The organism is Rhizobium mayense (assembly GCF_030272705.1).
GTDB lineage: Bacteria > Pseudomonadota > Alphaproteobacteria > Rhizobiales > Rhizobiaceae > Rhizobium > Rhizobium mayense.
On record NZ_JARFYM010000011.1, the window covers coordinates 114240 to 163795 of the forward strand.

A 49556-nucleotide genomic window follows, 5' to 3' on the forward strand; every position below is an offset into this window, starting at 1 on the left:
CCAGAAGTTATATATGAAGCATCATTCAGGTTTTGGATTCGCTTATGGGAAACGGCCTCCGACCACCGCTAAACCCTCGGAAATCCCCGCGTCAGGGCCGGTCCATCGCAACCGTGGACGCTATTTTCGAGGCGACTATTCAGGTTTTGTCCAACGATGGGCTGATCCGTCTGACCACCACGCGCGTAGCGAATCGTGCAGGCGTTTCGGTAGGAACGCTGTACCAATATTTCCCGAACAAGCAGGCTTTGCTTTTCGCAGTGATGGAGCAAAACCTCGCAATGGTGGCCAGCGCCGTAGAGAAGGCGTGTGACGAGAACCTCCATGCTGGGATGGAGACGATCGCCGAGGCCGTGGTGAAAGCCTATCTGCAGGCGAAGATGGCGCAAGCCGAGATCTCTCCCGCCCTCTACCGCATCGCCTTGGAACTCGACGCGCGCGAGTTGATCGAGTTGGCAGCCCGGCGGAGTGCGGCGGCGATCGAAGAAGCGCTGTCCACCGCCAGCAATGGCCGCTTCGCCGATCCGAGCGTGATCGCCCAAACCCTGACCGCAGCGCTTTACGGAACGGTGCCGCCCTTCTGCCATCGGGTCATGCTCCCCACCGATGGTATCGAGGCCGAACGGCAGCTCACGGTCATGTTTCGCTCTTATCTCGTCGCACAGCAGAGCTAAGCGTCAATCCCGGTATGTGGAGGGGATTAAGGTGCGTGGTTCCCGCCGCACTGCTTTGATCAGCGGTCCATGATATACTGTCCATCTGATTGCATCTTTGGGGGATCATTATGTCAACCCTGCAGACGGACACCTATCACCTCTTTGGCAATCTTTTTCGCTTCCATGCGCACAGCCCCGATACGGGTGGGGCTTATTGCCTTATCGAGACGCTGACGGCACCTGGGGCGGGCGCGCCGCCGAACAGGCATCCTGATGACGATGAGGCGTTTTATGTTCTGGAAGGCCTGTTCGAATTCATGGTCGACGGTGAAACGGTCCAGGCGCAAGCGGGCAGCTTCGTGAAGATACCGACGGGGGCCATTCATGCATTCCGCAATATCGGTCCGGCGCCGGGACGACTTCTGATCATCAATTCGCCCGGTCGCGTTCACGACGGCTTCTTTACGGAAGCAGGCGAGCCGATGCCGCTAGGCACCTGCGACTTGCCGCCACCGGGCGGAAAGTTGCCGGATCTTCCGCGTGTGATTGAGATCGGGCGGCGCAACGGGCTGGAACTCCTGATGCCCCATGGCGAGGCGCACTAAACTCGAATATCCCAAGCAGTGATGCCTATGCCGAGGCGATCGGAAGCAGCGTGCTGTTTGGTGGCAATATCCCTTGCCGCAGCTAATCCCGGAGAACCCGATATCAGCTCTGGCTCTGGCTTTGTCCTTGGCTTGCCACTGTCACCTTGACCGAAAGGCTTTCCCCAGGCGTGCCGATACGCATGCCGGAGACGGGCGCGGCGTCGCGGTAGCAGAGGCCGGTGGCGATGCGAGCGTAGCGCGAGTCGGGGCAGACGTCGTTGGCCGGGTCGAAGCCGACCCAGCCGAGGCCGGGAATATGCGCTTCGGCCCAGGCATGGGTGGCGGTCTGCTCGGCAGTGCCTTCCATCAACAGGTAGCCGGAGACATAGCGGGCCGGGATCTGTAGCGCGCGGGCGCCGGCAATGAAGATGTGGGCGTGGTCCTGGCAGACACCGCTTTTATTTTCCAGCGCCTGTTCGGCGGTCGTTTCCGTGTCGCTGGTGCCGGGTTTGTATTCCACCGTCCGGTGGATTGCGCCCATCAGAGCATGCATCTTGGCGAGTTCGTTATCGCCGGAAAGGCTGCGCAAGAGTTCCTTGGTCAGCTTGCCAGCCTTGGTGCGTGGTGTTTCCCTGAGGAAGAGCCAGCGCGGGCTGAAACCGCTATGCTGGCCCACCACGCCGTTCAGGTCCTGCGTTTCGATCTCGCCGGCGGCGATGATCCGGGTTGCTTCCTGTTGGCCGTCGAGCGAGACGAGCGTTACGCGATTGCCGTACTGGTCGTCGTATTCGACCTCCGGATGCGCGCCCTCGACCGTCAGTTTCCAGTCGAGGACGGTCTGGCCAGGACCGGTGAGCGGCGTCAGCCGCAGTCGCTGCAACGAAAATTGCGACGGTTCGTCATAGCGGTATTCGGTGGTATGGCTGATCGTCAGTCTCATAATGTGATCCGCTTACTCATAGAACCTGTAACCGTCGGAGATTTCCGCGCCGAGCTTGTTGTTGCGCGACACAAAATCCTCCAGGAATTCGTGCAGCCCCTGATCCATGATGCTCTTGATCGTGAGCGTCTGCAGCATCTTGCGGATGGAGTCGGCAGTGTCGTGCGCCGGGAGCCGCTTGTCGTATTCCGCCCCGAGATAGTTGATATTGCTGACGATCTTTTCGTAGCAATAGGCAAGCGAACGCGGCATCTGGCCGTTGAGGATCAGAAAGTCGGCAATATTGGCCGGCTTGTATTCCGGATCGTAGGCCCATTTATAGGCCCGATGGGCGGAGACCGAACGCAGGATCGATTCCCATTGGGCATTGTCGAGCGAAGAGCCGACATGCGAGATCGACGGCAGCAGGACGTAGTATTTCACGTCGAGTATGCGTGCCGTATTGTCGGCGCGTTCGATGAAGGTGCCGATGCGGGCGAAGTTGTAAAGCTCGTTGCGCAGCATCGAACCGTGAAATGCGCCGCGGATCAATCCGGCACGGCGCTTGATGACCTCGATCATCTCCGGCACCTCGGCGGTCTTGAGGCGCTTGCCCAGCAACGTCTTCAGCTCGATCCAGCATTCATTGGTCGCTTCCCAGGTGTCGCGGGTGAGCGCCGTGCGCACCATGCGCGCATTGTTGCGGCCGTAGTCGATGCAGGACATGACGCTCGACGGATTGGAGCGGTCGCGCATCAGATAATCGATCGCGTCGGCGCCGGTCAGCTTGCCATGCACCTCGTCATAGGCCTCGCGCACGCCGGCGCTTTGCAGCACGCCGTCCCAGTCGTCGTCCTCGTTTGCACCGCTGCGGGTCAGCGACATGCGCTGGCCGGCATCGACCAGGCGGGCTATATTTTCGGCACGCTCGATGTAACGGAACATCCAGTAGAGGCCATTCGCGGTTCTTCCAAGCATGTCCGTCTCAGTCCTCCAGAACCCAGGTATCTTTCGTGCCGCCGCCCTGGCTGGAATTGACCACCAGCGAGCCTTCCTTCAGCGCGACGCGGGTGAGGCCACCGGGGATGATCCGCACCTTGTCGGAAACGAGGACGTAGGGGCGCAGGTCGACGTGGCGAGGTGCTATGCCCTTGTTTACCAGTATCGGCACGGTCGACAGAGACAGGGTTGGTTGAGCGATATAATTGTTCGGTTTGGTCCTCAGCTTCTCGGCAAACTCGTTCCGCTCCTTCTTCGAGGCGGTCGGTCCGACAAGCATGCCGTAGCCGCCGGAGCCGTGCACTTCCTTGACGACCAGATCGGCGAGGTTTTCCAGCACATATTTCAGGCTGTCCGGCTCGGAGCAGCGCCAGGTCGGCACGTTCTCGAGGATCGGCTTGCGGCCGGTGTAAAACTCGACGATCTCCGGCATGTAGGAATAGATCGCCTTATCGTCGGAAATGCCGGTGCCGGGCGCATTGGCGATGGTGATGTGGCCGGCTCGATACACGTCCATGATGCCGGGGATGCCGAGTGCGGTATCCGGGCGAAAGGTGAGGGGATCGAGGAAGTCGTCGTCCACCCGGCGGTAGAGTACGTCGATCGCCTCATAGCCACGTGTGGTGCGCATCTTCACCTTGCCGTCGATGACGCGCAGGTCCGACCCTTCGACCAGCTCCACGCCCATCATGTCGGCAAGGAAGGAATGTTCGTAATAGGCGGAATTGTAGATACCGGGGGTCAGAACGGCGACGCGCGGCTTGCCGTTGCAGCCGGGAGGAGCGAGCGAGGCAAGGCTTTGGCGGAGCAGCAGCGGATAGTCCTCGACGCGCTGCACCTTGTTCTGATGAAACAGCTCCGGGAACATCTGCATCATGGTTTCCCGGTTTTCCAGCATGTAGCTGACGCCGGACGGCGTGCGGGCGTTGTCCTCCAGCACGTAGAACTGATCCTCGCCAGTGCGCACGATATCGGTCCCGACGATGTGTGTATAAACGCCGCCCGGGGGACGGAAGCCGATCATCTCCGGCAGGAAAGCGTCGTTTTTCTCGATCAGCTCGGGCGGGATGCGGCCGGCGCGGATGATTTCCTGCTTGTGATAGATGTCGTCGAGGAAGGCGTTGAGGGCGATGACCCGCTGCTCGATGCCCTGGGCGAGCTTGCGCCATTCACGGCCGGAAATGATGCGCGGGATAATATCGAAGGGGATGAGCTTTTCGGCTGAGTCTGCGTGTCCGTAGACCGCGAAGGTAATGCCCGTCTTTCGGAAGATGTTTTCCGCATCGCGGGATTTGGCAATTAGATGGCCTCTGTCCTGGCCGGAGTACCACTCGAAATATTTCTCGTAAGGCGCGCGCGGACATTCATCCGCAGTTATCATTTCATCAAATGCCAAAGGTGCGGTCCCCATTTTTTCTCATTTGAATACAACCGTTTTGACAATGCAAGAATTATGCGCGTTTCAGGTCATGAATCTCGAAGCTGCCAAAAATGCCGGATTTCCAGGCATTTTGGGCGGTCAGACTGGTAAATGAAAGATTGCCGCCGCCGGGTTGCGATCAAAATCTAAGCATTTGCTTATTTTTGTAGTCGCCGCGCCCGACGACATACTGAATTTCCTCGAACCTGGGTGTTCAGGGACCAACATGAAGAAAAATTGATGGTTGTTTTCAGCGGTTCGATTTTGACGCTTCGACCGTCTTCGGTTATCAGCGGGTGCCCTTTGCGCAGGCGACGTTCCGGTTTCAATTCGGGCCCGATTCGAGCCTGCAAAATCAATTTCAGTCTGAGCCCCCATGTCCCTCGACACATTCGCGCCGGCGATCTTCGTTTTTCTTTGGTCTACAGGCTGGATCGTTGCGAAATATGCAGCGATGCATTCGGGTCCGTTCACCTTTCTCATGATCCGCTACAGCTTGTCCGCGCTTGCCTTCGTCCTGCTCTGCGCCTTTACCGGTGCAAGATGGCCGCGCGATTGGTCCAGCGTCTTCCGCGCCGTTTATTCCGGCATTTTTCTGCACGGATTTTATCTCGGCGGTCTCTGGTGGGCGATTGCGAGCGGCGTGCCTGCGGGGATTTCGGGCATTATCGCCGCCCTGCAGCCGCTGATGACGGCAATGGCTGCGCCTTACCTGATCGGGGAGCGCCTGCAGCCGGCGCAGCGCCTCGGCCTGCTGCTCGGCTTCGTCGGCATCGCGATTGCCATCTCGCCGAAGCTTTTGACCCCGGATAGCGCCAATCTCTGGCAATCGGCGATCCCGCTCGGCGTCAATCTGCTGGCGATGGTCTCGGTGACCTATGGCACGCTTTATCAAAAGCGCCATTTGCAGACCGGAGACCTGCGAACCATCGCGACACTGCAATATGTCGGCGCGCTTGTTGTCACCGTGCCTCTGGCGCTAACGTTTGAGAACCTGCATTTCGACGGCACGCATGAGGCGATCCTTGCTCTCCTCTGGTCGGTCTTCGGCCTGTCGATGGGTGCGGTCGGCCTGCTGCTCTACCTTATCCGCCGAGGGCAGGTATCGCGCGCCGCTTCGCTGATCTATCTGATGCCACCCGCTGTCGCCATCGAGGCGGCAATTGTCTTCGGTGAGCCGTTGACCCTGCCGATTATTGTCGGGACCCTGATCGTGGTGATCGGTGTCTATTTGACCAATCGGCGCACGGCGAACGTGGTGCCGGAATAGGGGTCGGCCGGCCGTAGGGGTGGGCCGGCGGGTCGCTCAGAGGCCGCCTCGTCCATGACATGATCTCGCGAGACGCCTACGGGGTGTCCTTAATGTCAAAGCGAACGATCTTGCTGTTCCCCAAGCGGAAGATGTGCATCACCGTCTTGTCTTTCAGCCCATGGGTTTGCCCCGTCAGCGGCCGGCCTTCGAGATCGAACACGGACTGGATCACTTCGACAGCGATGACACCATCCTCTGGTGTCTGAATAGCCACCGGCTCGACGTGTGGTCTAACAGCCGCCCATTGCCGTGTCCAATAATCGCGCAGACCGTCATGGCCATGAACGTAGCCTCCGTCCATACCGTTCGCCCATACAACATCGTTGGCGAGCTCGACGAGGACACCGTCGATGTCTCTGGCGTTGAAGCGGTCGTAGATGCGCTTGATCAATTGCGTATGCGTCTCCGACATATCGTTTCCTCGAGGTTGTTTAAAAGGAACATTGAGCGGCATGGAGCCGAACTTGCCAGCTCGCCCACCGATATATATATACGTACATATGTAGTTTGCAGTCAACCAGAGACAGAGGATAGGCGGAAGATGGAAAACGACGTGCTTTTGACGCCGGGGCATCTCATCAGTCTTGCTGCGCGCGGATTCGCCCGCCTAAGCGAGGCACGCCTGAAGCCGCTTGGGTTTGGCGTCGGCCACTTGCCAGTGCTGGTCGCGCTGCAGAATGGGAAAGCAAGCACGCAACGCGACCTGGCCCGCTTCGCCAAGGTCGAACAGCCGCCGATGGCTCAGATGCTCGCTCGCATGGAGCGGGACGGTTTGATCGAGCGAACACCCCACCCGAAAGACGGGCGAAGCAGCCGTATCGTTCTCACGAAGACCGCGCAGGCCCGGATGCCTGAGGCGATTGAAACGCTGTTCAAAGGAAATCGTGACGCAATGGATGGGTTTACAGAAGAAGAGGCGGCACAATTCGTCGCTTTGCTCACTCGGCTGATTGCAAATCTGGATCAAATCGCCAGCGCGGAGCCGTCATCGCACGCTTCCTAAGCACTCCGCGACAACTGAGCGCGCAGGATGCTTGACGAAGATATCGAGCAAGAAAAACCGCCTGCAGTGTCTGTGCTGCAAGCGGTTCGAAATCAATATCTATTTCAGTTCGGCATTTCGATCAGGGGCCGGGCTATTCGGCCCCTATCTCCGTTCCATCAAGCGCGTTCGCGGCGCTGGCCGTTGCCGTTGCGCGGTCCGCGGCGCTTCATGCCGCCGTTGCCGCCTTCACGGTGTTCGCCGTGAGCGTGGCCCTGGCCGCGCTCCTCGTTATGCCGGCCCGAGGGGCGGCCGTGAGCGTGCCGCTGGCCGCGATGCGCTCCGGCATCGTGAGCTGCACCATTGGCATTTGCCTGGCCGTTATGATGCGGCTTCTTGGCCGGACGGAAATCGGACGTCGAAGCGAGATCGTTGTCGACTTCCGGGCGCGGCGTGCGCTCGTTGCGGCGCTGGCCACGGAAGTCTGCATTGCGATTGTTCTCGCGCTGCGGACGATCGTGGCGAGTGCGGGGCTCCTGGCGCTCGCCAGCCTCGCCTCGAGCTTCGCCGGTTTCTTTGTCGAAGAAGGGGCGACGGGCCGGGCGGGCCGGACGACCTTCGGAGCGACCCTGACCTGCGCCACGGCCTTGGCCCTGGCTGCCGCGACCGCCGCCGCGGTTGTTGCCGCGAGCGGGGCGGCCACGGTCGGCCGGAGCTTCGCCGCTGGCAACGGCAATTTCGATACCCATCAGGCGCTCGATATCGCGCAGCAGGCGGATTTCGTCCGGCGCGCAGAAAGCGATAGCGATGCCGTCTCGGCCGGCGCGCGCGGTGCGGCCAATGCGGTGAACATAGGCGTCGGGGACTTCCGGCAGGTCATAGTTGTAGACATGCGAAACGCCGGGGATATCGATGCCGCGAGCGGCGACGTCGGTGGCGACGAGAACGCGGACCTCACCGTCACGGAAACCCTTGAGCGCCCGCTCGCGCTGGCCTTGGCTCTTGTTGCCGTGGATGGAGGCGGCGGCAAAGCCGACGTGGTCGAGATGTTTCATCAGCTTCTCGGCACCGTGCTTGGTGCGCAGGAAGACGATGGCGCGGCCATCCGGATTGGCGGAAATCGTTTCCTTCAGGATCTCGGTCTTGTGGTTCTGGCCGGCGACGAAGTGGACATATTGCTCGACCTTGTCGGCCGCCTTGCCGGGTGGGGTCACTTCCACCTTGACCGGATCGGTCAGGTAGTCGGAAGCGAGGTCGGCGATCGTCTTCGGCATAGTGGCCGAGAACAGCAGGGTCTGGCGCTTGGCCGGCACGAGCTTGGCGATCTTGCGCAGGTCGTGAATGAAGCCGAGGTCGAGCATCTGGTCGGCCTCGTCGAGGACGAGATAGCTGACCTGGCCGAGCGACAGGGCGCGACGGTTGATGAGGTCGAGCAGACGGCCGGGGGTGGCGACGAGGATGTCGGTGCCGCGTTCGAGCTGAAGCTGCTGCTTGTTGATCGAGGCGCCGCCGACCACGACGTTGATCCTCAACGGTGTTTTGCGGACAAAGAGCTTAAGGTTATCGGCGATCTGGTTCACCAGTTCGCGGGTGGGGGCGAGAATCAGCGTACGCACGGTGCGGTTGTCGGGGCGCTTCGCGTCCTTCAGCAGCATCTCGATGATCGGCAGGCCGAAAGCGGCGGTCTTGCCGGTGCCGGTCTGGGCGAGGCCGATGAGATCGCGGCCCTGGAGAACAAGCGGGATGGCCTGTGCCTGGATCGGCGTCGGCGTCGCGAAGTTGTTCTGCGACAGCGTATCGACGATCTGCTTGGAGAGACCAAGCGAGTGAAAATTGGTCAATTCAATACCTTTCGGGGGCGCCAAAGCAAATAGGCCGGGTCGCACCATGCGGTCCAGTCTGTCTCTGGCGTCAAGAACCCCGCGTGAAGTGGGAACTTGTTTGTTGGAAAATGCTTTCCAGCGCATCCGACCGCCTTGGTTGCGGTCTCATTTCAAAGCGCTTTTGTCCTTCTCTTGCGTATGTCAAGTCCCGCAGGGCACGCTCACGCGGCGGCCGGAAGGCGAAAGCTGAGGCGCATTTGGTCTTATTCCGCGCCAAAGTCAAGGGGTGTGGGCGAAAGCTTGTTCGCAGTTGCAACAAAAACGCCGCCGGAAAGCCGGCGGCATTCGCGAACTATCGGCATCCCGCTGTGCCATCAGGCTTCAGCGGTAGACCTCGACACGGTAGGGCCGGCCCAACCGTGATGGCGCCATGTCCAAAAGCAGCTGGGGTAGGCGCGTATATAGGCCGGAGCGTAATAGGTTCGGTAGGCTGGGTAATAAGCCGGATAGACCGGGTAGGCCGGTCGTACCGCCTCAACCGCCAAAGCGCCGCCGACGACACCGGCGGCAAGGCCGCCGAAGGAGGCGCCGCGCTCGGAGGCGCCGGCAGTGGTGGTGGTTACGGCGGCGGCGCCGCCAAGCGTCAGCGCGATCAAACCGGCCGTCGTTAAAGTGCGAAGCAGAGACATTGACATCCCTGACATCCCTTTCCCAAAAACACAGAGGCCTCCGAGCCGAAGCCGGGTTTGAAGCTGTTTGGAAAAGCGGGCGAAGTCGCGGCTAAAAAGAGGGTCGCGACATTAAATTTTGTTCATAATAAACAGCAAAAACTGGTTGATTTTACACTAGAAATCAGTCGGAACGCCGCCTTCCTTCTTGCGTCTGGCCACAAAGGCGTCAAGCTCCTCCTCGGTCGCCGGATCAAGCGGAGGACGTTCGTAATGGGCGAGCGTTTCCTTGAAGATGCGGTTGGCGTGATCATAGGTAGTCGGCCGGCCGGCTTCGGTCCAGGTCTCGTAATTGCGCCAGTCGGAGACGATGGGCGAATAGAAAGCGGTTTCGTAGCGGGCGAGCGTGTGCGCCGTGCCGAAATAGTGGCCGCCGGGGCCAACATCGCGCACGGCGTCGAGCGCCAGCGCGTCCTGGCTGACATCCAATGGCGTCAGGAACTCGGCGACCATTTGCAGCATGTCGACATCGAGGATGAATTTTTCAAAGGAGGCAGTCAGCCCGCCCTCGCTCCAGCCGGCGGAATGCAGCACGAAATTGCCGCCGCCCTGGGTCAGCGCCCAGAGCGATAGCGCCGATTCATAGGCTGCCTGGGCGTCCAGCGTATTGGAGGCATTGGTGTTGGAGGTGCGATAGGGGATGCCGTAGCGGCGGGCGAGCTGGCCGCCGGCAATCACGGCCTTCATATATTCCGGCGTGCCGAAAGCCGGCGCTCCCGTCTTCATGTCGACATTCGAAGTGAAGCCGCCATACATGACCGGCGCGCCCTTGCGCACCATCTGCGTAAAGGCAATGCCGCACAGCGCCTCGGCATTCTGCTGTACCAGCGCGCCGGCGATGGTCACCGGCGCCATGGCGCCCGCCAGCGTGAACGGCGTGAGGATCACGACCTGGCCCCGTGACGACATCTCGATGATGCCCTGCAGCATCGGCCCGTCGAGGCGCAGCGGGGAGGAGGAATTGATGACGGTGAAGAGCGACGGCTCGCGCTCCATCTGTTCCATGCTGATGCCGCGGCCGATGCGGGCGATCTCGATAGCGTCGAGATTGCGCTGCTTGCCGAGCGAGTAGCAATGAAACGCCTTGTCGGTGAGCTTGACGATATCGGAGAGGCAATCGAGATGCCGCACCGAGGCGTGGATATCTACGGGTTCGACCGGGTAGCCGCCGGTCATATGAATGATGTCGTAGGATTGGGCAAGCTTGATCAGCTTGCGGAAGTCCTCCTGATTGCCGGCCCGCCTACCACCTTCACGATCCGCGACGAACGGCGCGGAGGCGACCTGGGCAAAGACGAGGTTCCTGCCGCCGATCTGAACGTTTCTGAGCTGATTGCGGGCATGCAGTGTGAAGGTCGAAGGGACCGAGGCGATCAGCTCCGTGATCATGCCCCTGTCAAAGCGAACGCGCTCCGTACCAGGCGTGACGACGGCGCCGGCGGCTTTCATACGTTCGCGCGCTTCCGGCAGGATGATATCCATGCCGATCTCTTCGAGAATGGTCAGCGACGCTTCGTGAATGTCGTCGAGCGCCTCGGGCGACAGAAGCTCGGTGCGGGCGAGGTTGTTGACGAGATTGAGATATTTCGCGCCGCTCGGCTTGCGGCTGCGCTCGGCTCCGCGACCTCCGGCCCGGCGGCGGCGCTCTACCGGGATGGTAGCAGTGTCGGTCTCGTGCAAGGCCGTGTTTCTATCGTCGCTCATACTCTCGCTCCACCATTGTTCTGATATGATTCTTGGCAGAGTTCGACGTCGGATGCTGCCGTCGTTTGCGACCTAGGGGTGACCGTTCTGGGATAGTCAGTGGTCTGAACGCGACGTTCAACGCGCTGGCAATATGGTTAACGGCTTGTTAAAGCGATTCGTGATAAAGCTTTGGTCCAGCAAACTATCGTGGGCGGTGAGAAGAGGGGTCCTGTTGAACTCGGACGGTGAACTGCTGGAGATGGCCTGTCGCCGGATCGCCGATCTGGACCAGCCGGCTTATGTAAAGAACAGCGATCTGCGCTATGTCGCCGTCAACGAAGCCTATGCACGCTTTTTTGGCCGCGATATCTCCGATTTTATCGGCAATCGCAGCCGCGATCTCTTCGACAGCGGCGAAGAGGTCGACCGCGAAGACAAGGAGCGCCGAGCGCTGGTCTTCGGCTCCGAGGAGATGGCGCTATGCTTCGATCCGACAGGCCGCAGCCGTTCGCGGGTGCAGATTGAAAGTTTTTCGCCCTCTGAAGACCGCCTCTACGTGTTCGGGATGTTTCTCGATGCGCCGGCCGCGCCTTCTTCAGCTCCAAAAGAGGACGATATTGCTAGCAGTCATGTCAATGAGATCGGGGTTTACCGCACCATTCTCGAGGACTTGCCGGTTGCCGCCTTCGTGCGCGACGCCAGCCATCGGCTGATCTATTCGAACGAAGCCTATTCGGCCATTACGGGGCTGAGTCGCGCCGAGGTGCTGGGCAAGACGGAACACGAGATGTTCGAAACCGGCGCCGACGATTTCTTTACCGAAAACGAGCAGGTGCTGAACGAAGGGCGCGGCCTCGAATTCGAAGGCGAGGTTGTCGATCGGTCGCATATGACGCATCCGATCATGACGCGCGTCAACCGCGTCGTCGCCTCGGACGGCAAGCGTTATGTCGTCGGATCCATGACCGATATTTCCGTGTTGAAGCTGCGCGAGACCGAGTTGATCGAGGCGCAGGCGCGCGCCGAGGCCTTGCATCAGGATCTGGTAAACATCCTGCGCTCGATGCCGATCGGCGTGATGATCCATGACAGCAACTACAATGTGGAATATACCAATGATGCCTTTTACGACATCTGGGAATTCTCGAAGGACGAGCGTTTCGAAGGCCGGTCTTATCGCGATCTCGTTGCCAAGCATTTCGAACTCGGCCGCTACGACGCCGATGCGGGCAGCATCGACGATATCTACCAGGCGCGTCTCGAAGCTTTCCGCAATGCCGGCCCGCATATCCAGACTGAAATGAATTTTGCCGACGGCAAATCCGTCATCATGGATGCACGCCGCATTTCGAACGGCCGCACGCTGGTCGCCTACGCCGACATCTCTTCCGTGCGCCAGCAAGCTCGTGAGATCAGCGAGGCGCGCCTAGCGCTCGAGCACCTCGGCGAGCTGATGACGGACGCCACGCATGCGATGTCGCAAGGACTGCTGATCGTACAGGACGGCATCATCATGCTGGCGAGCGATGCATTGACAGACATGCTACGCGTTCCCGCAGAATATCTGGAGGTCGGCAAGCATTGGTCCGTCGCCTTTGATCATTGCGCCGCGCGCGGCGATTTCGGCGACGAGCCGGAGGCGCTTCGGCTTGCGTGGCGCGAAAGCATGGCCGCGAGCAAGCCGGTCTCGGCGGTGTTCCAAGTTGCCGGCGAGCGCTGGATGCAGCTCGAAGCGACGATCAGCGAAAGCCGCCGCTGGACCGTGGTGCTGACCGATGTCACCGAGATGAAAGAGCGCGAAGCCGAACTGCAACTGTTGCTTTCCCGCAGCGAAACCGCCGACCGCGCCAAATCTGAATTCCTTGCCAATATGAGCCATGAAATCCGTACGCCTATGAATGGCGTTCTCGGGATGGCGGAACTCCTGGCCAAGACCGATCTCGACGCCCGGCAGAAGACTTTCATCGATATCATCGTCAAGTCGGGCAATGCGCTGTTGACGATCATCAACGATATCCTGGATTTCTCGAAGATCGACGCCGGGCAAATGCGTTTGCGCAAGGCCGCCTTCGATCCGGCGGAGGCGGTGGAGGATGTCGCGACACTCCTGTCGTCGCCGGCGGCGGAAAAGGATATCGAGTTGCTGGTGCACACAGCGCCCGATGTGCCGGCCATGGTGCTCGGAGACGCCGGCCGCTTCCGCCAGATCGTCACCAACCTTGTCGGCAATGCGGTCAAATTCACCGAGCGTGGCCACGTGCTGGTCGAGGTGAACAGCCAGCCGATCGACAACGGCGAGATCATGCTGACGCTCCGGATCGAGGATACCGGCATCGGTATCCCGGACGAGAAGCTCGATTCTATTTTCGAGAAGTTTTCGCAGGTCGACGCTTCTTCGACGCGCCGCCACGAAGGCACAGGCCTCGGCCTCGCCATCACAGCCGGGCTGGTCGATCTCTTCGGCGGCTATCTCGAAGTCGAGAGCGAATGGGGCAAGGGTTCGGTCTTCACCGTGCATCTGCCCGTGTCGCCGGCGGCCACGCGCAGCGAACCGCGTGCGGTGCCGGTCAATGTCAAGGGCGCCGGTATCCTGGTCGTCGATGACAACGAGATCAACCGGCGGATATTGACCGAGCAGTTGGAGCAATGGGGTTTTGACGGCTACGCCGCCGAGGACGGCAAGACGGGGCTCGCCATCCTCTATGCCGCCTTCGATATGGCCGTGCCGGTCGATGCCGTGATCCTAGACTACCACATGCCGGGTATGAATGGCGATGACGTCGCGCGCGCCATTCGCGCCGATTCCCGTTTCGACGGGCTGTCGCTGATCTTCCTGACATCCATGGACGTCGCCGGCAGTGACAAGGAATTCGCGGCGCTGAATGGCCAGGCGCATCTGATGAAGCCAACGCGCGCCAATGTGCTGCGCAGCACCATCATCGATGTCGTGCGCACCGCGCGGCGTCAGCGGGTGAGCAGCGACGAACCCACAGCCTCACCGCAGTCGCCGGTCGCTGCCGCAGCAGTGGCCGCTGTCGATGCCGTCGAACGCGGGATGGTGGCGAAACCTGTTAGCCCCATCGATATCCTCGTCGCCGAAGACAACGAGGTCAATCAGATCGTCTTCACGCAGATTTTGCAGGTCACAGGCCTTCGCTTCCTCGTGGTTCAGAACGGCCAGGAGGCCGTGGAGGCCTGGCAGCAGCTTCGGCCATCACTGATCATGATGGATGTCTCCATGCCGATCATGAATGGCCATCAGGCGACGCGTATGATCCGGCAGTTGGAAGTAGACGCTGGGCAGGGTTGGCATGTGCCGATCGTCGGGGTCACCGCGCATGCGCTCGATGTCGACCGCGACATGTGTCTGGAGGCGGGCATGGACGACTATATGTCCAAGCCGATCAGCCCTGAGCTTCTGGAAGCCAAGGCCCGTCGTTGGCTCGGCGATGCGGCGCTGCAGACCGAGCGTTCCATAAACTAAGCCTGTTTGAGTCCGCAGAGCATTTCGCGCTTTCCCGCAAATCCCTTGCGTCGCTCGACCGTGAAGCCTGCAGCCTGCAGATTGCGGCGCACGAAGCCGGCGGCGGCATAGGTGGCGAAGGTGCCGCCGGGGACTGTGTTGCCGTAAAGACGCTGCATGAGTTCCGGCGACCACATATCGGCGTTTCGGGAAGGGGCGAAGCCGTCGAGATACCAGGCGTCGAAGCCTGTTGCTGCCTGGCTCACGCCGTCGATCGCCGGGCCGCAGACGACGCTGAGGCGCGTTTGGCCGTCGAGTGTGAGCGTAACGATACCGCGCGGTTCTTCCGGCCAGGCGGCGACGAGCGCCTGACGTTCGTCATCGATTTCCGGCCAGCGCGACAGTGCGCGATCGATTTCATCGCCGCGCATCGGGTAAAGCTCGAAAGACATGAAATGGAGTTGCGAATTCGGCTTACGATGCTGGCGCCATTGTCGCCAGGTTTCGCAAAAATTCAGGCCAGTGCCGAAGCCGAGTTCACCGATCAGGAAGCTCTGTTGTTCATTCCAGCGAGCTGGCAGACCGTTGCCGGCAAGGAAGACGTGGCCGCATTCCAGCCGACCGTCGGTCTGGCAATAAAAATGGTCGCCAAAAGCGGTCGAATAGGGCATATCGCCGTCGCGCCATTCGAGCGCCTGGCTTGCAGCATTGGTCTTCGCCGCGGGCGTTTGATCGGAAACTGGATCTGTCATGGGAAGAGCCGATAATCCTCCGGGGCTTGCCGGTCAATCGTCCGTCGAATTGCTGATCGTCGGTGGCGGCATTATGGGCCTGTGGGCGGCGGTGCATGCTGAGCGCCTGGGAATCGATGCGCTGCTCGTCGATTCCGGTCGGCTGGGGCAAGGGGCAAGCGGCGGCCTGCTTGGCGCGCTCATGCCGCATATGCCGGACAAATGGTCAGAGAAGAAGCAGTTTCAGTTCGATGCACTCGTATCTCTGGAGCACGAGATCGCGGCGCTGGAAGCAGCAACCGGTCTTTCCGCCGGATACCGACGTTCCGGTCGGCTGATCCCATTGCCGAAGCAGCATCTGCGCAAGATTGCGCTGGGCCACTCGCGTGATGCCGAAACGCATTGGCATCACGGCGACCGGCGGTTTCATTGGCATGTGCTCGATGCTGCCCCAGCTAGCGGCTGGATCGATCCGGCAGCCGGCGAAAGCGGATTCGTTTTCGACACACTCGCCGCCCGCGTTGCCCCTCGGGCCTTCCTGAGGGTTCTCGCCGAATATCTCAGCAAGGCAAAACATGTTCGGGTTGTCGAAGCAACAGAGGTCGAGAGCGTCGATCCAGACCGAGGCGTCGCGGCGACCCGCGAAGGCGCCCTCCGCTTCCGCCGTTGCATTCTCTCAGCCGGCCATCGCTCCTTTCCGATCCTGGATGAATTGACGCCCGGTCGTCATTCGCCCCTCGGCGTGCCGGTCAAGGGGCAGGCGGCCCTGTTGAAAGCGGATGTCGATGCTGCTCTGCCGGTAATATTCCGCGACGGGCTCTATATCGTTCCGCATGAGGGCGGGCTGGTTGCAGTCGGCAGCACGAGCGAGAATCGTTTTTGCGATCCGCTGTCGACGGATGACCAGTTGGACGACCTGCTCGGCGCGGCGCGAATGATGGCGCCGACACTGGCCGGTGCCGAAGTGGTCGAACGCTGGGCCGGCCTGCGGCCGAAGGCGATCGATCGGGATCCCATGGTGGGAGCGCATCCGGGCCATCAACGGCTCATCGCGCTGACCGGGGGATTCAAGGTCAGTTTCGGTCTGGCCCATCGTCTGGCCGAAGCAGCGGTTCGGGAGGCATTGGAAATTCCCTTTTCTTTCAAGCTGCCCCAAGGTTTCGCGCTTTCGAACCACATTGCGGTAGCATCACATAAAACGTGAATATAAACACCGCCCAGGTCGTTAATCTGTCACGCAAATCACCTATCTCCTTGCTCATCGGCGTCCGGTTGGGTCAGCCGGTTTATCGCGCTCCGGAGGAGATTTTATGCGCTATGCCATTTGCTTCACGCCGTCTGCGAGCGATCCGCTGACGCTCGTGGCCGCAAATTGGCTGGGACGCAATGTCTATTCCGGCGAGATGGTCGATCCGCCCGCCATTCGCGGACTTGGTATCCATGAAATCGCCTTTCATACCGCGGTGCCGCGCCGCTATGGCTTCAACGGCATCTTGAAAGCGCCGTTCCGCCTGGCCGAGGATATGTCCGAGGCGACGCTGCTGCGCGATCTCATGCGTTTTTCCGGCACTGTGACGCCGTTCGAGATTCCGCGGATGGAAGTTGCGCGCCTTGGTGGAGCATTCGGCCTGGTGCCGTCGGAGCCTAGTCAGCAAATGCATTTCCTGGCGGCGTCGCTGGTCCAGGCCTTCGACCACTATCGGGCACCGCTGACGGAGGCGGAAATCGAGCGCAGCGACCCGGATAACCTCTCGGCGGCGCAGTTCGCCAATCTGCACCGCTGGGGTCATCCGCATGTCATGGATGAATTCCGTTTCCAGATGATGCTGACGGGCACGGTCAGTCCCGCCGATCTGCCGCGCCTGGAGCGGGTATTGCGCGATTTCTTCGAGCCGGCGCTTGCCGAGCCAGTGCCGGTGTCGAACATTGCGCTGATGATGGAAGAAGGGAGCGGCGGGCCGTTTCGCGTGCACTCCCTTCATCCGATGGGCAAAGTCAGCGCTCGCAAGATCGCCTAACTGCTTGCAGGTGAAAGGAAAGTGGGTTTCGCACTTTCCGTCTCGACTTTCCGGCCATGAATGCTACCGTCTTCACATAGTTGAGAAGGTGCTTTGATGTCCGATACCTATCCTCGCAATCTCGTCGGCTATGGCCGCCATACGCCCGATCCGAAATGGCCCGGCGATGCCCGCGTCGCGGTGCAGTTTGTGATCAATTACGAAGAGGGCGGGGAAAGCTCCGTACTCGACGGCGATCCCGCTTCCGAGAATCTGCTGTCGGAAATCGTTGGTGCGGCAGCCTGGCCGAACCAGCGCAATCTCAATATGGAATCGATCTATGAATATGGTTCGCGCGCCGGTTTCTGGCGGTTGTGGCGCATGTTCACCGAGCTTAAGGTTCAGGCGACCGTCTATGGCGTGACGCTTGCTATGGCGCGTAATCCGGAAGCGGTCGCCGCCATGAAGGAAGCGGGTTGGGAGATCGCGAGCCACGGCTATCGTTGGCTGGAATACAAGGACTTCTCCGAGGATCTGGAGCGCAAGCACATCCTCGAAGCCGTGCGCCTGCATACCGAGCTGACCGGCGAGCGTCCCTACGGCATGTATCAGGGAAAACCTTCCGACAATACGTTGCGCTTGGTGATGGAGGAGGGCGGTTTCCTCTATTCGTCGGATTCCTATGCCGACGATCTGCCCTATTGGGTCGATGGTATCGAGGGCAAACCCTTCCTGATCATTCCCTACACGCTTGAAACCAACGACATGCGGTTCGCCACACCGCAGGGCTTCAATTCCGGCGATCAGTTCTTCACCTATCTCAAGGATGCTTTCGACACGCTCTATGAAGAGGGCAAGGATGGCCGCCCCAAGATGATATCCGTCGGCCTGCATTGCCGTCTCGTCGGCCGGCCGGGCCGGGCGGCGGCGTTGAGGCGCTTTATCGACTATGTGCTGAAGCACGACAAGGTCTGGATACCCAGGCGCATCGATATCGCCAATCACTGGTACCAGCATCACCTTCCGGCGGGTGCACGCTGAATGATATCGCGCGACGTTTTTGTGACCCGCTTCGGCGGCGTCTTCGAGCACTCTCCCTTCATTGCCGAACGTGCCTATGACGCCGGCGACATTGTCGAACCGTTGACGTCAGGCGGCGTACGTGACGCTCTGGTTGCGATTTTCCGCGCCGCCAGCGTCGACGAGCGGCTTGGCGTCTTGCGGGCTCATCCGGACCTCGCCGGTCGGTTGGCAATTGCGGGCAAACTTACCGAGGACAGCCGGAAGGAACAGGCAGGTGCGGGACTTGACCGGCTGACACCGGCTGAGCATGCCCGCTTCACCGAGCTCAACACGGCTTACGTGACGAAATTCGGCTTTCCTTTTATTATTGCGGTTAAGGGGCTCGGCAAAGACGATATCCTCACCGCCTTCGAAACGCGGATCGGCAATGACCGGGACGCGGAATTTGCGACCGCAACGGCGCAGGTGGAGAGGATCGCACTGCTGCGCCTGCAATCCATGCTTCCGGAGACGTGAATGACCGACAACGCCGATACCAGCCTTCCGTCCTTCGCGGTCGGCGCCATCAACCTTGCCTCTGCCCGTCTCGGCGCCAAGGGGCTCTACGCCACCGACGAGTTCTTCGCGCCGCTCGATCGCATGCTGCAGGATGTGCCGGCAAGCTTCGATCCGGATCTCTATGACGACAACGGCAAGTACATGGACGGCTGGGAAAGCCGGCGCAAGCGCGTGCCGGGTCATGACTGGTCGGTCATCCGCCTCGCCATGCCGGGCCGTATCTTCGGCTTCGATGTCGATACCAGCTATTTCACCGGCAATTACCCGCCGCATTGCTCGATCGAGGCCGCCTTCGTTGAAAACGGCGATCCGACCTACGCGACCGCCTGGACCGAGATCCTTGTGAAATCGCCGCTAGGCTCCAGCGCGCATCATTTTTTTGAAGTAGCTGACAAGGAAAAAGTCTGGACGCATCTTCGGCTGCACATCTATCCCGACGGCGGCGTGGCACGTCTGCGCGTCTACGGCTCAGCCTATTTCGACTGGTCGAAGGTGGGTAGCGCCGAGGAAGTCGACCTTGGCTATATCTTCAACGGCGCCAAGGCGCTTGCCTGGTCGGACGCGCATTATGGCCATCCCGACAAGATGCTCGGACCGGGCCGTGGTCTCAACATGGGTGACGGCTGGGAAACGAAGCGCCGGCGTGGCCCTGGCCATGACTGGACGATCATCCGCCTCGGCCATCCCGGCACCATCAACCGCGTCATCGTCGACACTGCCTTCTTCAAGGGCAATTTTCCGGATACGTGCGAACTGCTCGGCGCCTATCTGCCCGGTCACGGCGACAGCTTCACCGATACGGAAATCGCCGCCTCGGAGAATTGGAAGCCGATCCTTCCGCCCCAGAAGCTGCAGATGGATCATATCCACGAATATGGTGCCGATGTCTTGGCATCCATCGGCCCGGTAACGCATGTGCGTTTCGCCATGCATCCGGACGGCGGCGTCATGCGGCTCAGGCTTTTTGGGAACAAGGCCTAGGATATGACCGGTAGGGGGCCCATCCATTACCTGGATCAGATGCAGAGGGCTGCGTCCGAAGCGTGTCTTTTTGTTCGAGGAATGGAGAGGGCATCGTTCCTGGCCGATGATCGTACTCAATATGCCGTTGCATATAGCCTCTGTGTCATTGGTGCGTCGGCAGCCCAGTTGCTGCACGAATATCCGGAATTCGGGCCGGACCATCCGGATCTGCACTGGAATGAGATGAAAACTATGAGCGAGCGCCTGCTGTCCGACGGCGTCACGGCAAACGTCGAGGACGTTTGGGCGACGGTCGGGCATGCGATCCCCGAATTGCTCACGCAACTTGAGTCTATTCGCCGCTGGCGGGCGGAAGGGGAGTGACGACCATGATCCGGACCCTCGACATCTTCCCCCTTACCAAGGCCGCGTTTGCGCCCTTTGGCGACGTCATCGAAGCGGACCCGGCGACGGTGAAGCTGATCAATGGCGGTACGACGGAGCGGTTTCATGCGCTTTCCAGTGCTGAGGCGACGGGTGACGAGGCGCGCGTGATCATCAATCTGTTTCGCGGCAAGCCGCGGGCTTTTCCATACGCAGTCGAAATGATGGAGCGCCATCCCCTTGGCAGCCAGTGTTTCGTACCGCTCAACGATCGGCAGTTTCTTGTCGTCGTTTCGAAGGATGAGGACGGCAAGCCGGGCACACCGTGGGTTTTTCTGGCGCGCGGCGACCAAGGTGTGAACTATCACCGCAATGTCTGGCACTACCCGTTGATGACCCTTGACCAGCCGAGTGACTTTCTCGTCGTCGATCGTGACGGGCCGGGCAACAATCTGGTGGAATTCTTCTTCGATATCCCCTTCATCATCGGAGCGCCGACCCTATGACCGGACTGACCACCCATGTGCTCGACACTGCCCTCGGCAAACCGGCCGAAGGCCTGGCGATCGATCTTTTCAAGATCGAGGGCGAGACGCGTAAGCATCTGAAGACAGTCACGACCAATTCGGATGGACGCGTCGATGGTGGGCCGATATTGGTCGGCGACAGTTTCGTTGCCGGCACCTATGAATTGCTTTTCCGGGCCGGCGATTATCTGCGGGCAACCGGAGCCAAGCTGCCCGAGCCGGCGTTCCTCGATCTCGTGCCGATCCGTTTCGGCATCGCTGACACGACGGCGCATTACCACGTGCCGCTACTGCTCTCGCCCTATGGCTATTCCACCTATCGCGGGAGCTGAGAATTGCGTTTTGCGGCGATTGCGGATGTGCATGGCAATCACCTGGCGCTGGAGGCGGTGCTGGCCGATATCCGGGCGCAAGGCATCGACGACATCGTCAATCTCGGCGATTGCTTTAGCGGGCCGCTGACGGCGGGAGAGACGGCCGAAATCCTGGTGGCGCTCGATGCCGCGACTGTTCGCGGCAACCACGATCGGCATCTGATCGAACAGGTGCCGGAGGAGATGCATGTTTCGGACAGCGCCGCCCATGCGGAATTGTCCGCTCATCATTTCGATTGGCTGAAGACCTTGCCGTTCACCACTGTCTATAGGGGCGAGGCCTACCTTTGCCACGCGACGCCCAAGGATGATCACACCTATTGGCTCGAAGCGGTCTCACCGGAAGGCCACGTTTATCTGAAGCCGGTCGAAGAGATAGAGGCGTTGGCCGCCGGAATCGATTTTCCGCTCATCCTATGCGGCCATAGCCATATCCCGCGGATGGTCCGCCTCAGAGACGGGCGCCTGATCGTCAACCCCGGCAGCGTCGGCTGTCCCGCCTACGATGACGATTTGCCCCATTATCACAAGGTCGAGGCTGGCCATCCCTTTGCCTCCTATGCCGCTCTGGAAAAGGTGGAAGGCATATGGCTGCCAACATTCCGGCAGGTGGCCTACGATCATCAAGCAATGGCGGCATTGGCCGGGCGTGCCGGCCGCGCCGATTGGGCGAGCGGGTTGGCTACGGGCTGGCTGCGCTAAACCTCGGCGATAATCTCCCGGTCGACAGATTTGATATCCCGCTTGCCGCAAAGCGCCATGGAGAGATCCAGTTCGTTGCGGATGATCTCCAGCGCCCGCGTTACGCCTTCCTTGCCCATGGCGCCGAGGCCGTAGAGGAAGGGGCGGCCGATGAAAGTGCCTTTGGCGCCAAGCGCCACGGCCTTCAACACATCCTGGCCGGAGCGGATACCGCCGTCGACGTGCACTTCGATCTTGTCGCCGACGGCGTCGACGATCTTCGGCAGCATGCTGATGGAGGAGGGGGCGCCGTCGAGCTGACGGCCGCCATGGTTGGAAACGATGATCGCGTCCGCGCCCGTATTGACGGCGGCCTTGGCGTCTTCGACATCGAGTATGCCCTTGATGATCAGCGGCCCGCCCCAGTGTTCCTTGATCCAGCCGACGTCGCTCCATGAAAGCTTGGGATCGAATTGCTCATGGGTCCAGCCCGCCAGTGACGCCAGGCTGGTAACGTTCTTGGCATGACCAATGACATTGCCGAAGGAGCGCCGCTTGGTCCGCATCATGTCCAGGCACCAGCGCGGCCGCATTGCGACCTGCCACATGTGTTTCGGAATGAGTTTCGGCGGCGCCGTCAGGCCGTTGCGCAGATCGTTGTGCCGCTGGCCAAGGATCTGCAGGTCGGCCGTCAGCACCAAGGCTGAACACTTCGCGGCTTTTGCGCGATTGATCAGGTCTATCACGAAGTCGCGGTCCTTCATGACATAGAGCTGGAACCAGAAGGGTTTCTTCGTCACCGAGGCAACGTCCTCGATGGAGCAGATGCTCATGGTCGACAGTGTGAAGGGAATGCCAAATTCCTCGGCCGCGCGCGCCGCCAGCATTTCACCGTCGGCATGCTGCATGCCCGTCAGCCCGGTCGGAGCCAGCGCCACCGGCATCGATACCGTCTGGCCGACCATGCGGGTTTCCAAAGAGCGGTTGGACATGTCGACCAGGACGCGTTGGCGCAGTTGGATCTTTTTGAAATCCGCTTCGTTCGCGATGTATGTGGATTCGGTCCACGAGCCGGAGTCGGCATATTCGAAGAACATCTTCGGGACGCGCCGCTTGGCAAGCTTCTTCAGTTCGGCAATGGTAAGCGGCGCGGTCATGGCAATATTTCTTTATAGACTTGCGCTCAAGTCGAGCCTTGGAAATTAGGTGCGAAGCAATGGAGCTTGGAAACGAACTCAGGCTGCTTGGTCGAATACTTTCGAACCCGGCACACTAGCTTTCAGCGACTCTATTGCCCTCAACGCAGCAGCTTTAGAATTGAAGATCTCCGACTCGAGAATTGTCGCCCCGTTTGGAGATATAAAGCGATAGAAGAAGCCGCCGTTCTTGTCCATGATCACTTGGAAAACATGCTCGCCGTTCGACATCGCGGAACTCGACTCTCCAGTGTTGCTTTGCTCGGCGCGGAACGCGGCCATAGCTTCCGGGCTGGGCTTATCCATCGGAAAATGCTCGGTCTCATAGGCGTCCAGTAAGGTTGCAAGAATGTCGAGCTTATCTCCCTCCGGAGTGCCGCTCTTGGCACCCCAAAGCGTTGAAAGCAGCTCCAGGGCTTCCTCGTAGTCATCATTCGAGCGGATGGGTTTCAACTCAGTCATATTTCACCTTCGAGACGTCAATCCGATCGTAGTCTCTATGCGAACCAATCCATTTTATCCAAATAATGGACTTTTCATAGTCAATTGCAACGACAAGCCTATAGTCGTTCCCCTTGATATTAAAGACGTTACGCTCGGCATTTATAATGCTGGCCGTAGCAAAGCTTTTTCACATCCGAACCGCTATTCCAAGTTGCCTTGCTCACTTCTGCAAACCAGCTATCAACAGCCGTCTTAACGGCGGCGTGATCCCGATGGCCCTCCAAACGCTCGGTAAATTCTTTTAGTGTTCGGCGTGAAATAATCCGCATTGCCGTGCGATTTCACGCCCACGAGTATCATTCAGCCTAGAGCCGATTTCATGGCCTTCCCGGCCACATAGGTTTCGACGATCGCCCGATCATCCCCCATGGTTTGCAGCAGGAACAGCTCCTCGGCCAGGTTGTTCACCACCTCCATCTTCAGTGCCATGGCCTGTGTTGCCGCGGCGTTGAGGATTACAAGGTCGGCCTCCGTGCCGGGGTCGAGGGTGCCGATCTTGTCGGCCAGCGACAGGGCCTCGGCGTTGCCGAGCGTCATGTAATAATAGCTTTCCAGCGGGTTCAGACGTTCGCCGAGAAGCTGCTGGATCTTGTAGGCCTCGTCCATCGTGCGCAGCATCGAATAGCTGGAGCCGCCGCCGATATCGGTGGCGACGCCGATGCGCACCGGCTTTTCGCGGCGCGCCAGAGCCTTCAGCGGAAAGAGGCCTGAGCCGAGGAAAAGGTTGGAGGTTGGGCAGTGGACGGCGATGGCGCCGGCCTCGCTCATGGCGTCGGCTTCGCGTTCGGAAAGATGGATCGCGTGGCCGAACAGGCTCTTACGGCCGAGCAGGCCGTAACGGGCGTAGATATCGGTGTAGTCGATCGCATCCGGATAGAGTTCGCCGGTGAATTTGATCTCGTCGTGATTTTCGGAGAGGTGCGTCTGGATGTGCAGATCCGGGAATTCGCGAGCAAGGGCGGCCGCGGCCTCCATCTGCTCGGGCGTCGAGGTGATGGCGAAGCGTGGGGTGATGGCGACAAGGTTGCGGCCTTTCCCGTGCCAATCGGCGATCACTTGGCGCGTCTCGTCATAACCCATCTGCGGCGTGTCGAGCAGGCCCTGCGGCGCATTGCGGTCCATCATCACCTTGCCGCCGACCATGCGCATGTTGCGACGCATGGCTTCGGAAAAGAAGGCGTCGGCAGAGGTCTTGTGTACCGAGCAATAGGCAACCGCCGTCGTCGTCCCGTGGCGGATCAGCTCGTCGTAGAAGTGGGTAGCGATGCGCTCGGCATGGGCGCTTTCGACGAAGCGGCATTCCTCGGGGAAAGTATAGGTGTTCAGCCATTCTAGAAGGTCTGCGGCATAGGAGGCGATGACTTGCATCTGCGGGAAATGCAGATGCATGTCGATGAAGCCCGGCAAGATCAGGTGCGGCCGGTGGTCGACTTCGGCAACATGCGCGGGCGCTTTCGCCTTGATATCCGCATAGGGCCCGACAGCAGCGATGATGCCGTTTTCGAGCAGCAGACCGCCATCGTTCTCATACGAGTAGCTGTCCGTATCGCTCAGGCTCTGCGGCGCGCGCTTGAAGGAGAGCAGGCGGCCGCGCAAAAGGGTAGTCATTGGTTTTTTTCTCCGACGGAGCTTTCGAACCAGGCGACCAGCAAATTGCGCTCCTCCGGCGTCACGTCGGTGACGTTGCCGGGTGGCATGGCGTGGCTGCGGCCTGCCTGAATATAGATCTCGCGGGCATGCATAGCGATTTCTGCGTCGTTTTCCAGCATCACATCCTTTGGTGGGCGCGCAAGGCCCTCAAAAGCCGGCTCGGCGGCATGGCACATCGAACAGCGGGTCGAAATCATCTGCTTCACCGCAGGGAAGTGCGCATCCGACGCGAACTGCTGAAAGGCGGGTGCGACGGCGTTGGCCTCCTTCTCGCCGGTGAGCACCTTCGGCACGGTCGAAAGCCATATGATGAGAATGAAGAGGACGAAGGTGACGATCCAGGTCCAGGTCGGCCGGCCCTTGCGGGCATGGATCGTGTTGAACCAATGACGGATGGTGACGCCCATAAGGAACACCAGAGCCGCGATGATCCAGTTGTAAGCGGTACCGAAGGCCAGCGGATAGTGGTTCGACAGCATGAAGAAGATTACGGGCAGCGTCAGGTAGTTGTTGTGCAGAGAGCGCTGCTTGGCGATGCGGCCATATTCCGGGTCCGGTGTGCGTCCGGCAATCAGGTCGGCGACGACGATCTTCTGGTTGGGAATGATGATCATGAAGACGTTGGCCGACATGATCGTCGCGGTGAAGGCGCCGAGATGCAGGAAGGCGGCGCGGCCGGTGAACAGATGCGTATAGCCCCAGGCCATGAAGACGAGGACGACATAAAGCACCGCCATCAGCCCCCAGGTATTGTTGCCGAGCGGCGACTTGCAGAGCAGGTCGTAGACGACCCAGCCGCCAGCGAGCGAAGCGAGCGAAATCAGGATTGCGACCGGAACGCTGACGTCGAGCACGTGCCGGTCGATAAGAAAAAGATTGGCGCCGCCGTAATAGACGATGCAGAGCATCAGGAAACCGGAGAGCCAGGTGAAATAGCTCTCATATTTGAACCAGGTCAGGTGCTCGGGCATCGTGGCGGGGGCCACCAGATATTTCTGGATGTGGTAGAAACCGCCGCCATGCACCTGCCATTCCTCGCCATAGGCACCAGGCGGCAGATGTGGACGTTTCATCAGCCCGAGATCGAGCGCAATGAAGTAGAAGGACGAACCGATCCAGGCAATCGCAGTTATGACGTGGAACCAGCGGGCAGCAAAAGCCAGCCATTCCCACGCAATGACATACTCATACATTCAGTTCCCCTTTATCTTTCTCCGACTCGATACCTTGCAAAATGTTGGGCGCAGAGGGAAGGGGAGTTTGATCGGGGAAGTGCTTTTCGTGCGGGGATCACACAGTTCCGTGACCGATATGCCGTCGCTCTTGCCGAGCGCCAACTTCGACATAGATCAAAATTTCGACGCTTTTTTTCAGTGTCGTCGGTGATAGGCGGGCTGTGAAGCCCCCCAATTGCGCTGTACCGTCGGAGATTTGCCCATGCGTGGTATACTGGCGTTTGCACTATTCCTTCTTGCAACCTCTGCCATGGCGCACGATGCGCCCTCCGGCTGGTCCTACGATCCCTATTGTTGCAATGGCGACAGCAAGACGGGCGATTGCGAGATGATCCCCTCGCGCACGGTTACCGTCATCCCTGGCGGCTATCGGATTACGCTCTATCCCGGCGATCATCGCTATGTGACACATGCGCATATCTTCACGCTGCCGCAGCGCAAGACGATGCGTTCGCCTGACGGAGCCTACCATCTCTGTCTGTTCCCGGACGAGAACACGCCGCGCTGCTTCTATGCGCCGGATATGTCTTATTGAGCGGCGCTCACTCCAGGGGCATGCCGAACTCGCCAAGAATCCAGTTCCTAAACGCGCGGATTCTCGGCGTGTGACGCCTGTTTTCGGGATAGGCAAGCCAATAGTTCGTGCCATCGTTACAAAGGATATCGAAGGGTTGGATAAGCCGGCCGGCGGCTAGATCGTCGGCATAGAATTCAGGCGTCAGGACGGCGACGCCTTGTCCGGCGATGGCGGCGCTTGCCTCGAAGGATTGTGCGCCAAGCCTGCTTCGTGGCCGGCCTTGCAGTCCGGGATCTGGAACTCCAGCCGCTTCGAACCATTGTGCCCACCAGGGATCACCGGCATCGATGATCCGAAGTTTGAGAAGATCGGCCGGCGTATGGACGCCGCCGATGCTGGCTGCCAGCGCCGGGCTGAGCATCGGCGTGAAGTTCATTTTCATCAGCAGATGCGCGCGCAAGCCCGGCCAAGTTCCGCGCCCGTTGCGAATGGCGATGTCGGACGGCTCACGGGCGAAATCGATGAGCGTGTCCGATGTGGCGAGCCGCACTGCGACGTTCGGATGCTCCAGCTGAAATGAGCCGAGATGGCGCGCAAGCCATTGCGAGGCGAAGGTCGGCGTTGAATGAATGAGGAGCGTGGTTTCGCCGCCGCCACTGACCGAAGCCATCGCCTCATGCAGCATGCCGAAGGCTTCGCTGACCTTCGGCGCCAGCCGTTCACCGACCTCGGTCAACGCGATCTGGCGCGGACGTCGCAGGAATAACGGCTCGCCGACATTCTCCTCCAGGAGCTTGATCTGATAGCTGACGGCCGTCTGCGTCATGCCGAGTTCCTCGCCCGCACGCGTAAAGCTGCCGTGTCGGGCGGCGGCCTCGAAGACGCGCAGCGCATTCAGCGGAAACTGTTTCGAGAGCTTCATGGATAAGTTCTCTTTATGTATATAGACGGTTGTTCGATTGGAATTTCAGCATTTTTGGCGACACACTGCAATCCATATCATCGATTGAATTGAGGTGTTGTCATGAATAGCTGTGCCGTCGAGCAGATGAATGCTGCCAGGCCGTCTGTCCTAGCTCGTATGTTGGAGACGTTGGCGCAGGTCTTCACAGGACGCACGGAGCCTTCGCCCCGCCTGCATCTTGATGAGATGCCCGACCGGTTCAAGCGCGATCTCGGATTTCTCGACGGGCGCGAGCCGCGTTATGAGGATGATCGGATGCGGTAGGCCGCGAAAGCCGTCAGCAGCTCGGCGGCCGTCATGGCGGCGATGACCTCGGGACGCTTGTCCTTCACCGAATCGCCGCCGATCGGCAAGGTGAGCCGGTCAAGCGAGGTCTTGTCGCCGCCTTCGCGCACAAGCCAGCGGGAGAAAGTGGCGCGCTTGGTCGCGGAGCCGATCATGCCGACATAGGCGAGATCGGTGCGGGCGAGCGCTTCCTGGGCGATCAGGAAGTCCAGCGCGTGATCGTGGGTCAGGATGACGACTGCCGAGCCCGCCGGCATAGTCTGCACCAGCGCTTCGGGCATGGGCGATAGCACCGTCTTCATCTCCGCCGGCAGGTTTGCCAATTCCTCCTTGCGGGTCTCGACCACGGTCACGGAAAGCGGCAGAGGTGCTAGTGCGGCGGCCAATGCATGCCCGACATGCCCTGCGCCGAAAAGATAGGTCTCCGGTCGATGTTCCGCTTCGCTCGCCCGTTTGGCTTCGAGCTGCTCCCGCAATTGCGTCGTCATCTTTTGGAAGCGCAGTTGGGTGCGACCGCCGCAGCATTGGCCGATTTCCGGGCCGAGCGGTATGTCCATCACTTCAACGCCATTGCCCGCCAGCAACTCGCGGGCGTTCTGGATTGCCAGGAATTCGAACTGCCCGCCGCCGATTGTGCCCCACATGGCATGTTCGGAAACGAGCATGAAAGTTCCGGCTTCGCGGGGGGTGGAGCCCTGCGTTCCGACGATCTCGATGAGGATCGGGTAGGGGTGTGTCGCGAGAAATGCGCGGAAGTCGCTCCTGGGTATGACGCCGGAAAGCACTTCGCGGATCGCCATGGTCACATCCCCTTCAGCCGCTCGACCGCCATCAGCACCCGCTCCGGCGTTGCCGGCGCATCCAGACGCGGGCAGACGCGATAGTCCGCGACACTCGCGACGGCCATGGACAAGGCCTCGAGCACCGAAATGCTGAGCATGAAGGGCGGTTCGCCGACCGCCTTGGAGCGGCCGATGGTGGCCTCGGCATTTTCGGACCATTCGGCGAGGCGGACGTTGAAAATCTTCGGCCGATCGGAGGCGAGCGGGATCTTGTAGGTCGAAGGCGCATGCGTGCGCAGCCGCCCCTTATTGTCCCACCAGAGTTCCTCCGTGGTCAACCAGCCCATCCCTTGCACGAAGGCGCCTTCGACCTGGCCCATATCGATCGCCGGGTTCAGCGAACGGCCGACATCGTGGAGGATATCGGTGCGGTCGATCAGATATTCGCCGGTCAGTGTATCGATCGACACTTCGGAGCAGGCGGCGCCGTAGGAGAAATAATAGAACGGCGTGCCACGGCCGGCCTTGCGGTCCCAATGGATTTTCGGCGTTTTGTAGAAGCCGGCGGCGGAAAGCTGCACGCGAGCGAAATAGGCTTGCCTGATGAAATCAGGGAAGGGAATTTCCATGTCGCCGACCCGCACCCGGTTCGGCAGGAACTGTACCTCTTCGGCGGCGACGCCCCATTTCTCGATCGCAAAGGCGACGAGCCGCTCCTTGATCTGGCGTGCTGCATCGAAGGCTGCCATGCCGTTCAGGTCGGAACCGGAGGAGGCCGCGGTCGCCGAGGTGTTCGGCACCTTGCCCGTAGTCGTTGCGGTGATCTTCACCCGGTCGATATCCACCTGGAAACTGTCGGCCAAGACCTGTGCCACCTTGGTATAAAGGCCTTGACCCATCTCGGTGCCGCCATGGTTCAGGTGGATCGAACCGTCCAGATAGATGTGCACCAGCGCGCCGGCCTGGTTGAAGGCGGTCATGGTGAAGGAGATGCCGAATTTCACGGGTGTCAGCGCAATGCCCTTGCGGATAAAGCGGCTGGAACGGTTGAACTCGATGATGGCGTTGCGCCGTGCCTGGTAGTCTGAGGTCTCTTCCAACTCGTCGACGATACGGTGGATGATGTTGTCCTCCACCTCCTGATGATAGGGGGTCAGCGTCCGGCCGGAGCCTGGCCGGCCGTAGAAATTCGCGCGGCGAACCTCCAGTGGGTCCTTGCCGAGCGCATAGGCGATTTCCTCGATCATGCGTTCGCCGCCGACCATGCCCTGCGGGCCGCCGAAACCGCGGAAGGCGGTATTGGAAACGGTGTGCGTCTTCAGCGGTTTCGAGACGAGATGCACATGCGGGTAGTAATAGCTCGAATCCGCATGGAACAGCGCGCGGTCGGTGACCGGGCCTGAGAGGTCGGAGGAGAAGCCGCAGCGGGCGGCATAGGTCGCGTCGACGGCATGGATGCGGCCATCATCGTCGAAGCCGATCTCGTAATCGACCAGGAAATCGTGACGCTTGCCGGTGGCGACCATGTCCTCGTCGCGGTCGGGGCGGAATTTGACGGCGCGGCCGAGCTTCTTGGCGGCGACGGCGGCGAGTGCCGCAAATTGGTTGCCCTGGGTCTCCTTGCCACCGAAGCCGCCGCCCATGCGACGCACATTGACGGTGACGGCATTGGACGGGATGTCGAGCACATGGCCGACGATGTGCTGGATTTCGCTCGGATGCTGGGTGGACGACCAGACGGCAACTTCGTCGTCTTCGCCCGGGATCGCCATGGCGATGTGGCTTTCGAGATAGAAATGCTCCTGGCCGCCGATCCGCATTTGCGCCTTGATGCGGTGCTTGGCATTGGCCATCTCGGTTTCCGGCTCGCCGCGTTTCAGCGTCATCGGCTCGTAAACCAACGGCGCGCTATTGGCGAGCGCCCCGTCGATATCGCTCCAATGCGGCAGGTCGCGATAATCGATTTTGGCGAGCCTGGCAGCCTGGCGCGCGCCATCGCGGGTCTCGGCGATGACGGCGAAGATCGGCTGACCGTGGAACTCGACCTTGGTCTCGGCGAGCAACGGCTCGTCATGCATGCCGTTGGAGCTGGTGTCGTTGGTGCCGGGAATGTCTTTGGCGCTGAATACCCAGACGACGCCCGGATAGGCTTTCACGGCGGAGAGATCGATGCCGGCGATTTCGGCATGCGCGCGGTCGGAAAGGCCTAGGGCGCCGTGCAACAGGCCCGCCGGCTCCGGCAGGTCGTCGATATAGTCGGCGGCTCCCGTCACATGCTTGTGCGCCGAGTCGTGCTTCAGTGCACCATGCATCGAGCCGCTGATGACCTTGCGTTCTTCGAAGGTGGATTTATCCATGATTATACCTCCACCGTTGCAAAGCGCTTCAATTCCTGCGGCGCGCCAGCCGTCTCCAGATAGAAGCGGATGAGCAGGTTCTTGGCGGTCAATTGCCGATATTCTGCGGTGGCGCGCCAGTCGGTGAGGGGCGTGTAATCGGCATCGAAGGCGGCACGGGCGGCCGTGACCGTTTCCTCCGTCCAGGGCTTGCCGATCAGTTCGGCTTCGACTGTGCGGGCACGCTTCGGCGTTCCGGCCATGCCACCGAAGGCGATGCGGATATCGGCAACATTGCCGCCAGCATCCAACACGAGATGGAAAGCGCCGCAGAGCGCCGAAATATCCTCGTCGCGGCGTTTGGAGATCTTGTAGACGGCGAAATGAGTGTCTTCGGCGGGGTAGGGTACGAAGACGCTTTCGACGAATTCGCCGGGATTGCGGTCCTGCTTGCCGTAGTCGATGAAGAAATCTTCCAGCGGCAAGGTGCGGACGCCGTTAACGGAACGCAGTTTGACGGTGGCACCAAGCGCGATCAGCGGCGGCGGCGTGTCGCCGATAGGCGATCCGTTGGCGATATTGCCGCCGATCGTACCCATGTTGCGAACCTGCTCGCCGCCGATGCGGTTGATCAGGCTTGCGATCGCCGGGATCTTTTCGGCCATGGCTGCGAACGCCTGGCTGTAGGTGACGCCGGCGCCAATGGTCAGGCCGGGGTCTTCCACGGTGACCTTCTGCAAATCGGTCAGATGGTTGATGAAGACGACCGGGTCGAGCGTGCGCATCTGCTTGGTCACCCAGAGGCCGACATCGGTGGAGCCGGCAACGACAGTCGCCTTCGGTTCGTCAGCCAACACCTGCGCAAGGTCTGCGACCGAGCCCGGCACGATCAGGCGATCTTCGCCCGAGGTAACGGTGATGGTATCGCCGCCCTGCATGGCCCAGAGGCGAGCGATGATATCGGCTCTGGTCTTTTCGAGAGGATCGAACAGGGCGCTTGGGCGCGCCTGGCTTACCTGTTCGGCCGCCTTGACGATCGGCTCATAGCCGGTGCAGCGACAGAGATTGCCCTGCAGGGATTTTTCGATCTGCGCCCGGCTCGGCTTTTCGGTCGTGAGCCACAGGCCGTAGAGCGACATGACGAAGCCCGGTGTGCAGAAGCCGCATTGCGAGCCGTGACAGTCGACCATGGCCTGCTGTACCGGATGCAGCGTCCCATCCTTGGCGGCCAGATGTTCGACTGTGACGACATGAGTGGCATGCAGGGAGCCTACAAAACGGATGCAGGCATTGACCGACTCGTAATGCAATCCGCCATCGATCAGTCGGCCGACCAGAACGGTGCAGGCGCCGCAATCGCCTTCCGCGCATCCCTCCTTCGTTCCCGTCAGATGCCGGTTGAGCCGCAGGAAATCGAGGAGCGTCTCGGTCGGGCGCAAACTGGAAAGTGAGATATCCTCGCCGTTGAGGATAAAGCGGATGCTGTCGTTCATGTGGTTCCCAATTATTTTTTCTTTCAAGGCCGGGTGCGTCCAACGCATCCGGCCTTGGAACAAGATAACTTCTTTTCGAATTGTCATCTCGTCCCGTTTGTTCGGTTGAGCATAGTCTCGTCCAAAAAATGCTTCGCAGCTTCTGGGATCACGCTCGACCGCCTATGGTTATTCCGCAGTCCAGCCACCGTCAATCGAGACGTGTGTGCCGGTGACCTGACGTGCGTCGTCGCTGGCAAGATAGATCGACAATGCTGCGATTTCCTCCGCCTTGACGAACTCGTGCGTGGGCTGGGCCTTGAGGATAACTTCGTTCTTGACCTGCTCTTCGGTCATGCCGCGCGCCTTGGCGGTGTCCGGGATCTGCTTCTCGACAAGCGGGGTCAGGACGTAGCCGGGGCAAATGGCGTTCACCGTCACGCCGAATTCGGCAAGCTCGAGTGCCGCCGTCTTCGTCAGCCCCATTATACCATGTTTTGCCGCAACATAGGCGGATTTGAAGGGCGAGGCGACTAGGCCGTGAGCCGAAGCGATGTTGATGATGCGGCCGTATTTCTTGGCCTTCATCAGCGGGATGGCGGCGCGGATGGTATGGAAGGAGCTGGAGAGATTGATCGCGATGATCTGGTCCCACTTCTCGATCGGAAAGTCCTCGATCTTCTCGACATGCTGGATGCCGGCGTTGTTGACGAGGATGTCGACGCTGCCGAAGGTTGAGTTGGCGGTCGCGATCAGGTCGGCGATTTCCGCGGGCTTAGTCATGTCGGCCGGATGGTAGATCACCTTGCCGCCGCCCGACGATTCGAGCGTGTTTTTGATGGCATCGATCTCTTCAGGCTTGCCGAAGCCGTTGAGGACGATGTTTTCACCCTTGGCGGCGAAGGCCGTCGCGATGGCGAGGCCGATACCGCTTGTAGAACCGGTGACAACGACTGTTCTTGCCATGATCTTCTCCTTGGACAGCGCGTCTTGTTGCAGCGCAATAGCGGCTTGAGGTTAGTCCCAAACCGGCGGATATGGCAATCGCATCGCAGCAAGACTGTTTTGCGACAGTTCGCTTCATATATTCGCGAGCTGGAATAAGGCGTTGTCGGCAATAAATTTCGTTTTGCTTTCTTTTCACATTCGTTTTGCTGCCGTATCTGTTGATTTGGGATCGAAACAATCGGGAGGAATGCATGAGCGGTTATGTCTTGGCAATCGACCAGGGTACGACGTCGACGCGGGCGATCGTTTTCGACGGCAACATGAAGATCGCCGGCGTCGACCAGCAGGAGTTCAACCAGCACTATCCGAAACCCGGCTGGGTCGAACATGATCCGGAGGAAATTTGGGCTTCCGTCGTTTCGACCGTCAAAAATGCGATCAAGGCCGCCGGCATCACCGCCAAGGACATTGCCGCTCTCGGCATCACCAATCAGCGCGAAACCGTCGTGTTGTGGGACCGCAAAACCGGCAAACCGATCCACAATGCCATTGTCTGGCAAGACCGCCGCACCGCGAGCTATTGCGAGAAACTGAAGAGGCAGGATCTGGAAAAGCTCTTCACCCGCCGTACCGGCCTTTTGCTCGATCCCTATTTCTCCGGCACGAAGCTTTCGTGGATGCTGGCCAATGTGAAAGGCGCTCGTGCGCGGGCGGCCAAGGGCGAGCTTTGCTTCGGCACCGTCGACACCTTTCTGATCTGGCGTTTGACCGGCGGCAAGAGTTTCGTCACCGACGCGACCAACGCTTCCCGCACGCTGATGTACAATATCGGCAGCAATGCGTGGGACGAGGAGCTGCTCGATATCCTGCGCGTTCCTGCCGCAATGCTGCCGGAAGTGAAGGACTGCGCCGCTGATTTCGGTATTGCCGACGAGTCGATCTTCGGGGCGGCGATCCCCATCCTCGGCGTTGCCGGCGATCAGCAGGCGGCCACCATCGGCCAGGCCTGCTTCGAGCGCGGGATGATGAAATCCACCTACGGCACCGGCTGCTTCGCGCTGCTGAACACCGGCGCGGACATGGTGCGCTCGAAAAACCGCCTGCTGACCACCATCGCCTATCGGCTGAACGGCGAGACGACCTATGCGCTGGAAGGCTCGATCTTCATTGCCGGGGCAGCCGTGCAGTGGCTGCGTGACGGACTGAAGGCGATCAAGCGCGCCGCCGATTCCGACGGGATGGCGGAAAAGGCCGATCCGATGCAGGAGGTCTATCTCGTGCCGGCCTTCACCGGCCTCGGCGCCCCGCATTGGGATCCGGATGCGCGTGGCGCGATCTACGGGCTGACACGCAATACAGGTCCCGCGGAAATCGTGCGCGCCGCGCTGGAGGCGGTCTGCTACCAGTCGCGCGACCTGCTGGACGCCATGCATAAGGATTGGCGCAACGGCGGCGGCCGGGAGACGGTGCTGCGCGTCGATGGCGGCATGGTTGCTTCCGATTGGACGATGCAGCGGCTCGCCGACCTGCTTGACGCGCCGGTCGACCGTCCCACCATCCTGGAAACTACTGCGCTCGGGGCCGCCTGGCTTGCTGGCAGCCGCGCCGGCGTCTGGCCGGACCGAAAGAGTTTTGCCAAGGCCTGGGCGCGCGACCGACGCTTCGAGCCGGACATGGACGAGAAGACGCGAACGTTGAAACTGAAGGGATGGCGCGACGCGGTAAGACGGACGCTGAGCGCTGAGCAGGCGTGATAAGGCACAGCTCACCGAAGATTAGAGTGTGTAAAATATCTTTATTTTCCTAATTTAGCATCAAGCAGCGATAGTAAGGCAAGGAGCGATTCAACGACAGATATCGTTGAATCGGGTGTTGTTGGCTCAACTGTGTTCGGGCGGACGCCTTCAAGAAATTTAAGGCGAAACATGGCTGCTACATTTACGGATATTAAAAGACACATCTATCGACGGATAAAATATTGGCTTTGGAGGCCGAAGCCTCCGACGCTTGTCGAGAGGTTTTCCGGCCCGGTTCTCGTGGTCGGCTCGGCGCCGGTGTCGCACAAGCCCGCGGATTTCGACGGGACCTTCAAGGTCATCACCATCAACGGTTCTCAGGTCGTGACGAAGGCGTGGGGTATCGAGGCGCCGGATGTCGCGTTCGTTCAATTCAACCAGATCGAGGGAACGAACACGAATGCCGTCGAGGTGCGCCGAGTCCTCAACGGCGAGCGGGCAAAGAAGCTTTACGTTCTGCTCTGGCGAAAGAGCCGCGAGCGGCTGGAGAATGGGCTGAAAGCCTTCGACTACCGATACGACGATCTTGAAATCGTCGATCGTTATAAGCGCATGGCGCTTCTCGATCGGGTCGGCGGCGTGAAATGCAGCGAACTAGGTGCCGACGACAAATGCTCGAACGGCATCAATGCCGTGCTTTTCGCGCTCTATAACGGCGCCACGGCGGTGATCATAACCGGTATCAACCCGGATTCCGGTGGACATATCTACAATCAGGTCAATCTGGCCCGGCTGCACATTCAAAGAGACAGGGAAATTCTACTTCGGTTGATGGAGCGCGGTTATCCGGTTTTTACGGCCGATCCGACCGTGTCGGAATCCCTTGGATTGCCGCTGTGGGATGGCAAGGCACCGGCCCGGCAGGGGTCGCAAACTCCTGAAAAGGCAGTGGGACCGGCCTCAAAAGGCCCGGGTCTCTTGACACCGTCGCTGCCTTGACCACGCAATCATTCTTCGTCTTGCGGTCGAATGAGGAGATCGACCATGGTGTCCGTAACGGTTGAATTGCGCAATGTCGAAGATACGCAGGCGGCGTTGGGCTGGGCCGGCGGCCACACCATCGTCGTCGATCGTCCGCAAGGCCGGGCCGGCGGGCAGGGGCTCGGGTTCAACGGCGCGCAGCTACTCGGATTGGCAATCGGCGGGTGTTTCTGCAACGACCTGCATTATGTCGCCGCCGAGAAGGGTGTCGAGCTGGCAAAAATCTCGATCTCCGTACGCGTCGAATTGGAAAGCGACCTGTCATTTACCAAAGAAGCGACGCTGACCGTGTCATGCCAGACATCAGACGGTTCCGATCCGGAGCCGGTGATCGCCGAGGCCAAGGCGCGATGCATGGTCCACAATTCGCTGAGGAGGGGAGTTCCGGTTACAGTCGAGGCGGTCGCCTAGGCGTGCAACCGGAGGCTAACGCCTGTCGTCGTTCCATGCCAAAATCTGGGCATGGAATCATCAGACCGAACCGACGCCGATTGCATTCTGCCGCCGCTGCTCCGGCTCGGCGATAGAGTCCGTTTTGTTTCGCCCGCAAGTTCGCCCGACAGGGATCTCGTTCTGAGGCAGGCCGAGATTTTGAAGGGCTGGGGGCTCGACGTCGATTTCGGCGAGCATGCTTTTTGCAAGCACGATTATCTTGCCGGCACGGATGAGGAACGATTGGCCGATCTCAACGCCGCACTCCGTGATCCCGAGGTTCGCGCGATCTTTACCACGCGCGGCGGCAAGGGGTCCTACCGCATCGCCGACCGGCTGGATTTCGGGGCAGCGCGGCGCGATCCGAAGTTTCTCGTCGGTTTCAGCGATATCACCATGCTGCATCTCAGCCTGTGGAAGCATTGCCGGCAGGTCAGTATCCACGGCGCGCTTTTCGTCAGCGAGGGCGAACAGGATGTCGGCGCGGAAACCTGCGATTCCCTTCGTCGAGCGCTGATGACGTCAGAGGATATCATCATCCGTTCGCGCCCGGCGGAGCCGACATCGGCCCTGACGACGGCGGGAACGGCCACCGGGCGGTTGATCGGCGGCAATCTCGATATGGTCGCAACGGCGGCCGGTTGGGCCTTGCCGGATTTGCATGGCGCTATCCTGTTGCTCGAAGCCGTCAACATGTACCGTGGGCAGGTGGACCGGCAATTGACGATGTTGCGCAAGGCGGGGCATTTGAATGGTCTGGCAGGCGTTGCGATCGGTCAGTTCACTCGCTTCGAATTCGATCGCCGCTTCTCGGTCATCGATATCCTGCGCGAACATCTCGATGCGCTCGATGTGCCGGTGCTCGCCGGCTTGCCACTGGGGCACGGGCATAGCCCGTTGAGCGTGCCGATCGGCGCGGTCGCTGCGCTGGATGCGAAGGCGGGAACGCTGATGGTCCGGCGCGGCGGCGCATAGCGTCCAGCATCGATAATTTTTTGACGCGGCCTGTCGGTGCAGGCGATATTTCCTCGTCTTTAAAAGGAAGGACATTCTCATGCTCTATGCGATCCTATGCTACAACGACGAAGACACGGTGTTTTCCTGGTCCAAGGAAGAGGAGCAGGCGACAATGGACCGATTGCTCGCAGTGCAGGCGCCGCTCGGCGCGGCCGGAAAACTTGGCCCCGTCGCCCGACTGATGCCGACGACGGCCGCAACGACGCTGCGCAAGGGCAGGAACGAGCCGCTCATCCTGGACGGACCCTTCGCGGAGACCAAGGAGCAATTGCTGGGCTTCTACGTCATCGACTTCGAGACGCTTGACGAAGCAATTGAGTTCTCAAAGAAACTGGCCATCGCCAATCCTGGTGCTGGCTCCTACGAAATCCGCCCGCTTCATGCCTTTAGACCAGGGACGATGGCAACATGACCGATCTCGCCTGGATCGATATCGCATTCACCAATGCCCGGCCGCAGGTGCTCGGTGCGCTGCTGCGGTATTTCCGCAATCTGGATATTGCCGAGGAGGCTTTCCAGGAGGCTTGCCTCAGGGCATTGAAGACATGGCCGGACAGGGGCCCGCCGCGTGATCCCGTCGCCTGGCTGATCTTCGTCGGCCGCAATAGCGGCATCGACGCGGTGCGCAAACAGTCGAAGACGCAAGGCTTGCCGAACGAGGAGGTGATCTCCGATACCGGCGATGCCGAAAGCGATCTTGCCGAGCGGCTCGACGGTTCCAACTATCGTGACGATATCCTGCGGTTGCTGTTCATTTGCTGTCATCCCGACCTGCCGGCGACACAACAGATCGCGCTGGCGCTGCGTGTCGTCTCGGGCCTGTCCGTGTCACAGATCGCCCGTGCGTTTCTCGTCAGCGAAAGCGCAATGGAGCAGCGTATTACCCGCGCCAAGGCGCGTGTTGCCGCGGCCGGTGTGCCTTTCGAGACGCCGGGCGCCGTCGAGCGGGCCGAACGCGTGGCGCTCGTCAGCGCCATGATCTATCTCATCTACAACGAGGGCTATTCCGCTGGTGGCCCGGGCCGCGAGGCGTCTGCCTTTGCCGACGAGGCGATCAGGCTCGGTCGCCTGCTTCTGCGCCTCTTCCCGGCGGAACCGGAGATCATGGGCCTGTTGGCGCTGATGCTGCTGCAGCAATCGCGAACTGCGGCCCGCTTCGCTGCAGACGGTCAGATCATCCTGCTGGAGGATCAGGACCGGTCGCTCTGGTGCCGCAAATTGATCGACGAGGCGCTCGCTCTGCTCGACAAGGCAATCCGCCATCGTCGCCCCGGACCCTATCAGCTTCAGGCGGCGATCGCGGCGTTGCATTCCAGGGCCCAGCGGGCCGAGGATACGGATTGGTCGGAGATCGATCTGCTCTATCAAACGCTGGAGCGAATGCATCCATCCCCTGTTGTCACGCTGAACCGCGCTGTTGCTGTCGCCAAGCTCAAGGGGCCGGAGGAGGCGCTGGCATTGGTCGAGCCGCTGACGGATAAACTCGATTGCTATTTTTATTTTCACGGGCTTCGGGGCGGTCTGCTTGCGCAGTTGGGGCGGCCGCGCGAGGCGCACATAGCTTTCGACCGTGCAATCGCGCTTGCACATTCGCCCGCCGAAGCTGCCCATATCCGCCATCAGCTCGACCGCCTGAGCGTGGCTCCACCAGCAATTGCGAAATAATCGAAAAATCCGTCCTTGCGTGTCGGGAAGAGGCTGCTGCCAGCGTCCTTGGGATGCAGGCCGATAAGACCGTTTCAAATGAAAGAGAGGAATTCGACCATGACCGGACAGAATGCACGTCACGAGCTTTCGCTTACCCGCATCATCGACGCGCCGCGCGAGAAGATTTTTCGCTGCTGGACGGAAGTGGAGCTTTTGAAGCAATGGTTCGCACCTTTGCCCTGGACGACCTCTGCGGCCGAGCTCGATGTTCGCGCCGGCGGCACCAGCTCCGTCACCATGCGCAGTCCCGAGGGTGAAGATTACCCGAATGTCGGCGTCTATCTCGAGGTCGTGCCGAATGAGCGGATAGTCTTTACGGACGCCTTCACCAGCGCCTGGGTACCCTCGGCCAAGCCTTTCATGGTGGGAACCGTTCAGCTTGACGATCTTGGCAACGGCAAGACGCGCTATACCGCGACGGTCCTGCATTGGACGGCGGAAGATCGCGAGGCGCATGAGAAGATGGGTTTTCACGAGGGGTGGGGCCAGTGCACCGATCAGCTTGCGGCGCTGGCGTCGAAGATCTGAGTTTATGATTCAATTCCGGGGGATACAGCAATGTCCTATGTAACAGAATCATCATCCAGCTCACGCGTGCAGCGCGTTGCCGGCACGATCCTCAGCGGCCTGATTATCGCCTTTCTTGTTTTCGACGGGGTGATTAAGCTCATTCCTCTGCCCGTTGTCACCGAGACGATGGCTGGGCTCGGCTATTCCGGCGATCCGGCTTTCGCGCGGCTGCTCGGTGTCATCACGCTCGGCTGTGCCATTCTCTACGCCATTCCGCAGACGTCGGTTCTCGGGGCGATCCTCCTCACGGGCCTGCTCGGCGGGGGAATGGCGACACATCTCCGGGTTGGCAGCCCGGTGTTCTCGCACGTGCTCTTCGGTCTTTATCTCGGCATCATCGCCTGGGGCGGACTTTATCTGCGCTATGAACGAGTTCGGAAAATGATTCCGTTCTTGCGCTGAAGCTGTTGATTTTGGATTCGTTTTGATATGGCTCGCTCCCCCATCTGTTCGCGGAGTGAGCCATGCCGCAAGTCACTATTGCGCCAGTCCGGCAAGTGGACGCCGGTAAAGGCACGCGAATTCTTCAACGCACAAAGCTTATTGCCGTGTCGGTTAAGAGACCGCCCTGCATGTACAAAGCGGCGTTCAGTTGCAACGGACGGCGGAACCTGCTTACCTAACCGGGGAACGGCAAGCCGCCCAGCGAAAGGAAGGATCGGAGATGGCCCCTTTTCTGCTACTGTTTTTCCTCTTCGCTACACTCATCCTTGTCAATTTGACTGGTCCTCAAAAAACGATAGGACCAAAAAATTATGACCGAGAGGCCGAAGAAGCTTACAAAGCGGCCTTCGAGATTGTGTCCGGAGAGACAGTAGCGCGGCGGAGGCTCGTCAGGCTGCTTCTCGTGATTGCATTGTTAGTCGATATCCTGCTCCTCGTGTGGATAGTTCGTTTCTCCTATTAGGCTTATTTGACTTGACAGTTAGCTTCACGCGCAAAGAGAGCTAGCAAAATCAATAGGATAATCTAACTGTCACGTCTGGTGATCGCGCATGGTTTCGACGATATCGGCCTGCATCGGCTCGAGGCCAATGTCCAGCCCGCGAACCATGCCTCCATCGCGCTGGTGCAGAGGCTCGGCTTCCGCAAGGAAGGCTTCTCGCCCAAATATCTGAGGATCGGCGGCGCGTCTGGTGCGATCATGAACGCTGGGCACTGCCGGCAGATGATCCACGGCTTTGATGTTCAACATGAAGTGATTCCGGGATCGATTCCGAAACGGCGGGCAAGCTGTTGATTTCGGATTCGAATTGCTTATCTTTGTAATTGTAGTAACTTCTCTACAAATGGAGTCTACGCGATGACAATCATGAGCAGTCGAGAGTTCAATCAGGATACAAGCGGCGCCAAGCGTGCCGCATCGGAAGGCCCGGTTTTTATCACGGATCGCGGCAAGCCTTCGCATGTCCTGCTCAGCATGGAAGAGTATCTGAAATTGGCGGAGAAGGGACCGACTGTCGCTGAGGCTTTTTATTCTCCTGGGGCAGACGAGGTCGATTTGGAAATCCCAAGGTTGGACGGAGATTTCGGATTCAAGCCGGTTGATTTCTCATAATGTATTTGCTGGACACGAATGTTATTTCCGAACTTCGAAAGCTCAGCAACGGCAAAACCGATCCGATTTTTGCCCGGTGGTTCGATACTATCCCGCTCGACATTCTCTATGCGTCTGTCATTACGCTTTTTGAAATTGAAAATGGGATATTGCTTCTTGAGCGGCGAGATCCTCTGCAGGCCAAAATTCTGCGAGACTGGTTCGATAAGGTGAAGGCTGTCCTGCACGGACGCGTATTGTCAGTTGACGAGGCCGTGGCCATGCATTGTGCGGCTGCGTTCATTCCTAATCCCAGGCCTTGGCGCGACGCATTTATTGGATCTACGGCTGCCGTTCACCGTTTTACGCTCGTCACTCGTAATGTCCGCGATTTTCAGGGACTGTATATTAATATTATCAACCCGTGGGTCGAAGGTTCCTAGGCTCTACGGCACGAAAGTCGCGCTGCTTGTCAGAAAGGCATTGACTGAACAAAGCGGAGGGGCGAAAGCGACTGCTTGAGCCTTCGCCTCAGGAGTCTGCGGGGCGCGCGCACGCCAGCCGGAAGCCGTGAATGATCATCTCGAACGACGACGAACTGACCAAGCTCAAAGAGATCGGCCGCATCTGCGCCAACGCCATACAGGCGATGGCGGCGGCGCTGGAGCCGGGCATCACGACGCTGGAACTCGACAATATTGGCCGCAAGGTGCTGGACGATGCCGGCGCCCGCTCGGCGCCGGAACTTGTTTACAAATTTCCCGGCGCCACCTGCATCAGCGTCAATGAGGAAGTGGCGCACGGCATTCCCGGTCCGCGCGTGATCCAGGCCGGCGATCTCGTCAATCTCGATGTTTCTGCGGAGAAGGATGGTTTCTTCTCCGATACCGGGTCGTCCTTCGCAGTGCCGCCGGTCAAGCCGAAGGTCGAGCGTCTCTGCCGAGACGGCAAGAGGGCGCTCTGGGTCGGCCTGAACCAGGTGCGCAGCGGCGCGCCTTTCTCGAAGATCGGTCATGCTGTCGGTGCCTTCGCCCAGAAGAATCGCTATACGCTGATCGCCAATCTCGCCAGCCACGGCATCGGCCGTTCGCTGCATGAGGAGCCGGCGGAGGTGTCGACCTGGGCCGATCCCGATGAAACCCGCATCATGCAGGACGGCCTGGTATTCACCGTCGAGCCGTTTCTGTCGCTCGGCGCGACTTGGGCGGAGGGCGGCGACGATGCCTGGACGCTCTATTCCGAGCCGCGCGCGGCCACGGTTCAGTTCGAGCATACGGTTGTCGCCACCCGCAACGGGCCGGTGATCCTGACACTGCCTGATAATTGAGGCTCAGGCTTCGTCTTCGGCCTTCGGCGGTTTTTCGGCCTTTACTTCGCCACGGATGATGTCTGCAGCGGCACGCTCGAGAATTGCTGCTATGCGTGCGCCTTCGTCTTTGCTCCATGGGAACTTCGAGCGAAGTGCCGAGCGCAGAAGGTGGCGAGCGCGATGCACCTCGCCGGCATCGCGACCGAAGGGGCTGTCGCGGCCCTCATCGTCGCCGGCATCCTCGCCGCCGAAGACGCGCCTGACATGCGCCATCTTTTCACCGATCGCGCTGAGCTTCGCCAGTGTCGTCTCGACCAGCGCCTGGTTTTCGGCAACGCGTTTCTGCCCGCTTTCGGTGATGCGGTAGAGCTTCTTGGTGCCGCTCGCTTCGACTTCGGCCAGGCCGGTTTCCTCCAGGTAGGTAAGGGCGGGGTAGATGACCCCGGGGCTCGGCACATAGAAGCCGCCGGAGCGTTCTTCCAGCGTCTTGATCAGCTCATAGCCATGCCGCGGCTGCTCGGAAAGCAGGGCCAGAATGATGAGCTGCAGATCGGCGGCGTCAAATTTCCGGCCGGTACGAAACCCGCCGCCGAACATGCCGCCCTTGAAGCCTCTCATGAAGTCTCTCCTGTGCCTCCCGTTTGAATCACGGCTTTCGCCATGTCGTAGGATATATGCCTCGACGATGTCAAAACTATCGCCGCACATGCGATCTCTAAAGCCTCTCATGGGTGTGTCTCCTTTGAATGATGAGGGTTTATATCGTTCGTCATGTCGTAAGATATATATCGTAAGATAGATCGTTGCAAGAGAGCGTCGAATTTTTCGCTGAAAGGGTTGTCGTATCCCAGAACGGCGACAGGTTCGCCTTCCTGAAACTGGAAATCGCGGCTGAATAATCGCATCACGATCTAGGGATAAGCGATTACATCTCTGTAAGAATGCGCCGTTCCGGTTGCCGCGCCGTTAGAACTGCCTTAGGTTCGCCGCGAATAAACGTCATTGCGGTCTGAGAACCCAATCAAGAAAGCTGCGTTACCCGTGTTCTTATCTTTCTTCCCCAAGCCGAAACCCTTTTTCATCTCGGCAGCCATCTGGTCGCTTGCTGCCGTACTTCTTTGGTACTTCGGCGGAGAACAGGCCGGCGCCTATATCGGCCTGCCGCCATTGGCGGAAGGGCAGGAGGCTACCGTCGGCGTTTCGGTCTTCTGGTCGGCGCCGTTCTTGTGGTTCTACATCTACTACATTATCACCGTCGCGCTGTTTGCGGTCTTCTGGTTCAGTTACAGTCCACATCCGTGGCAATATTGGTCTGTGCTCGGTACGGCACTGATCATCTTCAACACCTATTTCCAGGTGCAGGTCAGCGTTGCCGTGAACGCGTGGTACGGACCGTTCTACAATCTCGTTCAGCAAGCGCTGCAAACGGTCGGCTCCGTCCCGGCTTCCCAATTCTATCTCGACATGCTTGTCTTTGCTGCCATCGCTTTCGTTGCGGTCACCGTCGGCGTGTTCAATCTGTTTTTCGTCAGCCATTGGGTCTTTCGCTGGCGCACAGCGATGAACGACTATTACATGGCCAACTGGACGAAGCTGCGACATGTCGAAGGCGCGGCACAGCGCGTGCAGGAAGACACCATGCGTTTCTCCTCGACGGTCGAATCCCTCGGTGTGAGTTTCGTGGGCTCAATCATGACCCTGGTCGCCTTCCTGCCGGTACTCTTCCGCCTGGGCGCGAACATCACCGAATTGCCGCTTGTCGGTAATATTCCGCATGCGCTCGTCTGGGCGGCGATCTTCTGGTCTCTTTTCGGAACGTTTTTCTTGGCGATCGTCGGCGTCAAGTTGCCCGGTCTGCAATTCATCAATCAGCGAGTGGAAGCGTCCTACCGCAAGGAGCTCGTCTACGGCGAAGACAATGAAGACCGGGCGGCGCCGCCGACCGTCGCCGAACTGTTCGCCAATGTGCGCAAGAACTATTTCCGCATCTATTTCCACTATACCTATTTCAATGTCGCGCGCATTTTCTATTCGCAGGCGGACAATATCTTCAGCTTTATCGTCCTCGTTCCGTCGATCGTCGCCGGCCGGCTGACGCTGGGCCTGATGACGCAGATCACCAACGTCTTCGACCAGGTGCGCGGCTCGTTCCAATATCTGGTCAGCTCGTGGACGACGATCATCGAGCTGCTTTCGATCTATAAACGTCTGCGGGCCTTCGAAGCCGCCATTGGCGACGCCCCGCTGCCGTCGATCGATCAGCATTATCTCGAGAAATTGGCCGTCAACGAGAATGTCGATGCGTAAGGAAAGGCTCCGGAGACGGAGCCTTTTCAACTAGAGGTCTGGTTATTCATCGGCAATGTCGTCGGCCCCAACGGCACCGGCCTCAAGTGCCGGTGGCCGGCCTGGATCGAAGCAGCTAGTTCAGCCCTGCTGCGGCTTGGCCCGCGTCGCGATCAGCGGGATCGCCTCGGAATAGCTGACGCAGGCGACGCCGTCCTTGTGGCAGACGTTGCTGACGAAGCGGTCAAGCGCCCGCCAATAGGCGCCGTCATTCATTTCGACGAAATGGAAGCCGAGCTGCAGCGGGATGCGCTCGCCGTTATATTGCTTGTCGAAGGCGGCTTCGAACGCATCGAAGGTGCGGTCTTCGAAGGACTTGGAATCGGCTTTGTCTTCGACGCCCTTGGAGTGGTGGATATAGAAATTATAGTCCATGCCGATCACCAGATGATGGTCTGGGCCTTCGGGGATCAACGGCAGACCGAAGCGATAGATGCCGTTGACCACCTGCGGCAACATCGGACCTCTGGTCACCAGGCTGGCGTCGTACTGGAAACCCATGGCCCTTTCGGCCGGCACCAAGCCGTCGCTGGTGGAAAGATATGGCGCGCGGAAGCCTTTGACGTCTTTCATCGCAAACTCTTGCCAGCCTGCTGGTTCCTTGTCCGCTTCGCCGACATTCTTCCAGGCGTCGCGCAGCGCCACCCGCGCATTCATGAATTCCTGCTGCCAGTCGGCTGCTGTCCACGCCTTGCCGTCGAAATGACCGCAGGCATGGCTGGAAATATCATGGCCTTCGAGATGCGCGCCCCAAATATTGGCTATGCGGGTGCGCACGTCGTCCTCGCTCTTGGCGAAACCGACATTCGATTTGCCGGCCTTCTGTCCCGGCGCCTGATAGGCCTTGGCCTGATCGTGGTTCATCAGGAAGGTGCATGAGAGGAAGTAGGTGAAGTGCGCGCCGTTGCGAGAAGCGATCTCGCGGCTCTTCGTCCACAGCGCATTGTCATGCGCGCCGTCGAAGGAGATCATCACAAGCTGCTTCGGTTTTTCATCGGCCTGCGCCGCAACCGGGAGCGCCAAAGAAAGGGCGAGGGAGGCAAAAGAGATAAAGCGAAACATGGGCATCCAGATTATTTGATTGAGCATGCTCTCATCCGAAAACCGGGTTACAGTTTTCGCTGCGGATTTTCGATTCGGGATCATGCTTTAGGTTTGGCTCTTCCGTGCCGTTGAAATGCGGCAAAGCTGCGGTCTCGCTGGCAATTTTCGCCATAGTCGGTACTGATGTGTTCACAAGACACGAACGGGATTTCACTCATGTCATTGCTCATTCTCGGCATTGTTCTTTTCCTCGGCATCCACCTGGTCCGCGTCGTGGTGCCTGGTTTCCGCAGTTCGATGATTTCGAGCATCGGCGAGCCCGGCTGGAAGATCGGCTATTCGGTCGCCAGCATCGTTACACTAATTCTGCTAATATACGGTTTCGGGCAGGCGAGGGATGTAACGCCCATCTGGTCGCCGCCCTTCTGGATGGCCCATATCACCATCCTGCTGATGCTTTTTGCGCTGATCTCTCTTGCCGCCTCGCTGCTGCCGGCGGGGCACATCGCGGTCAGGGCCAAGCATCCCATGGTACTCTCGGTGAAGATCTGGGCCTTTGCGCATCTGCTTTCCAATGGCGATGGCGCTGCCATGTTGCTCTTTGCCGCCTTCCTGGTCTGGGGCGTCATTCTTCGCATTTCGCTTAAGCGACGCGAGCGCGCCGGGGAGATTTCGCTGCGGCCTTTCGTTTCGGCGAAGTACGATCTCTATGCCATCGTGATCGGCATCGTCGTGTGGGGATTGATCATTTGGAAGCTGCACGAGTGGATTATCGGAGTTTCGCCGCTCGTTATGTGACGATTTCTGCCATTCCCCCTTACAACTGCCGTAAAATGGAGTAGAAGGCCCCACTACCCATAAGCTCTTTGGAATAATTTGGCCTGAGCCGGAGACGAGAATGGCATTCAACGACGATAGCTTCATCCGCGAGGTGAACGAGGAACTGCGTTCGGACCAGTTGCGGTTCGTATGGCGCCGTTTTGGCCGGTTCATCATCGGCGGTGCCGTGCTTATCGTTCTCGGCACGGCTGCCTATAGCGGCTATCACTATTGGTCAGGTCGGCAGGCCGGCAGCAGCGGCGATCAATTCATCGCCGCGCTGACGCTGGCGGACCAGAACAAGACGGATGACGCGCTGGCCGCACTGGCGACAATCGAAAAGAGCGGCAGCGGCTCCTATCCGCTGCTGGCACGCATGCGTGCCGCAACGCTGCAGGCGCAGAAGGGCGACACGGCCGGCGCGATTGCGGCCTTCTCGGCCATCGGTAAGGAGACCAGTGTTCCAACCGTTATCCGCGATGCGGCTCGCCTGCGCGCGGCTTATCTGCTCGTCGACACCGGCACCTACGATCAGGTTGCGGCAGAGGCTCAAGAATTGGCCGTGCCGGCCAATGCTTTCCGGCATTCCGCCCGTGACGTGCTGGGTCTTGCCGCCTACAAAGCCGGCGATTTCGCCAAGGCACGGCAATGGTTCCAGGCGATCGTCGATGATCCTCAGAGCCCGCGCAATGTCGGCAACCGCGCCCAGATGCTGCTCGACCTCATTACTGCGTCCGGCAAGGCTCCGGTTGCAAAAGGCTGAAGGGTAGATCGCTAAATGAGTTTCACGGTTGCGATCGTCGGTCGCCCGAATGTCGGTAAGTCCACTCTTTTCAATCGTCTGGTTGGCAAGAAGCTGGCGCTTGTCGACGATACGCCGGGTGTGACGCGCGACCGCCGGCCTGGCGACGCGCGGCTGGTCGATCTTCGGTTTCGCATTGTCGATACCGCCGGTCTCGAAGAGGCCGATGAGGAGACGCTGGAGGGCCGCATGCGCGCCCAGACGGAGGCGGCGATCGACGAAGCCGATTTGACGCTGTTTGTCGTCGACGCCAAGATGGGCCTGACACATGTCGACAAGGCGCTGGCCGAAATGTTGCGCAAGCGCGGCCGCCCGGTGGTGCTTGTCGCCAACAAATCTGAAGCGCGCGGCTCCGACAGCGGTTTCTATGATGCTTTCACCCTCGGCCTCGGCGAACCTTGCCCGATCTCCGCCGAACATGGTCAGGGGATGATGGATCTGCGCGATGCCATCGTCGAGGCGCTTGGGCATGAACGCGCCTTTCCGCCGAGGGATGACGAAGCGGAGACGAATGTCAGCATTCCACGCCCCGCCGTCGGCGAGGACGGCGAAGAAATCGACGAGGAGCCCGCCTATGACGAGACGCGGCCTCTGCGCGTCGCCATCGTCGGCCGCCCGAATGCCGGCAAGTCGACGCTGATCAACCGCTTCCTCGGCGAGGACCGGCTGCTGACTGGTCCGGAAGCCGGAATTACCCGCGACTCGATCTCGGTCGACTGGACGTGGCGCGGCCGAACCATCAAGATGTTCGATACCGCCGGCATGCGTCGTAAGGCCAAGGTCATCGAAAAGCTGGAAAAGCTTTCCGTTGCAGATGCGCTGCGCGCCATTCGTTTTGCCGAGACCGTGGTCATCGTCTTCGACGCTACCATCCCCTTCGAGAAGCAGGATCTGCAGATCGTCGATCTCGTCGTCCGCGAGGGCCGCGCCGCCGTGCTTGCCTTCAACAAGTGGGACATGATCGAGGATCGCCAGGCCGTGCTTGCCGATCTGCGAGAAAAGACAGACCGGCTGCTGCCGCAGGCGCGCGGTATCCGCGCCGTGCCGATTTCCGGCCAGACGGGTGAGGGGTTGGATCGGCTGATGCAGGCAATCGTCGATACCGATAGGGTCTGGAACAAACGCGTGTCCACTGCCAAGCTCAATCGCTGGTTGGAGACACAGCAGGTTCAGCATCCGCCACCGGCGGTTTCCGGCCGACGTATCAAGCTGAAATACATGACACAGGTGAAGGCGCGGCCGCCGGCTTTCATGATTTCCTGCACCCGCTCGGATGCGCTGCCGGAATCCTATGTGCGCTATCTCATCAACGGCCTGCGTGAAGATTTCGCCATGCCGGGCGTGCCGATCCGCATTCATTTCCGCTCGTCGGAAAATCCTTACGAGACCAAGAAGAAGTGACCTTGCCCCGTTGAAATAATCCATTTTGAAGTAAGCTCTGGCCCATTGAGAGGACCAGGGAATGAAGCGCAACCGTTTCACGGACGAACAAAT

At 59.8% G+C, this 49556-nt stretch carries 52 protein-coding genes; 32 read left to right on the top strand and 20 right to left on the bottom strand.

The features are described 5' to 3' along the window. Positions 1-113 precede the first annotated feature (113 nt). Together PY649_RS16120 and PY649_RS16125 are read left to right on the top strand one after the other, a co-directional pair. Positions 114-674, top strand: a complete 561-nt coding sequence (locus PY649_RS16120; RefSeq protein ID WP_285869553.1) for a TetR/AcrR family transcriptional regulator — start codon at positions 114-116, stop codon at positions 672-674. A 110-nt stretch (positions 675-784) separates the two neighbouring features. Beyond that, the gene (locus PY649_RS16125) at positions 785-1261 is read left to right on the top strand and encodes a cupin domain-containing protein (RefSeq protein ID WP_285869554.1); all 477 of its coding nucleotides are present in this window, start codon (positions 785-787) and stop codon (positions 1259-1261) included. Positions 1262-1364: 103 nt separating this feature from the next. On the opposite strand, the gene PY649_RS16130 is transcribed toward PY649_RS16125, so the two are convergent. Genes PY649_RS16130 through PY649_RS16140 form a run of 3 tightly spaced genes read right to left on the bottom strand, consistent with a single transcriptional unit; the run spans position 1365 to position 4557 of the window. Continuing rightward, positions 1365-2183, bottom strand: a complete 819-nt coding sequence (locus tag PY649_RS16130; RefSeq protein WP_285869555.1) for a transglutaminase family protein — start codon at positions 2181-2183, stop codon at positions 1365-1367. 12 nt (positions 2184-2195) lie between these two features. Continuing rightward, positions 2196-3140 carry an alpha-E domain-containing protein gene (locus tag PY649_RS16135; protein ID WP_285869556.1) on the bottom strand — a complete coding sequence of 315 codons (945 nt, stop codon included), beginning with the start codon at positions 3138-3140 and terminating at the stop codon, positions 2196-2198. A gap of 7 nt (positions 3141-3147) precedes the next feature. After that, positions 3148-4557, bottom strand: a complete 1410-nt coding sequence (locus tag PY649_RS16140) for a circularly permuted type 2 ATP-grasp protein (RefSeq protein WP_285869557.1) — start codon at positions 4555-4557, stop codon at positions 3148-3150. A 400-nt stretch (positions 4558-4957) separates the two neighbouring features. Here PY649_RS16140 and PY649_RS16145 point away from each other — a divergent pair, with 400 nt between their 5' ends. Further along, positions 4958-5851, top strand: coding sequence for a DMT family transporter (locus tag PY649_RS16145; protein ID WP_285869559.1), 894 nt, complete (start codon positions 4958-4960; stop codon positions 5849-5851). 76 nt (positions 5852-5927) lie between these two features. On the opposite strand, the gene PY649_RS16150 is transcribed toward PY649_RS16145, so the two are convergent. Beyond that, the gene (locus tag PY649_RS16150) at positions 5928-6305 is read right to left on the bottom strand and encodes a nuclear transport factor 2 family protein (RefSeq protein WP_285869560.1); all 378 of its coding nucleotides are present in this window, start codon (positions 6303-6305) and stop codon (positions 5928-5930) included. A gap of 129 nt (positions 6306-6434) precedes the next feature. On the opposite strand from PY649_RS16150, the gene PY649_RS16155 reads away from it, so the two are divergent. Next, positions 6435-6896, top strand: a complete 462-nt coding sequence (locus PY649_RS16155; RefSeq protein WP_285869561.1) for a MarR family winged helix-turn-helix transcriptional regulator — start codon at positions 6435-6437, stop codon at positions 6894-6896. 158 nt (positions 6897-7054) lie between these two features. Here PY649_RS16155 and PY649_RS16160 read toward each other — a convergent pair whose 3' ends face one another. From PY649_RS16160 to PY649_RS16170, 3 genes are all read right to left on the bottom strand, one after another. After that, positions 7055-8764 (bottom strand): DEAD/DEAH box helicase, encoded by a 1710-nt coding sequence (locus PY649_RS16160; RefSeq protein WP_285869562.1) that lies wholly within the window; start codon positions 8762-8764, stop codon positions 7055-7057. 308 nt (positions 8765-9072) lie between these two features. Next, complete coding sequence (locus tag PY649_RS16165; protein WP_285869611.1) at positions 9073-9387, bottom strand: hypothetical protein; 315 nt, start codon at positions 9385-9387, stop codon at positions 9073-9075. A gap of 156 nt (positions 9388-9543) precedes the next feature. After that, complete coding sequence (locus PY649_RS16170) at positions 9544-11130, bottom strand: trimethylamine methyltransferase family protein (protein ID WP_285869563.1); 1587 nt, start codon at positions 11128-11130, stop codon at positions 9544-9546. A 214-nt stretch (positions 11131-11344) separates the two neighbouring features. On the opposite strand from PY649_RS16170, the gene PY649_RS16175 reads away from it, so the two are divergent. Further along, entirely contained in the window at positions 11345-14596 is a 3252-nt protein-coding gene (locus PY649_RS16175; protein WP_285869564.1) for a PAS domain-containing hybrid sensor histidine kinase/response regulator, read from the top strand. Here PY649_RS16175 and mnmC2 read toward each other — a convergent pair. Continuing rightward, positions 14593-15327, bottom strand: coding sequence for a tRNA (5-methylaminomethyl-2-thiouridine)(34)-methyltransferase MnmC2 (mnmC2, locus tag PY649_RS16180; protein WP_285869565.1), 735 nt, complete (start codon positions 15325-15327; stop codon positions 14593-14595). The two genes, PY649_RS16175 and mnmC2, sit on opposite strands and share 4 nt — an antisense overlap. Between mnmC2 and PY649_RS16185 the strand changes: the two genes are divergently transcribed. From PY649_RS16185 to PY649_RS16225, 9 genes are all read left to right on the top strand, one after another. Continuing rightward, a complete protein-coding gene (locus tag PY649_RS16185; protein ID WP_285869567.1) occupies positions 15326-16510 on the top strand; it encodes an NAD(P)/FAD-dependent oxidoreductase in 1185 nt (394 codons plus the stop codon). The genes mnmC2 and PY649_RS16185 overlap by 2 nt on opposite strands. 106 nt (positions 16511-16616) lie before the next feature. Then, a complete protein-coding gene (locus tag PY649_RS16190) occupies positions 16617-17324 on the top strand; it encodes a DUF1045 domain-containing protein (RefSeq protein WP_285869569.1) in 708 nt (235 codons plus the stop codon). A gap of 93 nt (positions 17325-17417) precedes the next feature. Continuing rightward, on the top strand, positions 17418-18344 hold the full coding sequence (puuE, locus tag PY649_RS16195) for an allantoinase PuuE (protein ID WP_285869570.1): 927 nt from the start codon (positions 17418-17420) through the stop codon (positions 18342-18344). Beyond that, the gene (gene uraD, locus PY649_RS16200) at positions 18345-18842 is read left to right on the top strand and encodes a 2-oxo-4-hydroxy-4-carboxy-5-ureidoimidazoline decarboxylase (RefSeq protein WP_285869571.1); all 498 of its coding nucleotides are present in this window, start codon (positions 18345-18347) and stop codon (positions 18840-18842) included. It begins immediately after the preceding gene. After that, positions 18843-19865, top strand: coding sequence for an allantoicase (gene alc, locus PY649_RS16205; protein ID WP_285869572.1), 1023 nt, complete (start codon positions 18843-18845; stop codon positions 19863-19865). Between the two features lie 3 nt (positions 19866-19868). Beyond that, the gene (locus tag PY649_RS16210) at positions 19869-20231 is read left to right on the top strand and encodes a HepT-like ribonuclease domain-containing protein (RefSeq protein ID WP_285869573.1); all 363 of its coding nucleotides are present in this window, start codon (positions 19869-19871) and stop codon (positions 20229-20231) included. A 5-nt stretch (positions 20232-20236) separates the two neighbouring features. Then, a complete protein-coding gene (locus PY649_RS16215) occupies positions 20237-20737 on the top strand; it encodes an ureidoglycolate lyase (RefSeq protein ID WP_285869574.1) in 501 nt (166 codons plus the stop codon). Further along, positions 20734-21090 (top strand): hydroxyisourate hydrolase, encoded by a 357-nt coding sequence (uraH, locus tag PY649_RS16220; RefSeq protein WP_285869575.1) that lies wholly within the window; start codon positions 20734-20736, stop codon positions 21088-21090. Before PY649_RS16215 ends, uraH begins: the two co-directional genes overlap by 4 nt. 3 nt (positions 21091-21093) lie before the next feature. Then, positions 21094-21834 carry a metallophosphoesterase family protein gene (locus tag PY649_RS16225; protein ID WP_285869576.1) on the top strand — a complete coding sequence of 247 codons (741 nt, stop codon included), beginning with the start codon at positions 21094-21096 and terminating at the stop codon, positions 21832-21834. Here PY649_RS16225 and PY649_RS16230 read toward each other — a convergent pair. The 5 genes from PY649_RS16230 to PY649_RS16250 all read right to left on the bottom strand — a co-directional run bounded on the left by PY649_RS16230 (position 21831) and on the right by PY649_RS16250 (position 26356). Next, a complete protein-coding gene (locus PY649_RS16230; protein ID WP_285869577.1) occupies positions 21831-22970 on the bottom strand; it encodes an alpha-hydroxy acid oxidase in 1140 nt (379 codons plus the stop codon). The genes PY649_RS16225 and PY649_RS16230 overlap by 4 nt on opposite strands. 78 nt (positions 22971-23048) lie before the next feature. Next, positions 23049-23471 carry a DUF1508 domain-containing protein gene (locus tag PY649_RS16235; RefSeq protein ID WP_285869578.1) on the bottom strand — a complete coding sequence of 141 codons (423 nt, stop codon included), beginning with the start codon at positions 23469-23471 and terminating at the stop codon, positions 23049-23051. Further along, positions 23464-23619, bottom strand: a complete 156-nt coding sequence (locus PY649_RS16240) for a type II toxin-antitoxin system HigB family toxin (protein WP_349644430.1) — start codon at positions 23617-23619, stop codon at positions 23464-23466. Before PY649_RS16240 ends, PY649_RS16235 begins: the two co-directional genes overlap by 8 nt. Positions 23620-23813: 194 nt before the next feature. After that, the gene (gene guaD / locus PY649_RS16245) at positions 23814-25121 is read right to left on the bottom strand and encodes a guanine deaminase (protein WP_285869580.1); all 1308 of its coding nucleotides are present in this window, start codon (positions 25119-25121) and stop codon (positions 23814-23816) included. After that, a complete protein-coding gene (locus PY649_RS16250; protein WP_285869581.1) occupies positions 25118-26356 on the bottom strand; it encodes a urate hydroxylase PuuD in 1239 nt (412 codons plus the stop codon). Before PY649_RS16250 ends, guaD begins: the two co-directional genes overlap by 4 nt. Before the next feature lie 244 nt (positions 26357-26600). Between PY649_RS16250 and PY649_RS16255 the strand changes: the two genes are divergently transcribed. Then, positions 26601-26933 (top strand): hypothetical protein, encoded by a 333-nt coding sequence (locus PY649_RS16255; RefSeq protein WP_283055491.1) that lies wholly within the window; start codon positions 26601-26603, stop codon positions 26931-26933. 7 nt (positions 26934-26940) lie between these two features. Here PY649_RS16255 and PY649_RS16260 read toward each other — a convergent pair whose 3' ends face one another. Further along, positions 26941-27837, bottom strand: a complete 897-nt coding sequence (locus PY649_RS16260) for a LysR substrate-binding domain-containing protein (RefSeq protein ID WP_285869583.1) — start codon at positions 27835-27837, stop codon at positions 26941-26943. Positions 27838-27939: 102 nt separating this feature from the next. On the opposite strand from PY649_RS16260, the gene PY649_RS16265 reads away from it, so the two are divergent. After that, entirely contained in the window at positions 27940-28143 is a 204-nt protein-coding gene (locus PY649_RS16265) for a hypothetical protein (protein WP_285869615.1), read from the top strand. On the opposite strand, the gene xdhC is transcribed toward PY649_RS16265, so the two are convergent. The 4 genes from xdhC to PY649_RS16285 form a co-directional block, all read right to left on the bottom strand. Beyond that, complete coding sequence (gene xdhC / locus PY649_RS16270; protein ID WP_285869584.1) at positions 28119-28964, bottom strand: xanthine dehydrogenase accessory protein XdhC; 846 nt, start codon at positions 28962-28964, stop codon at positions 28119-28121. The two genes, PY649_RS16265 and xdhC, sit on opposite strands and share 25 nt — an antisense overlap. Before the next feature lie 2 nt (positions 28965-28966). After that, entirely contained in the window at positions 28967-31303 is a 2337-nt protein-coding gene (gene xdhB, locus PY649_RS16275) for a xanthine dehydrogenase molybdopterin binding subunit (RefSeq protein ID WP_285869585.1), read from the bottom strand. 2 nt (positions 31304-31305) lie between these two features. Continuing rightward, positions 31306-32775 (bottom strand): xanthine dehydrogenase small subunit, encoded by a 1470-nt coding sequence (xdhA, locus tag PY649_RS16280; protein ID WP_285869587.1) that lies wholly within the window; start codon positions 32773-32775, stop codon positions 31306-31308. Positions 32776-32943: 168 nt separating this feature from the next. Next, positions 32944-33720, bottom strand: coding sequence for a 3-hydroxybutyrate dehydrogenase (locus PY649_RS16285; protein ID WP_285869588.1), 777 nt, complete (start codon positions 33718-33720; stop codon positions 32944-32946). Positions 33721-33953: 233 nt separating this feature from the next. On the opposite strand from PY649_RS16285, the gene glpK reads away from it, so the two are divergent. The 12 genes from glpK (at position 33954) to map (ending at position 43069) form a co-directional block, all read left to right on the top strand. Then, the gene (gene glpK / locus PY649_RS16290) at positions 33954-35456 is read left to right on the top strand and encodes a glycerol kinase GlpK (RefSeq protein WP_285869589.1); all 1503 of its coding nucleotides are present in this window, start codon (positions 33954-33956) and stop codon (positions 35454-35456) included. Positions 35457-35627: 171 nt separating this feature from the next. Next, the gene (locus PY649_RS16295) at positions 35628-36437 is read left to right on the top strand and encodes a membrane-anchored protein (protein WP_285869591.1); all 810 of its coding nucleotides are present in this window, start codon (positions 35628-35630) and stop codon (positions 36435-36437) included. 45 nt (positions 36438-36482) lie between these two features. Further along, positions 36483-36890 (top strand): OsmC family protein, encoded by a 408-nt coding sequence (locus tag PY649_RS16300; protein ID WP_285869592.1) that lies wholly within the window; start codon positions 36483-36485, stop codon positions 36888-36890. 51 nt (positions 36891-36941) lie between these two features. Further along, a complete protein-coding gene (locus PY649_RS16305; RefSeq protein ID WP_285869593.1) occupies positions 36942-37886 on the top strand; it encodes a S66 peptidase family protein in 945 nt (314 codons plus the stop codon). A gap of 79 nt (positions 37887-37965) precedes the next feature. Then, positions 37966-38340, top strand: coding sequence for a YciI family protein (locus tag PY649_RS16310; protein ID WP_285869594.1), 375 nt, complete (start codon positions 37966-37968; stop codon positions 38338-38340). Next, the gene (locus PY649_RS16315; protein ID WP_285869595.1) at positions 38337-39593 is read left to right on the top strand and encodes an RNA polymerase sigma factor; all 1257 of its coding nucleotides are present in this window, start codon (positions 38337-38339) and stop codon (positions 39591-39593) included. Before PY649_RS16310 ends, PY649_RS16315 begins: the two co-directional genes overlap by 4 nt. A 99-nt stretch (positions 39594-39692) precedes the next feature. Further along, the gene (locus tag PY649_RS16320) at positions 39693-40163 is read left to right on the top strand and encodes an SRPBCC family protein (protein WP_285869596.1); all 471 of its coding nucleotides are present in this window, start codon (positions 39693-39695) and stop codon (positions 40161-40163) included. 30 nt (positions 40164-40193) lie between these two features. Then, positions 40194-40607 (top strand): DoxX family protein, encoded by a 414-nt coding sequence (locus PY649_RS16325; RefSeq protein ID WP_285869597.1) that lies wholly within the window; start codon positions 40194-40196, stop codon positions 40605-40607. A gap of 583 nt (positions 40608-41190) precedes the next feature. Next, complete coding sequence (locus PY649_RS35060) at positions 41191-41445, top strand: GNAT family N-acetyltransferase (RefSeq protein ID WP_349644428.1); 255 nt, start codon at positions 41191-41193, stop codon at positions 41443-41445. A gap of 63 nt (positions 41446-41508) precedes the next feature. After that, a complete protein-coding gene (locus tag PY649_RS16335) occupies positions 41509-41763 on the top strand; it encodes a type II toxin-antitoxin system Phd/YefM family antitoxin (RefSeq protein ID WP_285869599.1) in 255 nt (84 codons plus the stop codon). After that, the gene (locus PY649_RS16340) at positions 41763-42185 is read left to right on the top strand and encodes a type II toxin-antitoxin system VapC family toxin (RefSeq protein ID WP_285869601.1); all 423 of its coding nucleotides are present in this window, start codon (positions 41763-41765) and stop codon (positions 42183-42185) included. The genes PY649_RS16335 and PY649_RS16340 overlap by 1 nt, the downstream gene beginning before the upstream one ends. 131 nt (positions 42186-42316) lie before the next feature. Continuing rightward, positions 42317-43069, top strand: coding sequence for a type I methionyl aminopeptidase (map, locus tag PY649_RS16345; protein WP_285869602.1), 753 nt, complete (start codon positions 42317-42319; stop codon positions 43067-43069). A 3-nt stretch (positions 43070-43072) separates the two neighbouring features. Here the strand turns inward: map and PY649_RS16350 are convergent, their stop codons facing one another. Continuing rightward, positions 43073-43669: a PadR family transcriptional regulator gene (locus PY649_RS16350; protein ID WP_285869603.1), complete on the bottom strand. Its 597-nt coding sequence runs from the start codon at positions 43667-43669 to the stop codon at positions 43073-43075. 423 nt (positions 43670-44092) lie between these two features. On the opposite strand from PY649_RS16350, the gene sbmA reads away from it, so the two are divergent. Then, complete coding sequence (gene sbmA, locus PY649_RS16355; RefSeq protein WP_285869604.1) at positions 44093-45358, top strand: peptide antibiotic transporter SbmA; 1266 nt, start codon at positions 44093-44095, stop codon at positions 45356-45358. Between the two features lie 120 nt (positions 45359-45478). Here the strand turns inward: sbmA and PY649_RS16360 are convergent, their stop codons facing one another. Beyond that, the gene (locus PY649_RS16360; RefSeq protein WP_285869613.1) at positions 45479-46459 is read right to left on the bottom strand and encodes a polysaccharide deacetylase family protein; all 981 of its coding nucleotides are present in this window, start codon (positions 46457-46459) and stop codon (positions 45479-45481) included. Positions 46460-46657: 198 nt separating this feature from the next. On the opposite strand from PY649_RS16360, the gene PY649_RS16365 reads away from it, so the two are divergent. From PY649_RS16365 to der, 3 genes are all read left to right on the top strand, one after another. Beyond that, a complete protein-coding gene (locus tag PY649_RS16365; RefSeq protein ID WP_285869605.1) occupies positions 46658-47239 on the top strand; it encodes an NnrU family protein in 582 nt (193 codons plus the stop codon). A 100-nt stretch (positions 47240-47339) separates the two neighbouring features. Further along, positions 47340-48023 carry a tetratricopeptide repeat protein gene (locus tag PY649_RS16370; RefSeq protein WP_285869606.1) on the top strand — a complete coding sequence of 228 codons (684 nt, stop codon included), beginning with the start codon at positions 47340-47342 and terminating at the stop codon, positions 48021-48023. 15 nt (positions 48024-48038) lie between these two features. Next, positions 48039-49463, top strand: a complete 1425-nt coding sequence (der, locus tag PY649_RS16375; RefSeq protein ID WP_285869607.1) for a ribosome biogenesis GTPase Der — start codon at positions 48039-48041, stop codon at positions 49461-49463. Positions 49464-49556 lie beyond the last annotated feature (93 nt).

Bases quoted from the DNA above. Each gene is read 5' to 3' on its own strand.
- PY649_RS16125 (WP_285869554.1), top strand. From the start codon at position 785: ATGTCAACCCTGCAGACGGACACCTATCACCTCTTTGGCAATCTTTTT.
- PY649_RS16130 (WP_285869555.1), bottom strand. From the start codon at position 2,183: ATGAGACTGACGATCAGCCATACCACCGAATACCGCTATGACGAACCG.
- PY649_RS16135 (WP_285869556.1), bottom strand. From the start codon at position 3,140: ATGCTTGGAAGAACCGCGAATGGCCTCTACTGGATGTTCCGTTACATC.
- PY649_RS16145 (WP_285869559.1), top strand. From the start codon at position 4,958: ATGTCCCTCGACACATTCGCGCCGGCGATCTTCGTTTTTCTTTGGTCT.
- PY649_RS16150 (WP_285869560.1), bottom strand. From the start codon at position 6,305: ATGTCGGAGACGCATACGCAATTGATCAAGCGCATCTACGACCGCTTC.
- PY649_RS16155 (WP_285869561.1), top strand. From the start codon at position 6,435: ATGGAAAACGACGTGCTTTTGACGCCGGGGCATCTCATCAGTCTTGCT.
- PY649_RS16160 (WP_285869562.1), bottom strand. From the start codon at position 8,764: ATGGTGCGACCCGGCCTATTTGCTTTGGCGCCCCCGAAAGGTATTGAA.
- PY649_RS16165 (WP_285869611.1), bottom strand. From the start codon at position 9,387: ATGTCTCTGCTTCGCACTTTAACGACGGCCGGTTTGATCGCGCTGACG.
- PY649_RS16170 (WP_285869563.1), bottom strand. From the start codon at position 11,130: ATGAGCGACGATAGAAACACGGCCTTGCACGAGACCGACACTGCTACC.
- PY649_RS16185 (WP_285869567.1), top strand. From the start codon at position 15,326: ATGGGAAGAGCCGATAATCCTCCGGGGCTTGCCGGTCAATCGTCCGTC.
- mnmC2 (WP_285869565.1), bottom strand. From the start codon at position 15,327: ATGACAGATCCAGTTTCCGATCAAACGCCCGCGGCGAAGACCAATGCT.
- PY649_RS16190 (WP_285869569.1), top strand. From the start codon at position 16,617: ATGCGCTATGCCATTTGCTTCACGCCGTCTGCGAGCGATCCGCTGACG.
- uraD (WP_285869571.1), top strand. From the start codon at position 18,345: ATGATATCGCGCGACGTTTTTGTGACCCGCTTCGGCGGCGTCTTCGAG.
- alc (WP_285869572.1), top strand. From the start codon at position 18,843: ATGACCGACAACGCCGATACCAGCCTTCCGTCCTTCGCGGTCGGCGCC.
- PY649_RS16210 (WP_285869573.1), top strand. From the start codon at position 19,869: ATGACCGGTAGGGGGCCCATCCATTACCTGGATCAGATGCAGAGGGCT.
- PY649_RS16215 (WP_285869574.1), top strand. From the start codon at position 20,237: ATGATCCGGACCCTCGACATCTTCCCCCTTACCAAGGCCGCGTTTGCG.
- uraH (WP_285869575.1), top strand. From the start codon at position 20,734: ATGACCGGACTGACCACCCATGTGCTCGACACTGCCCTCGGCAAACCG.
- PY649_RS16230 (WP_285869577.1), bottom strand. From the start codon at position 22,970: ATGACCGCGCCGCTTACCATTGCCGAACTGAAGAAGCTTGCCAAGCGG.
- PY649_RS16235 (WP_285869578.1), bottom strand. From the start codon at position 23,471: ATGACTGAGTTGAAACCCATCCGCTCGAATGATGACTACGAGGAAGCC.
- guaD (WP_285869580.1), bottom strand. From the start codon at position 25,121: ATGACTACCCTTTTGCGCGGCCGCCTGCTCTCCTTCAAGCGCGCGCCG.
- PY649_RS16250 (WP_285869581.1), bottom strand. From the start codon at position 26,356: ATGTATGAGTATGTCATTGCGTGGGAATGGCTGGCTTTTGCTGCCCGC.
- PY649_RS16255 (WP_283055491.1), top strand. From the start codon at position 26,601: ATGCGTGGTATACTGGCGTTTGCACTATTCCTTCTTGCAACCTCTGCC.
- PY649_RS16260 (WP_285869583.1), bottom strand. From the start codon at position 27,837: ATGAAGCTCTCGAAACAGTTTCCGCTGAATGCGCTGCGCGTCTTCGAG.
- PY649_RS16265 (WP_285869615.1), top strand. From the start codon at position 27,940: ATGAATAGCTGTGCCGTCGAGCAGATGAATGCTGCCAGGCCGTCTGTC.
- xdhC (WP_285869584.1), bottom strand. From the start codon at position 28,964: ATGGCGATCCGCGAAGTGCTTTCCGGCGTCATACCCAGGAGCGACTTC.
- xdhB (WP_285869585.1), bottom strand. From the start codon at position 31,303: ATGGATAAATCCACCTTCGAAGAACGCAAGGTCATCAGCGGCTCGATG.
- xdhA (WP_285869587.1), bottom strand. From the start codon at position 32,775: ATGAACGACAGCATCCGCTTTATCCTCAACGGCGAGGATATCTCACTT.
- PY649_RS16285 (WP_285869588.1), bottom strand. From the start codon at position 33,720: ATGGCAAGAACAGTCGTTGTCACCGGTTCTACAAGCGGTATCGGCCTC.
- glpK (WP_285869589.1), top strand. From the start codon at position 33,954: ATGAGCGGTTATGTCTTGGCAATCGACCAGGGTACGACGTCGACGCGG.
- PY649_RS16295 (WP_285869591.1), top strand. From the start codon at position 35,628: ATGGCTGCTACATTTACGGATATTAAAAGACACATCTATCGACGGATA.
- PY649_RS16300 (WP_285869592.1), top strand. From the start codon at position 36,483: ATGGTGTCCGTAACGGTTGAATTGCGCAATGTCGAAGATACGCAGGCG.
- PY649_RS16305 (WP_285869593.1), top strand. From the start codon at position 36,942: ATGGAATCATCAGACCGAACCGACGCCGATTGCATTCTGCCGCCGCTG.
- PY649_RS16310 (WP_285869594.1), top strand. From the start codon at position 37,966: ATGCTCTATGCGATCCTATGCTACAACGACGAAGACACGGTGTTTTCC.
- PY649_RS16315 (WP_285869595.1), top strand. From the start codon at position 38,337: ATGACCGATCTCGCCTGGATCGATATCGCATTCACCAATGCCCGGCCG.
- PY649_RS16320 (WP_285869596.1), top strand. From the start codon at position 39,693: ATGACCGGACAGAATGCACGTCACGAGCTTTCGCTTACCCGCATCATC.
- PY649_RS16325 (WP_285869597.1), top strand. From the start codon at position 40,194: ATGTCCTATGTAACAGAATCATCATCCAGCTCACGCGTGCAGCGCGTT.
- PY649_RS16335 (WP_285869599.1), top strand. From the start codon at position 41,509: ATGACAATCATGAGCAGTCGAGAGTTCAATCAGGATACAAGCGGCGCC.
- PY649_RS16340 (WP_285869601.1), top strand. From the start codon at position 41,763: ATGTATTTGCTGGACACGAATGTTATTTCCGAACTTCGAAAGCTCAGC.
- map (WP_285869602.1), top strand. From the start codon at position 42,317: ATGATCATCTCGAACGACGACGAACTGACCAAGCTCAAAGAGATCGGC.
- PY649_RS16350 (WP_285869603.1), bottom strand. From the start codon at position 43,669: ATGAGAGGCTTCAAGGGCGGCATGTTCGGCGGCGGGTTTCGTACCGGC.
- PY649_RS16360 (WP_285869613.1), bottom strand. From the start codon at position 46,459: ATGTTTCGCTTTATCTCTTTTGCCTCCCTCGCCCTTTCTTTGGCGCTC.
- PY649_RS16365 (WP_285869605.1), top strand. From the start codon at position 46,658: ATGTCATTGCTCATTCTCGGCATTGTTCTTTTCCTCGGCATCCACCTG.
- PY649_RS16370 (WP_285869606.1), top strand. From the start codon at position 47,340: ATGGCATTCAACGACGATAGCTTCATCCGCGAGGTGAACGAGGAACTG.
- der (WP_285869607.1), top strand. From the start codon at position 48,039: ATGAGTTTCACGGTTGCGATCGTCGGTCGCCCGAATGTCGGTAAGTCC.